This window comes from Actinomyces gaoshouyii, assembly GCF_002072175.1.
GTDB lineage: Bacteria > Actinomycetota > Actinomycetes > Actinomycetales > Actinomycetaceae > Actinomyces > Actinomyces gaoshouyii.
On record NZ_MVIV01000002.1, the window covers coordinates 172,025 to 228,623 of the forward strand.

Consider the following 56,599-nt stretch of genomic DNA (forward strand, 5'->3'; position numbering starts at 1 on the left):
TCGTGCCGGCGTCGACGAGCTCGGGCAGGGTGAAGGCACGGCGGCGCTTCGTGCGCAGGCAGATGAGGGTGCCGTCGGCGCTGAGCGGTGGGAGGACGGCGTTGAGACGGGTGCCATCGGACAGAGTGGCGTCGACGATCGGGGCGGCGTCGTCGAGTCGGCGCCCGGCCGAGGCGGCCATGCGCACCGCCAGTGCCCGGGCCTCGGGCTCGTCCAGGCGCGCCTGCGGGACGGGCTCGAGGCCGCTGCCGCGGTCGATCCAGGTCATCCCGCCGCCGACGAGCACGTCGGTGACGCCCTCCGCCTCGAGGAGGGGCGTGAGGGCCGCCCCGGCGCCATCGACGTCGGCGTGGACGAGACGGGTGAGGGAGGCGATGCCCGTGGCGCCGGTGGTGGAGCCGGCCCCCTCGCTGAGCGCCCGCCCGAGACCCGCGCCCCGGGCGAGGGCGCCGCGAATGCGGACGAGGTCCGGGGCGATGCCGTGATCGGGGAGCTGGGCGCCGCGCGGGGCGGGCTCCGGGCTCATGACCGTCCCTCCTCCGGCTCGGCCTCCCAGGGGGCTCGCGAGAGGACGGCATCGTCGCCCTCCAGGAGCTGGGCGGCGAGCGAGCGGATGGCTCGGCGCAGGGGGCCGCGGCTGCGGGCGGGGTCGTCGCCCCGGGCGATGCGGGAGGCGATCGAGTGATCCGACGGCGCCCGCCCGAGTACCTTCGCACCGGTGAGCCCGGTGATCTCCTCGGGGGAGAGGTCCTCCCCGATCCGGCGCAGGACCAGGCCGAGGCATCGCGGCCCCTCAGCGCGCTCCTGTCCCAGGATCTCCGCCGCCGGGCGGTCGCCATCCTCCCGGCCCTGCCTGCCCCTGCCCAGACGGGCGACGATGGACTCGGCGGCCTCGGCGGAGCGGACATCGCATCCCATGACGATGACGACCTCGGCCCCCGGCGGCGGCTCGGCGCCCCGGGGGAGGTCCACCAGGACGACGTCGTGGCAGGCCCCGACCGCCGCGAGCGCGGCGGCGACCTGCGGGGCGCTCACCGGGCCGCCGCGGGGGTCGCCGGTCAGGAAGCGGATCCCCGACCATCGCGGCAGGGCCTCGGCAAGGCGCTCGGGGTGGTAGGCGCTCTCCTGCTCGGGCAGGTCCCTCCAGCGCAGTCCGGGCCGGGCCCCCTCACCCATCATGAGGTCGATGCCGCCTGCGGGGTCGAGGTCGACGATGGCTACACCGCGCCCCGCCGCGGCCATGGCGCGGGCCAGGAGCAGCAGGATCGTCGTGGTCCCCAGCCCTCCCCTGGCCCCTGTCAGGGCGATGACGCGGGCGCGCCCCGGGTGGCCGGTCGCGATGATGAGGGAGGCGAGCGCCCCGGACTGCGGGGCGTCGAGCGCCTCGTGGAGCGTGGCGGCGGAGATGTCCGGGCGGAGCGACAGGCTCTCCGCCAGGGCGGGGAGGTCGTCGGGCACGAGGATGAGGGCGTGGGTGGCGCCTGTGCGACGGCGCAGGGTTCTCGCGCGCTGGACGAGGTCGGAGGCCGCTCGGGGCGCCTCGGGATACGAGCAGACCAGCGCCTGGGGCTCCAGGCCCGTGCAGGCCAGGACGATATCGGCGGCCCATCCGGGCAGGGGTTCCTCAGGGGCCCCGTCCTGGTGGCCGGGGCGGAGCAGAACGGCGACGACGACGTCATCGGCGAGGGCATCCCCCGCGGATTCACCCGGCGCCCCGGATCCCCACTGCTCGCGCTCCCCCGGAGGCCAGTCACCGGGATCCTCCTCGCGGGGCCGCCCGCTCTCAAGGCCTCCCGCCCCTGCGGCGCTGCGGGCGCCGAGGGCGGGCGCTTCCGGACGTCCGCGCAGCGCTGGGAGGCCTGGATGGGTGGAGCGGGGTGCGGCATGTCGCATGGTGGACTCCTTCGCGGACGGATCGGCGGGGCGCGGTACCGCTCCAGGGTTGCCCACCCGGGATCACCCGGGGTGATGGCCTCCACATGAGGAGCCGGAGGCGGCGCGTCCGAGCGCATGTGGTTCCCGGCCGCCGCGGCCCGGCGCGACCACGACCGGGCGCGGCGGGGCAGCGTCGGGCGCTTCGCCGTCGCCCGCTCACTCCGCCCGCCCCGCCTGGATCGCGCGGCACAGCTCGACGCCCTGGGTGATGCCCACGAGGATCGCCTCGGCCTGCCAGATCGTCCAGGCGATGACGCCCTCGGCGTCGCCTCGCGCATAGGCGGCCGCCGCGTCGCTGTAGGCCCCGGGGGCGCGGCGCGCGTAGGCGTCGGGGACGGCCACGCCCGTGGGCTCCAGTCCGTCGCGGGCGATGAGATGGCGCACGAGGAGGCGGCCGAGCGCCGCGTTAGCGGCCGTGAAGGGGCGCGCGGTGATCATCTCCCCATGGACGACGGCGGCGCGCACCAGCGCCGGGACACCGGGGGCGGCGATGATCGCCAGGAGCGCGTCGAGCCGCTCGGCCAGGGCCCGCCCCCGGGGGGCCGTGCCAGGCCCTCCCTCGCGCGGCACCGCCCCCAGTGCCACGGAGCCGACGGTCCCCCCGCTGCTCCGCGCGCCCGCGACGCCGTCGCCGCCCTTTGCCCCCTCGGTGCCGCCCCCGATGCCGCCCCCGCCCGGCGGGAGCGCGGTACGCGGCACGGCCACCTCGTCGAGCCCGATGGCCCCCGATGCCGCCAGGGGGCCCGCGAGATCGCGGTGCAGGCCGGCCAGGAGCGATCGTGGGGAGGGCTCGGCGGGCCGGGCCTGCCCGCGCAGGTCCGGCATGAATCCGGTCAATCGCACGCCCGCGCGCCAGATCCCGGCGACGGCGTCGAGCGAGGGGTCCCCACTCAGCGGCCGCTCCAGGCGGCCCGCAACCACATGCTCGCGCAGCGCGGACGCGCTCACCAGCGCCCCCTCGATCGCTCCCGAGGCGATGGCCCCCCGGATTACGGCCTCCGCCCGAGCCTCGCGCCAGCGCCGCCGCAGCGCCTCGTGCCAGCGCAGTTGCGCGCTGGCCTCGCGCACCGCCTCCTGTGCCTGGGAGACGCGAGCGTCCTGGGCGATGGCCGCCAGGGCGCTGACGAGAGCGCGATCGGCGCCTCCCGCCCCGGCACCGCTCACGCCGGCTCCTGGCGCGATTCGGGCGGGCGCGCCAGTGCCACCGGCGAGCCGCGCCCCACCGATCCCACCGGGAACCGCGGAGCCACCCGGGCGCCCACCCGAGGCGCCCGACGACCGACCGATACTCGCTCCCATGGTGATCACGGCGCCACTCTACGGGCCCGCTGGAACTACGCTGAGCACGTGACCTCCTCGGAATCCCTTCCCCAAGGCGCCCGTCCCAGCGCGGTGCCGCCACCAGGCAGTGGAACAGCCACTGGCGCTCCCCAGCCCAGTCCCGCCGGTGGCCCCGCACCGCGCGGGCGCCGCCACGACCACATCGCCGCAGCGGTACTGGGCGCCGCGGTGACGCCCCTCACCCTGACGTTGACCGGGCTCGCCGGCCAGGCCTCCTCGCAGGGCCACCTGCTCGTGGGGGCGGGGCTCCTCGTGGTGCTCGTCATCGCGAGCACGGTGGTGCAGGCGGCCTTCGGCCGGCGCTCCTCCCTGGGCGGTCTCATCGGCGGCCTCGTGGCGCTCGCCGCGCAAGCGGCGATCCTCGCCTCCAGCGAGTGCGCCGCCTCCGCGCCGCAGGCCTGGGCCCGCCAGCTCATCCCCACCGGCGCCGTGCTCATCCTGGCGGGCCTGCTCATCGGCGGTTCCCTCGGCCTGCGCCGGGCGCGTCGCGCCGGGCGCGCGTGGGCGCGCCTGTCCGCGCTCCTGGGGCGCTCCGACCAGGAGCAGGGCAGTACTCCAGCCGCCCCGCCGTCGCGCCGCAATGATCACCTCTTCTCCCTGGCGTGGGTGACCATCTGCTCGCTCATCTCGGTCGCCCTGGCGGACCGCGCCTACTCCGCGATCGTCGCCAGCGGAGACGCGCCCGTCTCCCCGTGGGCGCTGGCCGGAATCCTCCTCACCTCGATCGGAGCGGGCGCCGGCGTCACGCGCTCCTCCCTGGGCGCCAGGGTGGCGGGCCCGATCGTGTTCATCGGGGCGCTCCCGGCCTTCCTGTCCGCGTCAGCCTCAGACCGGAGCGCGATGGTGCCCCATCTGACAACCGACCCCACGGCCAGCGCCGTCCTCATGCTGGGCGCAGTCGTGAGCGCGATCGGCTGGGGGGCTCATGTGGCGCGCCGCCAGGGCATCACCGATGAGAAGGACTCCTGGGCCGATCAGCGCGCCGTCGCCCTGGAGACCTAGCCGGGCTCCGAGGAGGGGCTCACTCCCGCAAGCGCGCGAGGCACGGGCCACCGGCACGCCTCCCGGGCCCGGCGCCCGCCCGCCACTACGGTGGTCCCGAAGAAGGAGGCCCCGTGACCACCAATCGTCCTGACCAGCCCGATGAGCTCGGTAGCGCCAGCACTCCCGAGCAGGCCATCGAGTCCCTCGATTCGGCCGGCGAGCCCGTTCCTTCCCTGGAAGCGCCGGCGCCCATCGTCGGCGACGACGGCGAGAGCATCACCACTGGCAGCTCCGCCCTTCCCGACGGGCTGCCCGGATCGATCCCCCCGGGTACCGGCGTGGTCCTCGCCGCACGGCGCGGCCAGGAGGCGCGGGACGCCGAGGGGGCTTCTCGCGACGGGGGCATCCAGGACGATCGGGGTGACGGTGGGAGCGACGGCGGCGCCGAGCCGACCGCTGCCGTGGCCCCGCCGGACGAGCCCGTCATGACAGGGCCCGAGGCCACCGCCGTCGCGCAAACGGTCGCGGCCCCTCCTCCGCTTCCCGGCGCCCCCATCCGGCGCCGCAGCCGCCCCCGCGACCCGGATGAGGAACGTGAGTCGACGGCGGTGCGGCGCCGCTCGCTGTTCTCGCCGATGGTCCCCGTCGGGGACGCCGCGGAGGACGGCTCCCAGGCCCTGAACGACGGTGGGACCGCCACACCCTCCGATGATGCCGGGATCTCGGGCGCCGCCGTGAGCCCCACCAGCGCCGGCAGTGCGAGCAGCCCCTCCAGCACCACCAGTGCCACCAGTGCGCTCACCGGCGGCTCCGCACCCACACCCGGCGACGGCACCCCCTCCCTGCGCGTCGAGGCGGCCAGCGCCCCGGACGGGCCGGAGTCCTCCGGCCCGCACTGGACGAGCAAGTCCAGCTGGACGCCGGACCCCTCCTCTAGTCCCCTTCCCCCCGCGCCGCCGCTGCCCTCCTCGACGGTCGCGCCGGTGGCCTCGTCCGAGGAGGCCGCCCCGGAATGGTCCTCCGTCATCGCCCCGGGCGCGTCCGACGACGAGGCCGACAGCGCCTCCGCCTCGCCTGCCGCACCCCCCACCCGGCGCCGTCGTCGCGCGGAGGCCCGCAAGCCGGCTCCCGTCGATGAGGAGACCGGCGTCGACGACGACGTGCTGCTGGACGGCTCGACCGTCGTCGGCAAGCCCGCCTCTCGCTTCGGTGCGCACTGGGCGGGGCTCCTCATCGCCGTCGTCCTGCTGCCGCTGTCCTGGTTCTTCGGGCACACGGCGCGCCACTCCTTCGGGACCACCGCCGCCCGCAACCCCGAGGGCGCGATGAGCGTCAACGGGGTCATCGTCATCGCCCTGAGCGCCCTCTGCCTGGGCATCGGGCTGTGGATGGCGCGCCGCTCCTCCCTGGGCACGATCCTCATGGGCGCTCTCACGGCGCTGGCGGGCATTCCCGGCCTCATCTCCCCCGCCGCCACCCATCGGGTCCTCGAGCAGGCCCTCGGCGCGGCGGCCGACCGCACCTCCCTGGGCAAGGACCTCCTGGAGTTCCTGTGGCTCGACCTGTCCCGCGGCACCTTCCTCCTGGTCGGCATCGTGGTGCTCATGGTCGGGATCGTCTCCCACTCCGCGCGCCGTGCCGGGCGCCGTGAGCAGGAAGTCATCGACCGCGTGCGCAAGGTCTCATGACGGCGCCCGCGCCCGCCGCCATGGCGAGCGCCAGGGACGCCGCCCGCGATGCGACTCCGATCGTCGTCGGCTATGTGACGCTGGGATTGGCCGCGGGGATGCTGCTGGCGGCCCAGGGCCTGGCCTGGTGGTGGGCGCCGGTGTGGAGCGTCGTCATCTACTCGGGCACGATGCAGATGCTGCTCGTGCCGCTGGCCGGGGCGGGCGAGCCCCTGGGGGCGATCGCCGCCTCGACGCTGTTCGTCTCCGGGCGGCATGCCTTCTACGGGCTGGGCTTCCCCCTGGATCGCGTGCGGGGCCGGGCACTGGTGCGCCTGTACGCCGTCCACGCGATCACCGATGAGGTCTACGCACTGCTGTCCGCCAAGGACCGCCACGCGATGACGAGCCGGTACGTGCTCACCGTGGAGGTCATCAGCCACTCCGCCTGGGTCTCGGGCGCGACGGCGGGGGCGCTGGCCGGGCAATGGCTGGCGGACGCTTTCGGCGAGAGGATCAGCCTGCTGGGCTTCGTGCTCACCGCGCTGTTCGTCGTGCTCGCCATCGAGAACTGGCGCGCCCACCCCGATACCGCCGCCCTGTGCGTCGGGATCATGGCGGGGGCGGTGGGCCTGACCATGGGCGGTTCGGCGGCACTGCTGAGCGCACTGGGAGCACTGGCCCTCGGGCTCATCGGGTTGTACGCCGTGCGTCACCGTCGTGCGCTCGGCGCCGAGGGCGCCGGTGACCGGGGCCTCGGGCGCGTCGGCGCGGGCCGGGCCGGCCTGGAGGCGGCCGATCGGGACGCGGCGGACCCGGGTACGGCGGGCCCGGAAGGAGGCGAGTGATGCCGCTGTCGAATCCCGGGATCGCGTTCGCCGTCGTCGTGGTGGCCGTGATCACCCTGGCCTGCCGCCTCGCTCCCTTCGCGCTGCTGCGCGGGAGGCGCTCGCCACTGCTGGCCTTCCTCGCCGACGCCATGCCGCTGGGCGTCATGATCGTCCTGGCGGCCTACACGCTCGACGGCGTGAGCTTGGCCCCGGCGTCCTGGCTTCCCGCCGTCGCCGGCATCGCGGCGACGGCCGGGCTGCACCTGTGGCGCCGCTCGATCGGGCTGTCGCTCATCGGCGGAACGGCCGTGTACGTGGCGGCGAGCCTGGCCATGGCGTAGGGCCTCAGGCGGCCGGGGCGATCTCCGCCAGGAAGGGCAGGATCGCCTCGACGAGCTCGTCAGGGGCCTCCTCGGCCGGGAAGTGGCCGACGCCGCGCAGCACCGCTTTGCGCATGAGCCCCGAGACGTGGTGGGTGTCCCGGGCGTGGGCCTGGGCGGGTTGGACCGGGTCGCTCTCCCCCTGGATGGACAGCACGGGCACGGCGATCGGGGCGGCCAGGGCGCTCATCTCGGCGCGGTGCAGCCGACTGCGCTTGACGGTCTCGATGGGGCCGCGCGCGGCCCCGGGCCGGGCGAGCAGATCGGCGTAGTAGTCGCAGGAGGCCAGGACGCGGTCCACCCGGCCATGGCCGACCAAGGAGCGCAGGACCCGCTCCATGCCCCGGTGCGTCGTGAGGGTGCGCTCGGGCAGCGCGGGGATGCGCAGGGACAGGTGCTGCAGGGCGGTGCCGGAGAAGAAGGCCCGGCCGCGCAGGGAGCGCACCGCCACCGGGTGCGGCGCGGCGACGGGCACGATCCCGGCGACGAGGTCGGGGCGCATCCCGGCCATGACCCAGGCGACCTGCCCGCCCAGGCCGGCGCCGACGACGACGGCCCGCTCGTGGCCGAGGGCCGCGACGACGCGCACGGCGTCGTCGGCGAGGGTGTGCAGATCGTAGCCGGAGGGAGGGCGGTCCGAGCCTCCGAATCCGCGCAGGTCCAGGGCGGCGACGCGGTGCCCGGCCTCGGCGAGGCGCGGGATGACGTGGCGCCAGGCCCACCAGCACTCCGGGAAGGGGTGAAGGAGGAGGACGAGCGAGTCGGAGCCCTCCGGCCCGGCCAGAGCGGCGTGGAAGCGGGTCCCGCCGGCGGTGAGGTCGCGGTGGGCCCACGGACCGGGGCGAGTGATGGCGACTGGCATGCCCCCACTCTATCGGCGCCCCGCCACCCCTCCCATCGCCTCCCCCTATTTTCGACCGGTCTCGGCAATAGGTATGAGTGATGGAAGATCATGGAGCAGCGCGCCGCTACACCCCGACGCGGGGGCAGAGGGCCTCAGCCACCAGTGCGCAGTCCCCGCAGCGCGGCGAGCGGGCGCGGCACACGGCCCGGCCGTGCTCGATGAGCCGGTGGCAGCCATCGGTCCAGCGCTCCGGCTCCCACAGCGCCGCGATGTCGCGCTCGACCCGCAACGGGTCGGCCCACTCGGTCCACCCCAGGCGCCGCGCCAGCCGACCCACATGGGTGTCCACCGTAATCGCGGGGATGCCGAAGGCGTTGCCGAGCACCACGTGCGCGGTCTTGCGGCCCACCCCCGGCAACGAGGTGAGCGCCTTGCGATCAGGCGGGACGACGCCGTCGAAGCGCTCCATCAGCCCCTGCCCCAGGCCGATGAGCCGTGCTGCCCGGGTTCGCTGCATCCCCAGGGGGCGGATGATCTCCTCCAGCGCCTCCGGATCAGCGCCCGCCAGCGCGACGGCGTCGGGGAAGCGCGCGAAGAGCTCCGGGGTCACCGTATTGACCCGCGCATCCGTGGTCTGCGCCGACAGGACCGTGGCCACCAGCAGTTGATAGGGCCCATCATGGTCCAGCGCACAATGCGCGCCCGGGTAGAGCACCGCGAGCTCGTCATCAACGGCCCGAGCCCGCACCGCAAGCGATTCCCTCATCCATCCCTCCGCATCGAGCGCCATTGCATCGGTCGCCAACTGTTGCGAGACTACAACCCGCGACCGCGTGCCTCATATCACAAGGCATGGCAGGATAGGCGCCAGCGCTCGCCCAGTTGCCTCCGGGAGCCCCCGGCAGCGATTCGGACGCCGTTGCGAGCCCGAGTACCACCGCACCGATAGCACCGGAGGAGCTTCGTGGAAGACAGCATGATTTCCAGGATCCCACTTTTCGAGGGCATCAACCAGGAGGAGCAGGAGGAACTGCGGGCCATGATGGCGCAGACCACTCTGCGCCGCGGCGAGACCCTCTTCAACGAGGGCGACCCCGGTGACCGGCTCTACATCCTGCTCAGCGGGAAGATCAAGCTCGGCCACGCCTCAATGGACGGGCGCGAGAACCTCCTGGCCGTCCTCGGCCCCGGCGAAGTCGTCGGCGAGCTCACCCTGTTCGACCCGGGCCCTCGCTCCACCACGGCCACCGCCGTTGCCCCCACCGAGCTGCTGGCCCTGGAGCACAACCAGCTCATGAGCTTCATCGAGACCCACCCGGCCCTGGCCAAGGACATGCTGCGGGCGCTCGCCCAGCGCCTGCGCCGCACGAACGTCGCCCTGGCGGACCTCGTCTTCTCCGATGTGCCCGGGCGCGTGGCCAAGGCCCTCCTCGACCTCGCCGACCGCTTCGGCTCGGCCACCGACGACGGCGTGCACGTCCCGCACGACCTCACCCAGGAGGAGCTCGCCCAGTTGGTCGGCGCCTCCCGCGAGACCGTCAACAAGTCGTTGGCCGAGTTCGTCTCGCGCGGCTGGATCCGCCTGGAGGGCCGGGCCGTCACGCTGCTCGACGTCGACCGCCTGCGCCGCCGCGCCCGCTGAGGCCCCGCCGCGCCCACTCGTGCGGGCCCGCACATTCGCGCGCATCAACCACGACGAACGGCCGAGGGGCCGGCTCTCCACGAGTCGGCCCCTCGGCCGCGAATCCGTCCGGCGTCGGCGCGCCTGGTGGCTCGGGCGTCGCCCCCTCGACGCCCCCGGGCACCGAGGCGCCTCGTCGGTTCAGGCGCGGGGGCGCTTCATGTAGGCGACCAGGTTCTCCGAGCCGGTGGGGCCGGGGATGACCTGCACGAGCTCCCAGCCGTCAGCGCCCCACTGGTCGAGGATCGCCTTGGTGGCATGGGTGAGCAGGGGGACGGTGGCGTATTCCCAAGTAGTCATACCGCCAAGCCTACGAGCTGGCGAGACGGCCGGGAAGCGGCGGCCGACGGGGCACTCAGCGCACTCGCGCCAGGATCCTGGGGGCACGACGGGCGTGGATCTCAGCGACGAGCTCGTCGTCCTCCCGGCGCAGCCACTCGCCCCAGTCCTCGACCTCGGGGAAGCGCCGCAGCAGGGCGCGCCTCTCACGCTCGGTCAGACCGCCCCACACCCCGAAAGACGACTCGGAGTCGAGGGCCTCAGCCAGGCACTCCATCCTCACAGGGCAGGTGAAGCACAGGGTCCGCGCGTCACGCTGCTCCGCGCCCTTGCCGAAGAGCTGGTCAGGCTCCGCATCCGCGCAGGCCGCGCGCGCCGCCCAGGTCTGGTCGATCATCCTCATCCCATCTCCAGCGGTCAGGTCCAGCATCGTTGTCAGACCCGTCACATACCCCGACGGTAAGGCAGTCGAGCCCATTCCACCAAATCCTCTCCGACCCGCGCCGTCGTGCAAGCCCGGCTGGAAAACGGCCGATAGCCGCCTGGGTGCGACCTGGACAGGAGGCGCCGTCGCGGAGCCGGTCATCCAACACTCGGACAGGAGCCGGGGCGCCGGGTGCGACCCGTACCACCCACCCCTGCATCGAGTCCGCCGACCACGTAGTCTGGGGGCATGTCGAAGACCTCTGCGCGTACCCTCGACTCACAGCAGCTCCTGTCTGCGCTCCTCGCCTTCATCGTCATGTCCACCGTCGGCGGCCTGCTCGCCGCGGGCTTCGCCGTGCCCTTCGTGGGGGCGGCGAGCGTGATCTCGAAGGCGTCCCTGGAGTTCTTCGAGGACCTGCCCGATGACTTCAAGGTGCTCGAACCGAGCCAGGTCTCGGTCCTGCGCTCCTCCGACGGCACTGAGATCGCCCAGTTCTACGCCGAGAACAGGATCGTCGTGCCGCTGAGCGATATCAGCAAGAACGTGCAGAACGCCGTCATCGCCGTCGAGGACCAGCGCTTCTACCAGCACAAGGGCGTCGACCCCACCGGAATGCTGCGCGCGCTGGCCTCCAACGCGGCAGGCGCCGATCGCCAGGGCGCCTCCACCCTCACCCAGCAGTACGTGCGCAACGTCCTCGTGGAGGCCGGTATCCGCAGCGGCGATCCCACGAAGATCCGCGCGGCCACCGAGACGACGACGGCGCGCAAGCTCCGGGAGATCAAGTACGCCCTGACCCTGGAGAAAACCCTGCCCGACGCCAAGAACCAGATCCTGGAGGGGTACCTCAACATCGCCGCCTTCAGCCCCTCCACCTATGGGGTGGAGGCCAGCGCGCAGCACTACTTCAGTCATTCGGCCAAGGAGATGAGCATCCCCGAGGCGGCACTGCTGGCCGGCCTGACCAACGCGCCGGGCGCCTATGACCCGGTGACCTATCCCGATCTGGCCAAGGACCGCATGGACTGGGTCCTCCAGAAGATGCTGGAGAACGAGTTCATCGACCAGGCCCAGTACGACCAGGCAGTGGCGACCCAGATCAGCGACATCCTCCACGTCACCAACCAGGTCGGCGGATGCGCCTCGGCGGGGTCCGCGGCCTACTTCTGCGACTACGTCGTCGGCGAGATCCAGAACTCCGAGCTCTTCGGCAAGACGGCCACCGAGCGCAACCAGCTGCTGCTGCGCGGGGGCCTGCAGATCACCACCACCCTGGATATGAACAAGCAGAAGGCCGCGGACGACACGATCGCCAACTACGTCCCCGTCGGCGATCCCTCGAACGTCAAGGGAGCCATCGTCGCCGTCGAGCCCGGAACGGGCAAGATCCAGGCGATGGCCCAGAACACCACCTATGGGACGGACAGCAACGACTCCTCGGTCACCCAGATCTCCTTCTCCGCTGATTCCAAGCACGGCGGCATCGAGAACAACGGCTTCCAGCCGGGATCCTCGTTCAAGCCATTCGTACTCGCCCAGTGGTACCAGATGGGCCGATCCGGGTACGAGACGATGAACACCGATCCCACCACCTTCCCGGCCGGCAACTGGAACATCTCCTGCAGCGATGACTCCTACGTGGAGCAGTGGAAGGTCGGCAACGCCAACCCGGGCGAGGGGGGCTCGCACTCAGTGCTGCAGTCCACGGCCATGTCGATCAACGTCGCCTACGCCAAGATGATCCAGCAGATGGACATCTGCGCGGTGACGGACCTGGCCGCCAAGATGGGCGTGACCAAGGCCGATGGCAACCCGATCGACCCCCGGCCCTCGATCACTCTGGGCACCATGAACGTCCCCCCGCTCAACATGGCCAACGCCTACGCGACCTTCGCGGCGCATGGCGTCTACTGCAAGCCGATCGCCATCAACAAGGTGACGGACCACAGCGGAACCGAGATGGCCGTGCCGAGCGCGGACTGCTCGCAGGTGATGGACCAGACCGCTGCGGACAGGGTCGCCCTGACCCTCACGCATGTCCTCGGAGGCCAGGGAACCGCGAAGAACTACGCCCTGGCGGGGCGGCAGGCCGCGGGGAAGACGGGCACCACGGAGGAGATGGACAACGCCTGGTTCGTGGGCTTCACCCCGCAACTGTCCTCCGCCGTGTGGATGGGCCACTCCGAGGGCACCAAGGCGATGAATGGCCAGTACATCGGCGGGCGCTACTACGCCACCATGTACGGCTCGGACGCTCCCGCGCCCATGTGGAAGCAGTTCATGGACACCTCTCTGGCGGGGACGGGGGCGGAGCCCTTCACCCAGGTGAGCCTGGGCGCGGCTCAGCCCGCGCAGCCGTCGGGCGGCAACGCGAGGCGGGCGTCCGGCCAGGTCCCCGCCCTTCCGGGCGACGCCGGGGTCCAGGCGGGCGCGCAGGCGGCTCAGGCAGCGCCGGCGGACCAGTCCGGGGCAGTCGCGCAGGCTGACGCCGTGCTCCCGGCCGGGCAGGTCCCGGGCTCCGCGCCCACGGCGGCCGGCCGCCAGGAGTTCACGTCCAACCTGAGCTCCTCCGGCTCCGGGGGCGCCGCGGCGACCGGCCCGGCCGGCGGCAACGGCTGACCACTGGCGAGCACTCACGATCCTGGGGCCCTTCGACATGACGACTGCTATGACCGCGCTCCCGCGCACATCCTCCTCCCGCGCACGGCGCCTTGGCGCCGCCCGCGCTCTGGGTTCCCTCGCCGCTCTTGGCGCAGGCGTCCTGGGCTACGCGCTCCTCGAGGCGCGCCTGCCGGTGCTGCGGCGCTTCTCCGTGCCCGTCCTGGCCGACGGCGAGGAGCCGATCACGATCCTCCACCTGGCCGATCTGCACCTGACCGACAGCACGGAGACGCGCGTGGCCTGGGTGCGGGGCCTGGCCGCCGAGCACCCCGACGTCGTCATCTCTACGGGCGACCACCTGTCCTTCGCCTCGGGCCTGGAACCGCTCCAGCGGGCGCTGGAGCCCTTCGTGGGACTGCCGGGGGCCTTCGTCCTGGGGGACCACGACTACTACTCCTCCGTATTCAAACTGCCGACCCGCTACCTGCGCCGCGACCCGCGAACGGCGGACGCCGAGGACGCGCGCGAGCACCTCGTGGAGCTGCCCTGGCGGGAGGTCATCGAGCTGCAAGCCTCCGGCGGCTGGGCGGACCTGACGAACGCGCGGGGGACCCTCACGGTGCGCGGGCGGAGAGTGGACCTGGTCGGCGTCGATGATCCTCACGCCGAGCGGGACTCCTACCCCGTTCCGGACGACGGCTCCGACGGCGCGGCTTCAGCCGCCCTCCTCCCGCCGATCCTCGACCGCTCGGGGCGGGCGCTGCGCCTGGGGCTCGCTCACGCCCCCTACCAGCGAGTGCTGGACGCGATGGCGGGTGACGGCGTCGCCCTCGCCCTGGCGGGCCACACCCATGGCGGCCAGCTCTGCCTGCCCGGTTTCGGCGCGCTCGTGACGAACTGCGACCTGGATCGGCGGAGAGTCACGCAGCGCCTATCGCAGTGGCCGGGGCGCATCGGGGATCCGAGCGCAGCGAGGGACATGTACCTGCATATCAGCGCGGGGCTGGGCACGAGCCCCTACACGCCCGTGCGCGTGGCCTGCCGCCCGGAGGCGACGCTGCTCACCCTCGTCCCGGCGCGCTGAGGGCCGCACTGGGAGCTCGGCGGAGCTCGCCCAGCTCTAGGTGGAGCGCCTAGGAGCGCCAGCGGGCGAAGCCCCCCTCGGAGTTGATGACCTGACCGGTGATCCAGCGGGCGTCGTCGGCCAGCAGCCAGGTGATGAGTCGGGCGGCGTCGTCGGGCTCCCCGAATCGTCCGAAGGGGAGCATGCCGCGGAGGGAGTCGAGGGCCTCGGCGGTGAGGTACCCGGTGTCGATCGGGCCGGGGTTGACGGTGTTGACGCGGATACCGTGATCGGCGAGCTCGTCGGCGATGGTCAGCGTGATGCCGGCGATGGCGGCCTTGGCCGCGCCGTAGGCGATCTCGCCGGGCAAGGGCCCCTGCGCCTGGCCGGAGGTCAGGAAGACGATGGCGCGGGTCGGGTCGGAGGACGGGACGGCGGGTCCCTCATCCGCTTCCCCGGCCCGTTCCCCGACGACGGCGCTGGCGAAGGCCTGGGCGAGAAGGATCGAGGCGCGGGCGTCGACGGCCCAGTGCCGGTCGAGGACGTCCTCGGTGATGTCGAGCAGGAGGGCGTCGGGCTCGCTCATGGCCTGGTTGCACACGAGAGCGGTCAGCGGGTGGCCGGCATCGGCGGCGGCTTCGACCGCGGCGGCGACGACGCGGGCGGGCTGGCCGGAGGTTGCGAGGTCGGCGCCGATGGGGGTGAGGCGGGCGCCGTCGGTGAGATGGGAGGCGATGGAGGCCATGACGGCGTCGATGTCGTCAGCGCCCCAGGCCTGAGCGGCGTCATGGGGCGAGTAGTGGTGGGCGACGATGCTGGCCCCCTGGGCGGCGGCGCGGCATGCGATGGCGTGGCCGATGCCGGCGCGGCGGCTGACCCCGGTGACGAGGACCGTTCGGCCTGCGAGTGGCAGGGGATCAGGGGACAGGTCTGCGCTGGTCATGGGGGAAGTCAAGCGCGCCGCGCGGGCACGGGCAAGGGACGGGCGTCCCCGATGGCACCCTCCCCCGCAGGACTCCCAGTGATGGACGACACCTGACGGGCGACCGATGGTGATTTCCCTCGGCGCAGGCGGCCCAGCTATAGTTGCCGCTGCACACACACGGGGTGTGGCGCAGTTTGGTAGCGCGCTTCGTTCGGGACGAAGAGGTCGTGGGTTCAAATCCCGCCACCCCGACCAGCATGTGGCCACCATCACACAATGGTGGCCACTTTTCGTTGGAAACATACACGGGGCAGCGTCGACCAAGACTCCACACGAGATTGCGACTACCGGGCAACCACCTTTTCGTCGCGGTCGCCCGTTGCCTTGTTGGTGGTCGCCGGCGAAGGAGTGCCGACGGCTAGGCCAGCGGTGGTCGGCATGATGTCTCGCCCCTGTCTTTCCAATGATCGGCCTCGCGGATCCAGCGGAAGGGATTGTGGGCCGCAGGCCGAGCGGCACCGGGCCATCAGGCTCCTCAATTCGCGGGACACGGGCACCCCGGCACGGCCCCCGGACTCCACCGCCTGTCCCCGGAGCATCGCCCGGCGTCTCGGGGGCAGGGCCGGACGGCGCGCGCCGCCGGGCGAGAGCTAGCCTTGCCCTGGAAGGAGCCCGATGAGCACGACGAGCAGCACCCGCGCCGCGACACCGGAGGCCTCCCGGCCGGCCGATGCCCGCGCCCGCCGGGAGATCGCCGGGCGGGCGATGGAACGCGTGCTCGCCGTCGTGCTGATGCTCGCCTTCGCCATCTGGACCCTGCTGGTGGTCACGGGCCGCACGGCTCATCTCGACACGGCCTTCGCACGGACCTCCCCCCTTCTCCCCCGCTCGGCGGGAGCCCAGATCGCCGAGGCCTACGCTTTCCTCACCCATCCCGCCCTCATCACGGCGGCCATCGTCGGCCTCGCGATGTGGTCCTTCAAGGAGCGGATGCGGCGCCTCGCACTGGCCCTCCTCATGGCCGCGGCGGGGATGCCGGTCCACTGGCTCATCTCGAGCGCCTTGGACATCAGCCACCCGCATTCGCATCTGCTCGATTCTCTGTCCGTCGTGGGCGGCACGTACCCGAACGCCCAGATCTCGGCCGTCACCATCGTCTCCTCGATGCTGCTCGTGCTCACGCGCGCCCACCGGCGGCCCACCTCGGATATGGCAGCGTGGTGGCTGGCCGGCATCGCCGCGATCATCGCCGCCTGCTACAGCCAGTGGGCGATGGGCCTGGCGCACGCCTCCGACCAGATCGGCGCCATCCTGTGGGGCGCGGCCGTGACCAATGCGAGTCTCGCCCTGGGCGGCATCGACACGATCCTGTCCTCCTGGGCGCGCCTGGGCCTTCCCACGCGCAGCGTCGACAAGCGCGCTGCCGTCATCTACAACCCCGCGAAGTTCTTCGACCTATCCCTCCTGCGCCGCCGCATCGAGGCCGAGGTTCTGGCCGCGGGATGGCGTCCCACCCAGTGGCTGGAGACGACGCCGGAGGATCCCGGCCGCTCGATGGCCCGCCAGGCCCTCGCCGGCGGCGCCGACCTCGTCCTCGTCGCGGGAGGGGACGGAACCGTGCGGGCGGTGGCCGGCGAGCTCGCCGGGACCGGCCTGCCGATGGCGCTCATCCCATCGGGCACCGGCAACCTGCTCGCCCGCAACCTCTCCATCCCCCTGGACACCGACGCCGCCCTGCGCCTGGCCCTGTCCGGCGATCCCACCGCCATCGACCTGGTGCGCGCCGCATGGGACGACGGCGAGGAGACCTTCGCCGTCATGGCGGGCCTGGGCCTGGACGCCCAGATCATGGCGGACACGAAGGACGAGCTCAAGAGGGTCATCCGCGCCGGGGCCTACGCCGTCGCCGCCGTGCAGCACGCCAGCCCGCGCCCCTTCCGGGCCACCGTCGCCCTCGACGGCGCCGCCCCCGAGGAGCACGACATGGTCATGGCTCTGCTGGGCAACGTCGGCACGATCACCGGCGGCATGACGATCTTCCCACGCGCCACCCCCGCCGACGGCAGGGTGGACCTCCTGCTGGCCCGCCCGGACCGGGCCATCGACTGGGCGCGCATGGGCGCGATGATCCTCGCCGGCCGGGTCCCGTCCGGGCTCACACTCGCGCAGGCATCGCGCGTGTCCATCCGCACCGATGAGCCCGTGCCCATCGAGCTCGACGGCGATATCGCCGGCACCACCCGCACCCTCGACATCGAGGTCATTCCCGGGGCGCTCTCGGTCATCGCCCCGCCCCGCCCCTGAGCCGGAGGAGCGGTCGGGCACGGCCCTGGGCGCTGGATAGACTCGCGCCCATGACCTCCTCACCATCCCTGCGCTCCGGCCTCACGGTCGCCCTGGGCCGCGCGGCCCGCGTCGCCGCCCGCCTGCGCGGTGGCGGCAGCGGCGGAACGGCCTTCCCCGGGCTCGTCATGGAGAAAGCCGATCCCGGCTTCCTCGCCCGCGCGCTCGGCCAGCTGCCCATGGGCGTCGTCGTCGTGACCGGGACCAACGGCAAGACGACGACGACGAAGATGGTCGTCCAACTCCTCGCCGAGCAGGGGCTGAGGGTCGTCACCAACCGCACCGGCTCGAACTTCGTGCGCGGGGTGCTCGCCTCCCTCCTCCACGACGTTGACGCCGTCGGCCGCCTGCGCGCCGATGTGGCCGTGCTCGAGCTCGACGAGGCCCACGCCGTCCGCTTCGTCCAACTCGTCAAGCCGCGCGCCTGCCTGCTGCTCAATGTCATGCGCGACCAGCTCGACCGCTTCGGGGAGATCGACTACACCGCCTCCCTCCTGCGCAAGGTCGCCCTGGCGACCACGGGCGCCGTCGTCACCAACGCCGACGACCCGCGCCTGGGCGCGCCCGCTTTCACCGAGGGCCTGGCCGCCCCCGTGACCGCCTTCGGCGCCTCCCCCGAGCTGCGCTCCCTCTTCCTGTCCGACGATGAGCTGCGCACCGGCGCCGCTGACGCCACCGCCGCCCGCCATGTGAGCCCTCGCGTGGTCCTGGAGTCACTGAGCGGCCAGGACGCCACCGTCCGCGTGGACGGGGTCGCCCACGAGGTGCGCTTCGCGATCCCCGGCATCCACAACCAGCTCAACGCCTGCGCCGCCCTGGCCGTCGCCCTCGAGGCCCTGGGAGATCGCGCCGACACCGCCCTACCGGGCCTGCTGGGCACGCTCGGGCGGGTGCGGGCCGCTTTCGGCCGCGGCGAGGTCCTGCGCCTCGATGGCCGGGAGGTCCAGCTCTGCCTGGTGAAGAACCCGGCGGGCTTCCGCATGGGCCTGCTCACCGCCGCCACGGCGCCCGGCCCTGAGTCGATCATGGTGGCGATCAATGACGAGTACGCCGACGGCCGGGACATGTCCTGGCTGTGGGACGTGGACTTCTCCGGACTGCGGCAGACGGGCACAGCCGTGGTCACGGGCGTGCGCGCCTGGGACATGGCCCTGCGACTGCGCTACGACGAGGTGGATGCGGGGGCCGTGGAGCCAGACCTGGCCCGGGCCCTGGACGCCTTGCGCGAGGACTCGCGCCGCACGGGCCGGCCCATGCGCGTCTTCACCACCTACACGGCGATGCTCGCGCTGCGCGCCCGCCTGGGGGAGCTGACCGAGGTCGAGGAGGTCATGAGATGAGCGCCCAGTTCTACGAGCACTCCGGCGAGGCGGGCGGCGCGAGCGCCGGCGCCCTGCGCGTCTTGCAGCTCTACCCCCGGGACATGAACATCTACGGGGACTGGGGCAACACCCGCGTACTGGCCCGCAGGGCCCAGTGGCGCGGCTACGACGTCGAAGTCCTCTCCTACGACCCCGGCGACGAGCTGCCCGACGGCGTCCACCTCGTGGTGGGCGGCGGCGGCCAGGACTCCGGCCAGGAGCGCATCACCGCGGATCTCCAGGCGCGGGCCGCCGAGCTGCGCGCCTGGGCCGCCGATGGAGTGCCCATGCTCGTCATCTGCGGCCTCTACCAGCTCTTCGGCCACCGCTTCCTGACCGCTCGGGGAAGCGAGATCCCCGGCATCTCCGTATTCGACGCCGAGACCGTCGCCGGTGATGGGCGCCTGATCGGCAATATCACCACCACCAGTGAGGTCTTCGGCGGCATCGTCGGCTACGAGAACCACTCCGGGCTGACCACCCTGGCCCCCAACCAGGCGCCCTTCGGCCGAGTGCGCTCGGGCGATGGCAACAACGGCCAGGACGGCACTGAGGGGGCGCTGGCCCACCACGTCATCGGCACCTATCTGCACGGCTCGCTGCTGCCGAAGAATCCGGCCGTGGCCGATTGGCTCCTGGAGCGGGCCGCGAGGGCCGCCGGCCTGGAGTGGGTCGGCGACGCCGTGGCGCACCCCGGCCTCGACGGCACCTGGGCAGACAGGGCCCGTGCAGTGGCCATGTCCCGCCCGCGCTGAGCCCTCGGCCCGGCCCGCAGGCGGCGCGGGGAACCACAGGGATTCGCAGGGCAGGGCCGCCTTCCGAGTTGCTTGATCGCCAGGATAGGCTACCCTGATAACCTCTGATCATCGGCGGCCCGAGCGGGCCCCCCACGAGGACACCACCCAGAGATTCACTGTGAGCACTTCAGCCTTGACTCGCCGCGCCGCGGACGCCCGATCCGCCGAGACCGCCGATACTCCGCTCAGTGACCTGCTTCCCGGGGCACGAGCCATCATCACCGCCGTCGGCGCCGATGCCGCGTGCCTGGACCCCGGTGCGCCGCATGGCCGACTGGCCCGCCGCCTCCATGACCTCGGCCTCATCCCCGGCCGCGCCATCACCGCGCGCAGACGGGCGCCGCTGGGGGACCCGACTGTCTTCCAGGTGGCCGACTACGAGCTGTGCCTGCGCCGCCACGACGCCGCCCTCGTGACCGTCCGCGTCATCGACGATGCCCCGGACCCCGCCGCGCGGGCGGCAGGAGCGGCCTCGTGAGCGCCGACCACTGCGGGGACTCGGCCTCCTGCCACTGCGGGGGCTCGAGCACCGCCGTCGCCGTCGGGGATCGCCGGGTCGCGCTGGCCGGCGCACCCAACGCCGGCAAGACGAGCATCTACAACGCCCTGACCGGCCTGCGCGCCAAAACCGGCAACTACCCGGGCGTCACCGTCGCCCGCTCGCAGGGGCGCTGCGTCATCGATGGCACGGGCCTGACCATCGAGGACCTGCCCGGCGCCTACTCCCTGGAGCCCATCAGCCCCGATGAGCAGGTCGTGCGCGATGTCCTCACCGGTGGCCTCCGGGAGGTGAGCACCCCGGACGCGCTCGTCGTCGTCGTCGACGCTACGACGCTGCGTCGCGGCATGACCTTCGTGGCCGAGGCCCTCGCCCTGGGGCTGCCCACCTGCCTGGCCGTCACCATGACCGACGAGCTCGCGCGGCGCGAGGGCAGGCTCGACGTCGCCGCCCTCGGCGAGGCCCTGGGCATCCCGACCGTGCGCGTCCTCGGGCACCGCGGCATGGGCATCCCCGAGCTGCGCGAGCGGCTGGCCGAGGTCGCCACCTGGCCGCGCACGCCGATCACCCCTCCGAGCGATCCCGCCGAGCTCGCCTCCTGGACCGACTCGATCCTGGCCGCGGCCGACTACGCCTCCCCGGCCTCGGACCGCACGACCGCCGCGATCGACCGCGTCCTGCTGCACCCGGTGGCCGGGACCATCGTGTTCCTGTCGGTCATGTACTTCTTCTTCCAGTCGATCTTCACCTGGGCCGCGCCCTTCCAGGACGCGATCGAGAGCGGCATCGGCTCCCTGGGCGAGTTCGTGCACGGCCGACTGGACGAGTCCCACCCGCTCCTGGGCGGTCTTCTCGCCGACGGCCTCATCGGCGGCGTGGGGGCGGTTCTCGTCTTCCTGCCGCAGATCGTCATCATGTTCCTCATCATCGCGATCCTGGAGGGCGTGGGGTACATGTCCCGGGCCGCCTTCCTCATGGACCGGGTGATGGGCAAGGCCGGGCTGGAGGGGCGCGCCTTCGTGGCGCTGCTGTCCTCCTTCGCCTGCGCGATCCCCGGCATCATGGCCACGCGCACCCTGCCCAGCGCCAAGGACCGCCTGGCCACGATGCTCGCCGCGCCCCTCATGACCTGCTCGGCCCGCCTGCCCGTCTACGTCATCATGATCTCCCTGCTGGTGGACTCCGAGGCCCGCATCGGGCCCTTCGGCGCGCGCGGCACGATCATGTTCGGCCTGTACCTGCTGGGGGCCCTCTCAGCGATGGCGGTGGCCTGGGTGGCCAAACGCCTGACCGACCGCGACGGCATTCTCCTGCCCTTCTACATGGAGATGCCGCCCTACCGCCTGCCCCGACCGCGCACGGTGGTCCTCATGGTCTGGGACGCCTGCAAGGGCTTCCTCAAGAAGGCCGGCACGATCATCACTCTGACCACCGTGGTGCTATGGGCGCTGCTCAACGTGCCCATGCGCTCCGAGGCCGACTTCGAGGCGGCCTGCGCGCGCAGCGCCGAGTGCTCCGCCATCGCGGCTGCGCTCGACAACCCGGCCGCCTCCACCGTGCTGGGCGACGACGGCGAGCCCATCACCGACGCCGACGAGCTCGACGCGCTGCTGGAGGCGCAGAGGACCTCCCACACGATGAACAACTCCTGGGCCGCGAGCATCGGGAGGGCGGTGGAACCGGTCTTCGAGCCCCTGGGCTTCGACTGGCGCGTCAACGTGTCCGTCCTGTCCTCCTTGGCGGCGCGCGAGACCTTCGTAGCCACGCTCGGCCAGATCTCCGCCGCCGAGGACCCCGAGGCGCCCAGCGCCCACCTGGCCACGATGACCTACCAGGAGGACACCCTCACCAACAGGGCCGGCGATCCCCTCTTCAACCCCGCGACGCTGGCGGCGATCCTCGTGTTCTTCGTCTACGCCCTGCAGTGCATGGCGACGGCCGGCGCCATGCGCCGGGAGACGGGGACCTGGAAGTGGCCGCTTGTCGCCTACGGCTACATGTTCGCCACCGCCTGGGTGATGGCCGCCCTGGCGCGCACGATCGTCGCGACCCTCCTATGAGGCTCGCGCGGCGGGGGCGCGGGCCGGTGCCCACCCATCCGCTGGCCACGCCCGATCCGGCAACCCTGCGCTGGGTGATCCCCGATGGGCTGCTGCCCTTCGCCGGGCCCCTCGCCGCCGCCCCTGCCGCGCTGCAGGCCCTCCTGGACGACGGCACCCTGGCTGCCGTGCAGGTGGCGCCCGGGGCCGTGCTCACACTGCTGGCGGATGGCCGCGCCTGGGCGGATGAGGGAGCCCGGGTGCGCGCCGCGCTCGTCGAGGCGCTGGGCTCGCCGCAGGCCTGGCGGCCGGCGGAGCGGGCCAGGGCCGTCGGGCCGGATGAGGCCCTGAGGACCGCCGCCCAGGAGATCGCCGCAGGACGCGTGGGCGCCTTCGCCCGCAGCCATGGCGGGTCTCTCGAGGTGCGCGCGGTGCGCGACGGCGTCGTCGAGGTGGCGATGGAGGGGGCCTGCCATGACTGCGCGGCGGCGGCCATCACCATGCATGCGCGCTTCGAGCACCTACTGCGGGTGCGCTGCCCTTGGCTCGTGGAGGTGCGGGAGGCCTCCTGAGCGCCGACCGGCCGACGCGCCGCTGGGCGCGCCGGAGCGCTCGATCTTGCCTCGCCGGGCCCGCCTGGGCGCGCAGCGCCGTGGGCCGCCGTCCCAGATCACCGCCGGGGCCCACCGGGGCGAAGGGGCGGCCCACTCGTAGACTCGCCCCATGGCGACTCCGGAATTCATCCTGGCCCTGCGTGAGAGAATCGGCCACGATCAGTTGTGGCTGCCGGGGGTCAGCGTGGTCGTCGTCGCCGGGGATGGGCGACTGCTGCTCGGGCGGCGCGCCGACAACGGCCAGTGGGCGGTGGTCTCGGGGAGTCCCGAGCCGGGCGAGCAGCCGGGCGCGGCGGCGGTCCGCGAGTGCCTGGAGGAAACCGGGGTGGCGATCGAGCTGCTGGGCCTGACGCATGTGGGAGCGGGTGAGCCGAAGACCTTCCCCAACGGCGACCGCTGCGTCTTCATGGACATCGACTTCGTGGCGCGGCCCGCGGCCGGGGCGGGGCTCGCGAGGGTGGCCGATGACGAGTCGACGCAGGTCGGCTGGTTCGCGCCGGACGCGCTGCCCGAGCCCCTCATGGGCTCGGCGCTCCGCCGCATCCGCGCCGCCCAGGCCTGGTTGGCCAGTCCCACCGCCCCCACCGCCTTCGACTGACCCCTCCCCCCTATCAGCGAGACCGGTCGAAAATAGGATCGAGACCGGTCCGCCCCGGTGGCGATCACGACGGCGCGCCCCGCGACGGCCGAGCCCGCGCACCCGGCCTCACCGCGGAGGCTCGATCACCAGCGGCGCCTCACCGGGGGCGATCACGACGGCGCGCGGCGCGGGAACCAGATCGAGCTCGACGCGCAGGCGCTCCCCCTGCTCACCGACGGCGTCATAGCGCAGGTGCTCATCGGTCAGCCCCGCGATCTCCGTGCGGGCGCGCACGAGCCAGGGGTGACGGCGCCGCAGCCCGATGAGGTCCTGGTGCAGGCGGAGCATCGGCGCTCCCAATGGCGAGAGGCCCTCCGGGGCGGTGGGCAGCGGCGGGCGGATCTCGTCGTCGCCGCCGATCTCATCGCGCTTGACGCCGGTGAAGGCCTGCTCGTCCCCGTAGTAGATGGAGGGGACGCCGCCCACGGTCATGAGGATGACGACGGCGAGGGCCGCCTTGGACGGCCCCACGCGGCTGGCGATGCGGGTGACGTCGTGGTTGCCCACGAAGGTGGCGGGCAGGAAGGCGCCCATGAATTCGTTGTGGCGCTTGAGGCACCAGTCGAGCTCGAAGAAGTTGGCGTCGTTGAGCGAGCTCCAGACGGCCTTCCACAGCTCGTACTGGGTGAGGCTGTCCACACCGGAGGCCTCGACGATTCCCGCGTAGTCGCCGTGGATGACCTCGGCCATGAACCAGGCGCTGGGGTGGCGCTCGCGCACCGCGGGCAGGACGCGGGCCCAGAAGGCGGGCGGGACGGCGTAGGCGGCGTCCAGCCTCCAGGCGGTGGCGCCGCGGTCGAGCCAATGGTTCATGACGTCGCCCACGAGCCGGGCGGTCTCGGGGCTGTCGTGGTTGAGGATGGGCAGCGAGCCGTGCCCCTCGAAGACCGCATAGGAGTCGTCCGCCCCGGCTGACTCAGCGAAGCGGAAGAGCTCGCGCTCCGCGCCGCCGGCCAGCGCCGCCTGGAACAGGGGGTGGTCGTAGCCGACGTGGTTGAAGACACCGTCGAGCATGAGGGCCAGGCCCCTCCTCCGGCAGGCCTCGGCGAGGCGGTCGAAGGCGGCGGCGTCGCCCAGGCGCGGGTCGATGGCGAAGTGGTCGGTGGTGTCGTAGCCGTGGGTGGCCGAGCGGAAGATCGGCCCGAGGGACAGGCCGTTGACGCCGAGCTCGACGGCGTAGTCGAGCCAGGGCTCCAGGCGGTCGAGGCGGGCGGGGGCTTCGGGATCGGGCGCGGAGGGCGCCTCCCCCGGGGAGGCTCCCTCTCCTGCGGCGGGCCGTATCGGCGCCCCGGTGGCCCCCAGCGGGTAGATCTGCCACCAGATCGCGTGATCCACCCATGCGGGGCCTCGGCTCGATGGGCTCGTTCCAAGCTGATCGGGACTCATGCGGTGAGCGTACCCATCGATCGGGGCCGGGGATGAGGAACCGCGGAGCACCGCGAGCACGGTCCCGCCCGACGCCAGGGCGCCCCTGGACCGGTGCGCCCGAGGCCCGGCGGACCGCGCGGCCAGGGGCGGGAGCGGGGCCTTGAAGACCAAGGCGTGAGAACTGTCCCTGCTCGAGGGGGTGCGCCGAAGGATACGATCGGGCAACAATAGTGAGCATGCTCGCCACCGTTGCCCTGCCAGCCCTGCAGATCGTCCTGATCCTCGTCGTCGGATTCCTCGCGTGGCGCGCCGTCCAAGTGGCGGCCCAGGCACGATCGGAGGCTCAGGCAGCCAGGTCGGAGGCCTCCGCAGCCCGCGCAGCAGCGTCCGGCTCGGGTGGGGGCGTGCCGCCGGAGGCTCTGTCCCGGATCGAGGAGCAGTTGCGCCGATTGGGCGCCGCACGGGCAGCGGACGCAGGCGAGCAGCATCACGCGGCTCCCAGCGAGCGGCTGATGAGCGAGAAGGCGGACGCCTACCGCGGCTTCCTGCGGGAGATCGCCTCCGAGAACACGTATATCGGTACCGGCCTGCCCGTGCGGATCTCCGATGCCGCCGAGGAGGCGCTGAGCCGTCTGCGCTCGGTGACCGTGCTCATGGGCTCGGAGGAGATCCTGCGCTCGCTGCGGAACTTTTCGATCATCCGCGGCCAGCGGCCCCGCACGCGGTGGACTGAGCCGGCGATCATGGCCTACGCGCGCCTCCAGGTATGCCTCGTGCAGGCGATCCGCCGTGACCTGGACACCGCCAGCGAGCCCTTGAGCCCGGAGGAGACCTGGGCCTCGATGAGCGCGGGGACGGCCGATCCCGCCTTCCGCCTGGCCATGCTCACCCCGATCTCGGAGGTGCTGCACCATGCGGGTCAGGACCTGTCCCTCTACGATCTGCGCGAGGAGCCGACGGCGCACGCGTGGCGCTCGGCGGCCAGCGCGCGCTCGGCGGCCAGCGCGCGGTCGGCGGCCAGCGCCTCATCGGCGCAGCGGGCGCAGACCGGCCCGATCACCCCGATCGAGCAGCCCATCGCAGTCGAGCCCACCGCGCGGTCGGCCTCCGGGTCGGCGTCCGCTCCCGTGGCCGAGCGCGCCGCTGAGCCCATCGCCACCGCGCTCCAGGCCGAGCCCACCACCTACCAGCAGCGCATCAACCGGCCCGAGCCAACCGATTACGGGACGCACGGGCGCGCGTCAGCCGGCAGCGCCCCCTCCGCCGCGGCCCCAGAGGCGGCCGCCCCCGTCGCGGCGGACCCGGGTCCGGCCAGCGCCTCGTCGCGCAGCAGCACCACCCAGATCCCGCCCACCGAGGCGACGATTCCCGACACCGTGTCCTCGCCGACGGCACCGGGAGCCGCCTCGCGGCGCCCCGTCCACGCCCCGGGGCGCGCAACGCACAGGTCGGCGGCCTCCTCGCCCACGGTGAGGCTGTCAGCCTCCTCCCCCTCGTCCATGACCGTGTCGGTGTCCTCGGCCGCCTCGGCGGCCTCCTCGCCCACCGCCTCCGGCCCGGCGGCCGGAGCCGATGAGCCCTCCGCCCCGGCCAGGCGCGGCCCGAGCCGGCCCGGCGCCCGCGGGCAGGCCGCCGCGGGACGAGCGAGGGCGGCTGCGGGGGCCGGATCCGCCTCCTCCTGGTCCCAGGCCGACGGCGCCCGCCCCCAGTGGGGCCTGCGTCAGTTCGCGCAGGAGAGCCAGTCGGGCCGAGGCAGGTCCGGCTCTTCCGGCTCCCAGGACCGTTCGGGCCGCCCGCGGCCGGGGCGGGTCACCGCTCCCAGGAAGTAGGGCCCCGGCTCATCGCATCACGTCCCGGCGAACCGCGAGAGGCAGGCCGACGGCGCCCGCCGCCCCATCCACGGGGCGGCGGGCGCCGTCGTCGAGGTGCTCGCGGCCACCGCTCAGCCGGTGACGCCGCGCCATCAGTTACTGCGCCGGGCGCATCCAATCGGGGATGGTGCCGGGGTCCCGGGGGAAGTGGGAGAGCTCGTCAGCGCAATCCTTGGCGCTCACAGGCGGGTCGAGATCGGGCTTGCGGTCGTAGTCGACGTTGACGCTCAAACGGTAGCTCGGGGCGGTCATGGTCAAGTGCGCCCAGGTCCATGTTCCGCCGCGGGGGTGGGCCATGGCCACGCGCAGCTGCACGGCCTCGTGGACGATCTCGCCGGGGATGACATTGTCCTGCTGGGCCCCGTTGATGAGGGCGGTGGTCCGAGCGGACGCGCGCAGGCCGACAGCCTCGATCTCGATGCCGGCCTCGGTGGCGCCGACCTGCTCCATGAACGCGGCGAGGTTGCCCTGGAGGCCGCCGATCGCCTGCGACTGGGCCTCAAGGCCTCCGCCCATGGGCCCCATGCCGCCCATCATGTCCATGCCCATCTTCGGTCTCCATTCGTAGGTGTCATGAGTTCAAGTGCTGTGACTCGTCTACGGTATCCGCAATCGCACCATGGCACCATCAGTATCGGGAATCTGGCGCATGCATGGGCGGGGCAGAAGGCCAACATCGTCACGCCTCCGGCGAGAAGCAAGCGGCCTGCGCGATGCGCGGGCGCCTGCCGCGCTGGACCCAGCTCCCCCGACCGGGGGGCATGCGGGCCGGACGGGTTCCTCCCAGGAGGGCGCCCTCATGGCGGTCGCCATCCATGAGGAATCCGGTTCCGCCATTGTCTCGCAGCGCCAGGAGGACGGGATCGTACATGGCATGCGAGGCGCCGGCGGTGGGGCGGGCGAGGACGACGTTGAGTCGCAGGTCCCTGGCTGAGGGCAGGTGGGGGACGATGGGAGACAGGATGTTGGTCCCTCCGGAGGAGAGGATGTCGTAGTCATCGATGACGAGGACGATCCGCCGCGAGGAGAACGGCAGCGCCGTCATGCTCTTCGACGATGCCGACGCGCTCACACCGGCGCTCCACGTGCCACGCCCCTTCATCGTCTCCGACCCGCGCGAGGTCCTGAGGCTGCACGACGTCGACCTACCGCCGGAGTGGCGGCCGGTCATCCTCACCGTGTGCACAGTGGGCGCCGGCGAGCTCTTCGACCCGTACCTGGACATCGTCCAGGACGCCGCCATCATGAGCGGCGGGATCGTTTCCCTCAACGGTCGCCGCATGCCCCCGCCCGAGGACTGGCCGTGGCATCGCGGGGCCGATGGGCGCTGGGAGCCCGACCCGGGCCTGCCCGGGGCTAGGCGATAGGACGGTCGGTCAGCGCCAGGTAAAGGCCTACCGTCATGAGGCTGGCCACCGGCATGAGCAGGAGCGGGACGATGATCGTGACGCCGAGGATCCAGGTGAGGGCCCACAGGACGACGCAGAGGGCGGCCACGCCTCCCGCGTCCTGCATGGTGCGGAAGGAGATCCTCAGTGAGGACCGCACCCCGCCTCGCCCCTCCATGCACACCACGGGCGCCGCCTGGAAGAAGAACAGGGTGACGAACAGTGGTACGAGGCCGACGACGAAAGCGACAATGTACCCGGGAACGAGAAGGATCGTGAGCAGCGCGGTCCGCACGGGCTGAAGAGGAAGGAGCCTCCTCGCCCACCTCGGGTCCCCGGGGCGGGCGGCCCGCAGCGCCGCCCAATCGCACGCTGTGATCGTCAGGGCAATGATGACCAATGCGGAGATAACGCTGACGAAAGCGGCGGCGTCACCATCGAGGACAGCGTTGACGAGCCGCGGGGTGCCGACCACCACCACCCCGCCACTCAGTGGGATCGCCGCCATCAGCGGATGGCGCGCGAATGTCCTCCACGCCCAGCGCCAGAGCGCGCCGACCCGCGGCGGGCGGGGCCGAGCCGGGGCTACCATCGGCGCCCCTGGCACCGCCGCCATGCCGGGAGCACCGGACGTCTCCGCGATAACCATCCCGGGCCGCATCCACTCCGGTACCGCCGTCGCCTCACGGGGGAACCGCCGCAGTTCCTGAGCGACGTCGGCGGGGGTCATCGGCGGGGCGAGCACCGGGGCGCGGTTGTAGTCGACCTCCATGCTCAACCGGTCATCCGGGGTGGCGAGCTCCAACCGCGCGCAGGTCCACGCACCCCGCGAGGGATCAGCCATCGCGGTGCGCAGGCCGACCACTGCCTGGATGAGAGGGGGCGGAACCGCGTCGGCATGCCAGGCGCCATCGATGAGGACCGCGGAGTGGGCGCTGAACCGCAGCCCGACGGCCTCGACGTTGATGCCGAGCTGCGCCGCGCCGGTATCACGCAGGTAACCGGCGAGCAGGCTCTCGACGTCGCTGATCGCCTGGTTCCGCGCAGCGGCGCCGCCGGGGCTCGGATGGTCCATCATGCTCGCTCCGATGATGCCTTCTCCTCCGCAAGAGTCGTATCAAGGACGGGACAACGCTACCTGCCGCTCAGGACTCCGTGCCACCGAGAACCGGGGGCGCTCCTGCTGCGACCCGCCCCGCGAGGTCTCGACGGCGCGGATGGAGCGCCTGCCATTCCTGGTGAGACGGTTGGGGCCCTGGGCCGGGTGGTTCGGAGGTGATCAGGCGGCATGTGGAGCAGCGGCGGGTGGCTGGTGATGCTGATGGGTTCAATCGGGCTCATCGCCCGGAGTTGCCTGAGGGGGTTGAGCGTCGTCGGGTGGATGTTTCGGTTGGTGATGCGCTGATGCCTGGGGCTCGTACGCCGTTTGGTCGTGGTGTGGATTTGGAGCCCAATGCGGTCTACCATGTGGAAGGCAGGGGTGACTATTACACTGATGCGTCTGGGCAGATCAGGCATGCGGAGTTGTCGTCGGCTGTGGAGCGGTTCCATGTGTGGGGTGAGCGGGTCAATCCGATGAATAAGGACTTGAATGATCCGTTGCCGAATGTGACGTACACGGTGGATGGGACGTTCCATTACACGACTGATGGGGCGGGGCGCACGGTGCTGGTGGAGGCTGATGGGTTCGAGGTGGCGCAGTGGCGCAAGCGTTCGAAGAGCATGCAGGCCCAGATCGGCAAGCTCGGCGGGGACAGCGGGTATCAGGGCGGTCATCTGGCTGGTTCCCGGTTCGGGGGCGGCCCGGAGGAGATCAATGTGTGGCCGATGCGCGAGGGCATCAACGGCAACTACGTTAGTAGTTTCTACCGGTTGGAGGACTACTTCGCGAAGAACATCGGGAACATCGAGAAGATCGTGATCGACGTCAAGTACAACACGATACCCGATGTGGCGCCGGGCGGGTCACTGAACGACCTGGGCCCCAGCGACACTGGCACACCCAACCCCGACAGAACACCGGAGAGTTACCATGTCTCATGGGAAGAAAACGGGGTGGTACAGACTCCTCAACGCTTCACCAATTAACCAATAATTCTGCACTTGCACCCGACCGGAGGTGATTGATTGTGTCCAATATCGAAGAATCAATATCTGCGATGATATCAGCGTGGATGAAGGAAAATGCGTTCGATCGGATCGAACTCGAGACGAACTCTCTCGCGCTGATGAGTCAGGATGCAGCATGGTACTGGAGAGGTGACGAGGAGAGAGTATTCACGACTGTGCCCGCAGAGTTGGCGTTCTTGGTGGGTGACTTGCATAAGTTTCAGGTTCTGCCGGATCGGGGTGGTTGGACATGGGCGCGATTGCGGATGGATGCCTCGGAGTGGGTGCTGCACTCTGAGTTCGATTGGATGCGCGAACCTCATTTCGACCCGCCCTTCGAATACATCCCGGCGGATTGCGCAGCGGAGTTGGATCTGCGTCCTCGCTCGGCGGAATGGATCCCCGAATGGATGGCCGCCGGGATCGCCCGTCAGGAGAGGCATCAGGCCGCCCTGGCCCGGCGCCGCCAACGCGACCGCGCCCGCCGGGCCGCTAAGAGAGCCGAGAAAGAAGCCAAAGAGGCCCAGCAGGCCGAGGTAGCCGATCAGGAAGGGGACGGCTCGACACCGACGCGGTGAGCCCTGTGGAGCATGGTGCTCCGGGAATGCGTGATTGGTGGGGCCGGTGTCATTCGAGCGGAGGGTCCGCGATGATCCTGGGAACTACAGGGACATACGCATCGCAGTCAAGTACGCCGACCCTGGTATCACCTCGCCCACCGGGCCCCTCAAAGGCCTCGACCCCACAGCCCGCATACCGGAGAAGTTCGATGTCTCCTGGATTAATTCTAAAGGCTTTCCCGATAGGAGTATTTTTCCGAATGAGGCTATTTCTGAGGGTGGTGTGCGTTAATGGTTAACGGGTTCGATGGTGTGCCGGGAAGGAAGTATGAGGATTTTGAGAGTCTTGAGGCCGCGATCCGTGAGTGGGTCCAGCAGGTGCCGGGATTCGAGCGCTTCGACTCCGAAATGCTCGGGACCGGACGTTTTATAAGCTGCAAAGACTGGCTCACGGTCGACGGAGAAAAAACGTGTCAGGCTTCCGCTCGGTATCGGGCCCGGGCTTGGGGGTCTTCGTGATTGGCAGGCGTTGCCTGGTCGTGGGGCGTGGACGTGCGCTCATTTCTGGATGGTGGCCGGCCAGTGGGTGCTGCGCAGTGAGCTGGATTGGATGAGGGAACCGGTCTTCGATCATGGCCATGGTCCCGAGCGCCCGAAGCCGCATTCGTGTTATGTGGAGTTGGAGCGTCATCCGCGTGATCCGGAGTTCATCCCGGACTGGATGGCCGCCGGGGCGGCCCAGTGGGAGAAGCGCCAGGCCGCCCTGGCCCGGCGCCGAGAGCGCGACCGCGCCCGCCGAGCCGCCAAGAGGGCCGAGAAAGCAGCCAAGCAGACCGAGCAGACAGGGGACACGACCACCGGGCAAGCGCCATCGGCACCCATGGCTCCGGCATGAGCCCCACGGCCGTGACACGGGGGCGATGCAGGGCCCGAGCACACGGCCCCCCGCACCGCCCGCTGGGCGGCGAGCGGGATGATCGCCAAGGCACCAGGCCGAGCAGCGGCCCCACCGGGAGCCCGATTTGCGCCCTCACCCCGGCGTTACCGTCTCGGCCCGGCCTTGCGCCCTCGAACTGCGAGAATGAGGTCGCAAGGCCGGGCCGAGGCCGTTCCTGCGGGGCCAGACGGTATCTGCGGGGCCAGCGAGGCCAGGCGGCTCCCAGGTCAGCCGGTATCTGCGGGGCCAGATCCCTCCCGCCCCGCCTCGGCCACGAGCGCGCTCTCATAGGCGACTCGATCCGTCGCGGAGAAGGCGCAGATGACGATCCGCAGATCCGACTCCGGGCGCGCCGCGAGCCAGGCCCCGATCGTCTCGAGGACGAGTGGGGCCGCCTCCTCCTTGGGGTAGCCGAAGGCGCCCGTGGACACCGAGCACAGGCCCACCGAGTCCAGCCCCGCCCCCTGGGCGGTATCGAGGATCGCCCGGTAGCAGCTCGCAAGGCGGGTTCGATGGCGCTGTTCCACCACCCCGCCCTCGACGACGGGCCCCACCGTGTGGATGACGTGCTCGGCGGGCAGGTGGTAGCCGCCAGTGAGAACCGCGCGCCCCACGGGCTCAGCCCCCTCCCCCCGCTCAGCGCGCCCCGCCATGTACTCGGCGCACTCGGCGCGCAGCCCGGGACCGGCGACGGCGTGGATGACGTTGTCGATGCAGGCGTGGCCGGGCGCGCGGCAGCCGAGCATCCGCTCGTTGGCGGCATTGACGATGGCGCCCGCGCGCAGAGTGGTGAGATCCCCCTCCCACAGCGCCACGCGCTCGCCCAGGGCGCCGGGCACGCCGTGGGTGGCGGCCAGGACGGACAGCGCGAGGGCGTCGGGGTCGCCGGCCGCGGCAGCGCGCTCACGGGATTCGGCGGCGAGCATGTCATCGAGCTCGTCGCGCATGTCCTCATCGTCGATGGGGCGGGGCGGGCGGATGGTGAGCAATCCGTCGAGCAGGCGCCGGCGCTCGGCGAAGGGGAGCTCGTCGAGGGCGGCCGGCGGCGGGAAGGAGGCGACGTCACCGTGGTTGACGGCGTCGGTGGCGAAGTACCGGGTGAGGATCGCGATGCGCCCCTCGGCGGCGGTGCGCGGCCGGATCGGGCTGGGACCGGGCGCTGCGGACGGCTTCATCATGGCCACAGGGTACGGCGCGGGGCCGGACGGGTCGGTCCCCATCCGGCCCCGCGGCCGCACACGGGCAGGATCAGGCGGTGTAGTTCTGGGCGGAGAGGAACCAGCCCTGCTGCTCGAGCTGCTGGGTGTAGTCCTCCAGGATGCCGCTGGAGATCGGGTCCTCGGCATCGACCTCGGCGTGGACAGCGCGCAGGGTCTTCACGACGGCGTCAATGGCCGAGACGATGTAGTCCACGGCCTCGTTGGTGATCACCTGGGAGACGGGGGCCTCGGGGACCGTCGTCTTGGCGGCGATCACCCCGGGGCGGCCGTCGGGAACAACATTGATAGCGCGCATGCGCTCGGCCAGCGCGTCCGACCCGGAGCGAGCAATGTCGACCACCTCGTCGAGGTTGAGGTGGAGGTCGCGGAAGTTGGGGCCGACGACGTTCCAGTGGATCTGCTTGGCCACCAGGCTGAGGGCGGTGACGTCCACCAGAGAGGCCTGGAGGTGATCACTCAGGGTCTCGGAGGCGGTGAAGGACATGCGGACGGGGGCGGAGGTGACGGTCTTAGTGCTCATGGGCTCTACCTTACTCTCGATCGGATCCAAAAAGTAATTCGTATGAGACTGGGCTCAGGCCCGCTCGCTGCCGGCGGCGTCCTGCCCGGCCCGCCCCTCCGTCCGCTCCTTGGCGATCTCGGCCTTGAGGGCATCCATGTCGAGATCGCGGACCTGCGCGATGAGCGCCTCGAGCGCCTTGGCAGGCAGAGCGCCGGCCTCGCGGTAGACGAGGACGTCGTCGCGGAAGGCCATGAGGGTCGGGATGGAGGAGATGCCCAGGGCGCCGGCGAGCTCGGGCTCCTCCTCGGTGTTGACCTTGACGAAGGCGATGTCCGGGTTCGCCTCGGCGGCCTTCTCGAAGACCGGGGCGAAGCGCATGCAGGGACCGCACCAGGAGGCCCAGAAGTCGACGAGGGTGATGCCCTCGCCCCGCACGGTCGAGTTGAACTCCTTGCCGGTGATAGTGGTCAGAGCCATGGGTTTGCCTTTCAGATCGACGACAGCCGATCAGGACAACAGATACCCCCAGCGTATATTCCGGGGGATCGTGCTCAGCCCCGGGGCTGGAGGTCGGCCCAGGCCTGGGGGTCGAGGCGCCGACCGGTGTAGAAGGGGGTGTCGACGCGCACGTGAAGGCGGGCCTCCGTGTAGCGCTGGTGGTGGATGACCCCCTCGAGACGGTCGAGGGTATCGGCCTCGAAGCTGAGGATCCACTCGTAGTCGCTCATGCCGAAGGCGGCGAGCGTCGAGCCCTTGACGTCGGGGTACTTGGAGAAGCCGTTGCGACCATGGGCCGCCATGATGCGGCTGCGCTCCTCGTCGGGAAGGAGGTACCAGTCGTAGGAGCGCACGAAGGGGTAGACCATGCACCAGTCGCGCGGGGCCGTGCCCGCGAAGCAGGCGGGGACGTGGCGGCGGTTGAACTCGGCGGGGGTGTGCAGGCCCATGCAGGACCAGACCGGTTCCAGGTGGCGGCCGAGAGCCGAGGCGCGCAGCCGGTGATAGGCGTCCTGGAGCCTGACGGGGTCGTCGTCGAGCCACCAGATGAGCAGGTCGGCGTCGGAGCGGAATCCGGCGACGTCGTACCAGCCCCGGGTGGTCACGCCCGCGGCCTCGATGAATCCCGCCGACTCGGCCACGATGCGGGCGCGCTCGGCGTCGTCGGCGGGCAGGGGCGAGGCGAGGCGCAGGACGGCCCACAGGGCATAGTGGTTACGGTCGTTGATGGCGTCGAAGTCCACGTCGACGGCGTCGCGCGGATCGCGGTGGGGGCGGCGCTCCTCATCCTCGAAGCGGTGGATGCCGGGGGCGGCATTGTCGGGCGCGGTGGTCATGAGTCCTCCTCGGAGTGGCGGGTGATGCGATGGTCGCGGGCGTGATCGCCGCCGCTGGGGCGGCAGCAGGAGTCGGGGCAGACGGTGTGGAAGGGGCCGGCGCCCGTCGTGCTGGTCGGGACGACGCTCTCGCCCCGGGCGACGGCGGCCCTCTCGGCCAGCAGGTCGGCCAGCGAGGTGACCAGGGCCGGGTGCGTGCCCGCGGTGGCGGCCCGCGCGTAGGGCATGGCCAGCGCCTCGGCGGTCTCGCGGGCCTCGATGTCCAGGTCGAAGACGACCTCCATGTGGTCGGCGATGAAGCCGATGGGCGCGACGACGATGCCACCGGGGGGCTCGGGCGCCGCGGCCAGGGCCGCGATGCGATCGTTGATGTCGGGCTCGAGCCAGCGGGCCTGCGGCGGGCCGGAGCGCGAGCAGTACGCCAGGTCGAGATCGGGCGGCGAGTCCAGGCCCAGGCGCTGGGCGAGGACCGGCAGCAGGACGCGCGCCAGCCCCAGGTGCTGCTCGACGTAGCTGATCTCCGTGGACAGGTCCGCCGCGACGCCCGGCTCGCGGACGGGAGGCGAGCCGGGTACTGAAGGCGGGCACCGGGGATCGAATGCTCCACTCTCAGCGCCGAGGCCGCCCCCTGGCGCGGAGCCGCGCTCCATGGGGACCGGGATCGAGTGGGTGACGAGGATGAGGTGGACGGCCTCAGCGGGGACCCCTTGGGCTGCGAGCTCGTCATAGGCGGCGACGATGGCATCGGCGCTGGCCCGGAGCATGCCAGGGGTGTTGTAGAAGGGCCGGGTCTTATCGACCACCATCTCGACCGGCCCGCCCCCGGCGCCCCCCACGCGCGCGGCGGCGTCGGCCTCGGGGCCCCGGCCCGTCGCCCCGTCGGAGCCGACGGCGAGGAGGTCGAGCGCGCCGGCCAGGTCCTCGCGGTACTGGCGGCACCCGGAGTAGGAGCCGTAGGCGGCGGTGGTCATGGCGAGGACGCGGCGCGCCCCGGCGTCAGCGAGCCCGCGCAGGGCCTCGGAGACGAACGGGTGCCAGTTGCGGTTGCCGATGGCCACTGGCAGGCGCGAGCCGCGCGCGGCGAGCTCGGCGCGCAGGGCCCCCAGGAGCTCGGCGTTGCGGGCGTTGATCGGAGAGACGCCCCCGAAGCGCCGGTAGTGGACCGAGACCTCCGCAAGGCGCGAATCGGGCACGCCCCGGCCGGCGGTGGCGTTGCGCATGAAGGGCAGGACGTCGTCGGGTCCCTGGGGGCCGCCGTAGGACAGCAGGAGGACGGCATCGTAGGGGGCGAGGGGATCACTCATCGCGCCTCCTGAGCGGGGGTCGGCGCGGGCGCGTCGGGGCCGCCGATGGCCCCCAGGACCATGGGGAGGGCGGCGAGGTAGTCCTCGGCGAGACCGGCCTCCCCCGCAGTGCGGGCGGCCTGGCTGGGAGCATGCATGAGGGCGGCGGCCAAGCGCTCGAGGGCGCGCACGGCGTCGTCGAGGCCCACCCGCCCGTCGTCGGGGCGCAGGCGGGCCGCCTCGCGCACCACCATCTGCTCGGCGCGCCCTCGCAGCGCTCGGATGACGGGATCCATGCGGCGCCCGCCCATGAGCCGGTCGAGGGCGGCCGCCTCCTCGGCGACGATCGCCTCAGCGGCCTCCACCTGGGCGGTCTGGGCGGCGGGCACGGCCTGACGGATGCGGGGCAGGTCGATGAGGAGCGCACCGGGGGCGTCGGCGACGCCGGGGTCGACGTCGCGGCTGAGCGCGAGGTCGAGGATGACGAGGGGTCGGCGGGAGGCGCGCGGGTCCTGCGGGTCTGGCTCTCGCGAGGCACGGCGGGCCAGGGCGTCGTCGATGAGCCCGCGGGTGATGACGGGGCCGCCCAGGCCGCGGCAGGTGATGACGAGGTCGGCGCTCGCGAGGCGGTCGGGGAGCTCGTGGGGGCCGACGACGGCCAGGCCCCGCTTGCGGGCGAAGGCGGTGGCGCGGTCGGGCCCGGCGGCGCTGACCGGCTGCGGCTCCCGGGCGCGCCGGGCCGCTTGATCCGGCGGGGCGGCCCGGCGGGAGGAGTGGGAGTGGACGGCGATGTCGCGCACGCCCCTGTCGCGCAGCGCGGCAACGGTGGCGCCCGCGTAAGCTCCGGTCCCGACGACGACGACGCGCGCCCCCTCCAGGACCGGCATGTGCTGGGCCGCCAGGCCGAGGCCGACGGCGACGAGGCTGCGGCCCGCCCCGGCCAGGGCCGTCTCCCGGGCAACGCGGCGGGAAGCCGCCGAGGCCCGCTCGACGAGTCGGCACAGATCGGCCGAGATGGTGCCCTCCTCCGTGGCCCGGACGAGGGATCGGCGCAACTGCCCGGCGATCTCGCGCTCGCCGATGATCATCGAGCGCAGGCCCGCCGCCGTGGCGATGAGCTCGCGGTAGGCGTCGACGCCGCGGACGGCGCTGAGCCCGGCGGAGCCCCCGGGCATGCCCGCGCGGCGCTCCAGCAGGGCGCTCGTCTCACGCACGGCGAGCGAGGACTCCCCCGGTCCGTCGGGAGGGGGGACGGCGCCGTCCGGCTCATCGAGAAGGACCGCGAGACGGTTGCAGGTGGCCAGAACGAGCACGCCCCGCAGGCCCGGGACGGCGGCGAGGATATCGGGGCCGAGGCGCCGAGAGTTGCCCCCCAGACGGGCGACGACGTCGAGGCCCTGGGAGAGGTGGTCGGCTGAGAGGAGATGGATCGTCACAGTGCTTGAATTGAAGCACCGGTCCCGCACGCGCCCATAACGAATCCGGATGATCGGCTCAATAGCGAGCGGAAATCGTCATGTCGGCACGTCAGGAACCAGTGATGACATCGCGTCATCTCTCATTTCCCGCAATATAACGCCAGCAACCCGCCCTTCCCGGAAGGAGGCGCGACCAACGTCATGGACCATGGCGAGGCGGCCCCCAGCCGGGCGATCCACCATCAGCGCACCGCATCGCATCCCATGGGAGGCCCTCATTTCCACAACATTCGCTTGTTTTAATTCAACTGTCCGCGATGACGCCGACACCCTCCCCCCGCTCCTCGCGGCACTGGGCGGCACGCGCCCCAGCCGTCCTCCCGTGTGGTTCATGCGCCAGGCCGGCCGTTCCCTGCCCGAGTACCGGACGCTGCGCGAGCACGGTGCACGGGGCGCGGGCATGACGGGGATGCTGGGGGCCTGCCTCGACCCCGCCACCGCGGCCGAGGCGACCCTCCAGCCCGTGCGGCGTCACGGCGTCGACGCCGCAATCCTCTTCTCCGACATCATGGTCCCCCTCGCCCTGGCGGGGGTCGCGGTGCGGATCGAGCCCGAGGTGGGCCCCGTCGTCGACCACCCGATCCGCACGCCCGCCGACGTCGCCGAGCTCACCGCCCGCGCCCTGGGAGAGACTCCCACCGGCCCCAGCGGGCTGGCGGCGATCGAGGAGACCGTGCGCGCCGTCGTCGCCGAGCTCGGGGCCCCGGGAAGGCCGGGCGTCACGGGCGGAATGCCGGAGCGGGCACTGGCGGGCCTCGCCCACTCGCGCGGCACCTGGGGATGGACACCGCTCATCGGCTTCGGCGGAGCGCCCTTCACCCTGGCCGCCTACCTCGTGGAGGGGCGACCGAGCCGCGACCACCTGGCCGCGCGCACACTCATGCGCTCCGACCCCGCATCCTGGGACGCGCTGCTGGACTGGTGCGCGCAGATCACGGGCGAGTTCATCGCCCTGCAGATCCGTGCCGGGGCCAGCGCCGCCCAACTCTTCGACTCCTGGGCCGGGGCCCTCAGCCCGGAGGACTACCGCGAGCGCGTCGCCCCCCACTCGGCGCGCGCGCTGGAGATCGCGGGTCGGGCCATTTCCCCCACCGCGGGCGGGCGCGTGCCGCTCATCCACTTCGGCACGGGCACCGCCCGCATCCTGGCGGACATGCGCGCCGCAGGGGCCGACGCCGTGGGCGTGGACGACCGCACGGATCTGGCCTGGGCGATCAGTGAGCTCGGAGGCGAGGGGGCGTGCCCGGTGCAGGGCAACCTCGACCCGGCGCTGCTCGCCGCGCCCTGGACGGCGCTCGGCCCCGCGGTCGACGCCTGCCTGGAGGCGGGGCGCGCCGCGCCGGGACATGTGCTCAACCTCGGTCACGGCGTCCCCCCGGCCACCGACCCGGACGCGCTCACCCGTATCGTGGCGCGGGCGCACGGCGACGAGGAATGGGAGGGCACTGCCCTCGCGGGCTGGAACGGCTGGGTCGGCGCGCCCGGGGCCCCGGTGCCCGGCACCGGGAGTGATCGCGCGTGAGCGCGGCAGGGGCGGGCGGAGCGCACCCATCTCCGCCCTCACCGCCGCCGGAGGCGGACGCGCTCGTCGTCGGCGGGGGCGTCGCGGGGCTGACCGCGGCCTGGGAGCTCGCCCGCGCGGGGCTGCGCCCACTACTCGTGGAGGCCCGCGGGTACACCGGCGGTCTCATCGCGGGCGGTGAGATCGGCGGAGTGCCGATGGACCTGGGCGCCGAGAGCGTCGTCCTGCGGGGCGGGGCCGTGACCACCATGCTCGACGCCCTCGGCCTGGAGACCACCGCCCATCGCGGGCGCCCGAGTCTCTTCCTGCCGCCCATGGCAGGGGCGGGCCCGGCGGTCACCGGCGCCGGGGTGCCCTCCTCGGGCGGCTGGGCCCTCCATCCCTTCCCGCGCGAGGCGATCCTCGGCATCCCCGCCGACCCGCTGTCCGACGACGCCGTCGCGCTCCTCGGCGAGGCGGGGGCCCGCCGCGCCGCCCGCGACGGCGAGCTCGCCGCCGGCATCGGCACCTCCCCCAGCGACCCGCGCGACCTCGCCTCACTCGTGCGCGCCCGCATGGGCGAGGCCGTCCTCGATCGGCTGGTGCGCCCCATCGTCGCCGGCATCCACGCGAACGATCCCGCCGTGCTCGACGCCGACGTCGTCGTGCCGGGCCTGCGCGCCGATGTCATCCGCCTCGGCTCGCTCCAGGCGGCGATCCGCGCGCGGCTGGAGAAGCGGCGCTCCCGCCCGGCGGGACAGCGCGGCGAGGTCTGCGTCGTCGGCGGGATGCACCGGTTCACCGCCGCCCTGCGCGCGGCGATCGAGTTCGCGGGCGGGACGGTGCTCACCCGCTGGGGCGCACGGGGGATGCGCCCGGAGGACGGCCCCGGCGGGCATGGCCCTTGGCGCGTGGCGCTGACCCCGACGGGGCGGGGGGCGACACCGTCGGACGAACCCATCGCCGTGGGAGCGCCCCGCGAGGTCCGGGCGCGCCGCGTCGTCCTGGCCTGCTCGGCGCACGCCGCACTGCGGCTCCTCACCGGGGCCCCGGGGCTCGCCCCGGACACCCTCGACATCGCCATCCCCTCCGGCGCGCCGATCGCGCGATTGACGATCGTCGCCCGCGCGCCGGGACTCGCCGAGGCACCGGTGGGCTCGGGCCTGCTCGTCGCGCCGGCGCCCCCATCCTCAGCCCCCTGCCCCGTGGCGGCGAAGGCCCTGTCCCACCTGGACGCGAAATGGCCGTGGATCGCCGAGGGTCTGCGCGATCAGCACGGCGAGGGCACGGCCGCGCTACGGCTGTCCTACGGGCGGCCGGGCGGGCCGCGGCCCGAGCCCGCGCTGGCCGACGCTCTCGACGACATCGCGGCCCTGACCGGCGTACGAATCGATCTCGATGACGTGTTGGACCACCGCCTCGTCCGATGGGATGGGACACTTCCACCTGCGATGCCCGACTACCGGCAGCGCACCGCGCGCCTGGAGGAGGCCGTCGCGAGCCTCCCGTGCCTGAGCGTCACGGGAGCCTGGGTGGCGGGCACGGGGATCGCGGCCGTCGTCGCCCATGCCCGCGAGCGCGCGGCGGAGATGGTCGGGCCGCCCGGCGCTCGGAACGCTGAGCCCGGAGGAACAGAGGAGGATTGATGACATCCGCTATGCCCTCATCGAGAACGATCCGCTTGGGCACTCGCACATCAGCCCTGGCCACAGCCCAGTCAGGGACGATCGCCCGCGCTCTGGAAAGGGCCGCGGCAGCCGCCGGGGAGCGGGTGAGGGTCGAACTCGTGCCAGTGCGCACCCAGGGCGATGTCGATCCCTCATCCCTGGCGAGCCTGGGCGGGACGGGGGCCTTCGCCGCCGCGCTGCGCATGGCGGTGCTCGATGGCCGGTGCGACCTGGCCGTCCACTCCTTCAAAGACCTGCCGACAGCGCCCGTGGACGGATTGCGCATCTGGGCGGTGCCCCAGAGGGACGACCCGTTCGACGCCCTGTGCGCCCGCAACGGCTGGGACCTCGACGACCTGCCGCGCGGGGCGCGGGTGGGGACGGGCTCCCCGCGCCGGGCGGCCCAGCTCCTCCTGCGCCGCCCGGATCTCCGGATCGTCGATATCCGGGGGAATGTGCCGACGCGCCTGTCACGGGTCCTCGGGGCCGGGGTGTGGCCCGATGGGCCGCTCGGGGTGCGCCGGCCGGACCTGGACGGCGTGGTCCTGGCGATGGCGGGACTGATACGGCTGGGCCTGACGGCTCACGTCACCGAGGCCTTCGACGAGGACGTCATGCTGCCCGCGGCCGCCCAGGGCGCCCTCGCCGTGGAGGCGCGCATCGACGCCGACCCACTCCTCACGTCCTTGCTGGCCACTCTCGATCATGCTGTGACGCGGGCCGAGGTGGTCGCCGAGCGGGCCGTCATGGAGGGCCTGGAGGCGGGCTGCGCGGCACCGGTGGGCGTGCTCGCCCAGGTGGACGAGAGGGGCCTGCTCCTCGACGCCGCGGTCATCTCGGTCAAGGGAACGGAGGCGGTGCGTTCGCGCCTGCGGATCACCGACCTGGATGGCGCCGAGGCCCTGGGCCATCGCATCGCCTCCGACCTGCTGGGATACGGTGCGGGGGATGTCGCCGATCTTCGCGCGACGAAACCGCACCGGCCTGAGGCGGGGCAGTGAGGCACGCCCTGCGCGCTGCCGGGCAGGCCGGCCCGCTGGCCGGGGCGCGGGTGCTCCTGACCCGGCGGGCGGCGGGCGACCGCATCGCGACAGCGCTGGAGGAGGCGGGGGCGGAGGTCGTCGCGGTGGCGCTGACCGAGACCGTCCCGGGGGACTGCGAGGCGATGGCGCGGGCGCAGGAGCGTCTGGCCTCCGGCGCCTACGCCTGGGTGGTGGTCACGAGCGCGCGGGCGCCGGCGGCGATGAGCCTGGCGGGCGCTCCCGCCTCGACGCGCTTCGCCGCGGTCGGCCCGGGCACGGCCAGGGCATTGGAGGAATCGATCGGCCGGCGGGCGGATATCGTCGCCGACGGCGGCGCGGCGGGCCTCCTGCGAGAACCCCTCCTGGCCGGAGGGCCGGAGAGCTCCGGCGCACACGGGGAGAGCACGCAGGACGCGAGCAGCGCGGAGCGCCCGGAGGGGCGCGGGCGCCTGCTGCTCCCGGCCTCGGCGATCGCCGACCCCGCGCTGGCCGACGGCCTTGGAGAGGCGGGATGGCTGGTGGAGGCCGTACCCGCCTACTCGACGCGGACGGCCCCGGCCGACTCCCTGCCGCCCGGTCTCACCCGGGCCTGGGGCTCCCCCGCGGACCCGGCATCGGGCGGCTTCGACGTCGTCGTCCTGCTCGCGGGCTCGGGCGCCCGGGCACTGCACGAGCTCCTGGGCCCACCACCCGCGCGGCCCGCGAGCATGGGGCGCCGCACCGCCGTTGTCGCCCTCGGGCCCTCGACAGCGGCCGAGGCGGCCCGGCTCGGGCTCGGGCCGGACGCCGTCGCCGACTCCCCCACGCCGCACGGCGTCCTGAGTGCCGTCAGCGCCGCCGTCTCAAACATCACGGGCCCGCGCTCCACCCGCCCGCACCACGCACCGACTCCGGAGGAGCCCTCATGACCCAGCCAGTCCTGCCGAACCCGCTCGATCCCGCGACCTCACCGGCCGCCAGCGTCCTGACCAGCAGGGCAGTGCCCGCGCCGGAGCGGCCCATCATCCGGCCCAGGCGGCTGCGCGCAACGGCGGCGATGCGCGCGCTCGTGGCGCAGACGCGCATCGACCCGGCCCGCCTCATCCAACCGCTGTTCGTGCGCGAGGGCATTGATGAGCCGCGCCCCATCGAGGCGATGCCCGGCCTTGTCCAGCACACGCTCGACTCGCTGCGGCGCGAGGCGGCGGCCTGCGCGGCCGCGGGTATCGGGGCGATCGACCTGTTCGGAGTGCCCGAGCGCCGCGATGAGACCGGGTCCGGCGCCTGGGCGGCCGAGGGCATCCTCAACCGGGGCGTGGCGGCGGTGCGCGAGGAGGTGGGCGACGCGCTCGTCGTGTGCGCGGACACCTGCCTCGACGAGTTCACGAGCCACGGGCACTGCGGCCTGCTGCGCCCCGAGGGCGATCCGCGCGCCGGCGAGGTGGACAACGACTCCACGTTGGCCTGCTACCAGGCGATGGCCGTGGCGCAGGCGGAGGCCGGGGCGCATATGGTCTCCCCGTCGGGGATGATGGACGGGCAGGTCGCGGCGATCCGGGCGGCCCTGGACGCCACCGGGCACGACGACGTCGCGATCCTCGCCTACTCGGCGAAGTACGCCTCGGCGTACTTCGGGCCGTTCCGGGAGGCGGTGGGCTCCACGCTGACGGGTGACCGGCGCACCTACCAGCAGGACCCGGCCAACCGCCGTGAGGGCCTGCGCGAGGCGATGCTCGACATCGCCGAGGGGGCGGACATCGTCATGGTCAAGCCCGCGGGCCCCTACCTCGATGTGCTGGCCGACGTGGCGGCGGCGAGCCCGGTGCCGGTGGCGGCCTACCAGGTCAGCGGCGAGTTCGCGATGGTGGAGGCGGCGGCGCAGCACGGCTGGATCGACCGCGAGCGCGTCATCGCCGAGTCGGTGCTGGGGATCATGCGGGCCGGCGCGGACACGGTGCTGACCTACTGGGCCCGCGAGATCGCCGAGGGACTGTGAGGCCAGGACCCGGCGGGCCCACGGGTTGAGCACCGTTGACCCCGGCCCAGTTGCTCTCCGCGCCCCGTGCTCTCCCCCGCTCCCAAGCGCGGGGCCGAGCGATTAGGCTCATCCCCGGAACCCGCACGCCAGGAGGCCCGCATGCCCGATACCACGGCCAACAGCACCAGCACCGCAGCCGGCCCGACGAGCACGGCCCTGTTCGAGGCCGCCCGCGCCATCATCCCAGGCGGCGTGGACTCCCCCGTGCGCGCCTTCGGCTCCGTGGGGGGCGCGCCGCGCTTCATCGCCTCGGCCGGCGGGGCCCGCGTGCGCGACGCCGAGGGCCGCGACCTCGTGGATCTCGTGGGCTCCTGGGGGCCGGCGCTCCTGGGCCACGCGCACCCGGAGGTGGTGGCCGCCGTACAGGAGGCCGCCGCGCGCGGGCTGTCCTTCGGCGCGCCCACCGAGTCCGAGACCATCCTGGCCGAGCTCGTGCGGGACCGCGTCCCGGCGGCCGAGCGCATGCGCTTCGTGTCCACCGGCACCGAGGCGACGATGACGGCGATCCGCCTGGCGCGCGGCGCCACGGGCCGAGACGTCGTCGTCAAGTTCGCAGGCTGCTACCACGGGCACAGCGACGGCCTCCTGGCGGCAGCGGGCTCGGGCGTGGCCACGGGCGGGCTGCCGGGCAGCGCGGGCGTGCCGGCGGGCATCACGGCGCTGACGATCGTCCTGCCGTACAACGACATCACCGCCCTCCAGGAGTGCTTCGCCGAGCGCGGGAGCGAGATCGCCGCGGTCATCGTGGAGCCGGCCCCGGCGAATATGGGGATCGTCCCGCCCGAACCCGGGTTCAACGAAGAGATCCGCCGCCTGACCGCCGCCAATGGCGCGCTCATGATCGCCGATGAGGTCCTCACCGGCTTCCGGGTGGGGCCCGCCGGCTTCTGGGGCCTGGAGGCCATCGACGGCTGGTCCACCGATCTCCCGGATGGCGGCGCGGGGGTGGCCCCGTCGTGGCCCGGGGCCGACTGGCGCGAGCGGGCCGCCTGGGTGCCGGACCTGCTGACCTTCGGGAAGGTGATCGGCGGGGGGATGCCGCTGGCCGCCGTCGGCGGGCGCGCGGATGTCATGGACCTGCTGGCCCCGATCGGGCCCGTCTACCAGGCCGGAACCCTCTCGGGGAACCCGCTGGCGACGGCGGCCGGGATCGCGACCCTGCGGCTGGCCGACGACGCCGTCTACGCCTCCGTGGCCTCCGCCTCCGCGCGGATCCAGGCGGTGGTCTCCGAGGCACTGACCGCTGAGGGCGTGGCGCACCGGGTCCAGCGCTCCGGCTCGCTGTTCTCGATCATGCTGGGCGCGGATGCCGCCGAGCGCGGAGTGCGGGACTTCGGACAGGCGCAGGCCCAGGAGACGCACTGGTTCCCACCGTTCTTCCACACCTTCCTCAACGCCGGAGTGGCGCTGCCGCCGAGCGTCTTCGAGGCCTGGTTCGTCTCTGCGGCGCACGGCGCGCCGGAGATCGAGGCCATTGCGGCCGCCGCCCCCACGGCGGCGCGGGCAGCGGCGATGGCCGGCGCGGGCGCTCGCCTTGACCGCGGTCGATGAGAATGGCGGGGTTTGAGGATTGCTTTTTCCGACGCAGCCACTAGGCCATCTGTTATCGCAGGTCAGAAGTTTATTGCGACCCGAGCGTCGAGAGCGCGGACCCTCAGGGGCCCGAGCAATCCTCAAACCCCGCCACTTCCGCGGGTGATTCAGGCTCGCAGCTCCGCAGCGACCAGCTCAGCGAGCTCGACGGCGTTGAGGGCGGCGCCCTTGCGCAGGTTGTCCCCCACGACGAAGAACTGGAGGCCATGGCCGGGCTCGAAGGCCTGGTCGGCGCGCAGGCGGCCGACGAAAGTCCCATCACGACCCGCTCCCTTGAGAGGGCTGGGGACGTCCTCGTAAGTAACACCGGACGCGGCCTCGAGCAGCTCACGGGCCCTCTCCACGCTGATCTCCCGCTCGAACTCCGCGTTGACGCTCAACCCGTGCCCTGAGAACACGGGGACGCGCACGCAGGTACCCGAGACCAGCAGGTCCGGGATCTCCAGGATCTTGCGGGACTCGTTGCGCAGCTTCTGCTCCTCGTCGGTCTCGCCGGAGCCGTCGCCCGCGTCGCCACCGGCCCATGCCACGGCGTTGAAGGCGATGGTGTCCACGTACACGCCCGGCTCGGGGAAGTCCACGGCCCGCCCGTCAAGGGCCAGGCCCTCCAGGTCCTGGTCGGCGACGGCGCGCACCTGGCCCGCCAGCTCGGCGACGCCCGCGCGCCCGGAACCGGAGACGGCCTGGTAGGTGGACACGATGAGCCGCTTGAGCCCGGCCTCCTCGTGAAGCGCCTTGAGGGCCGGCATGGCGGCCATGGTGGTGCAGTTGGGGTTGGCGATGATGCCCTTGGGCCGGGTTGCCAGCGCGCGCGGGTTGACCTCGGAGACCACGAGCGGCACTTCGGGGTCCTTCCTCCAGGCGGAGGAGTTGTCGACGACGACGGCGCCCGCCGCGGCGAAGCGGGGGGCGTGCTCGCGGCTGGCGGCCCCGCCGGCGGAGAAGATGGCGACGTCGATCCCCGCCAGATCCGCGGTGGCGACGTCCTCGACCTCGACCCCCTTGCCGTGGAACTCCACGATGGTCCCCGCGCTGCGGGCCGAGGAGAAGAAGCGGACGGCGCGGGCCGGGAAGTCGCGCTCCTCCAGCATGGCGCACATGACGCGTCCCACCTGGCCGGTGGCCCCCACGACGGCGACGACGACCCCGTCACCTGATCCGATGTACTCGTTGACTGGGGCGCTCATCGGCCGGTCCCTCCGTAGACGACTGCCTCCGCGGCATCGGCGTCGAGGCCGAAGGCGGTGTGAACTGCTCGGACGGCGTCGTCCAGGACGGCGTCATCCACCACCACGGAGATACGGATCTCGGAGGTGGAGATCATGTGGATGTTGACCCCCGTCTCGGCCAGGGCGTTGAACAGGCGGGCGGAGACGCCGGAGTTGGATCGCATGCCGGCGCCGACCAGTGAGAGCTTGCCGATATCCGGGTTGAAGTGCAGGGACCGGAAGCCGAGCTCATCCTTGGCGGTCTCCAGGGCCTCACGGGCCGCGGCGGAGTCGCCGTCGGGGCAGGTGAAGGAGATGTTCGTCAGGCCCGTGCCCTCGGCGGAGACGTCCTGGACGATCATGTCGATATTGGCGTCGGTTCCGGCCACGATCGCGAAGATTCGCGCGGCGGCGCCGGGGACGTCGGGCACGCCGACCAGGGTGATCTTGTCCTGGCTGCGGTCGTGCGCGATCCCTGAGATGACGGGGGCTTCCACGTGGTCCTCCTTGGCGGACGGGCGGGGCCGGGCCGCGGCCCGGGTGGTGATGGCGTGGCGGTGGGCGGCATCGACGCTGGCCGATGAGGGAGCCCCGGCGCCCTCGGGGGCGACGACGCGGCCGGACAGGCCGTCGAGGACCGGGGCCTCGGCCGCGCTGAACGCGGGGCGGGGCTGACGCTCTGCGGCACCGGCCGGGCGATCGGTGCCGGCCGCATCGGCGGACTCAGTATCTGCGGCGACGACCTCGTTGAGGCGCTCGGCGGCGGCGGGCGGCACGAAGGCGCCGGGGCGGGTGCCGTCGTAGATCCAGGTGCCGGTCCTGTCCGAGAAGGAGGAGCGCACGTGGAGGGGCACCCCGAAGCGGCGGGCGTACTCGACGGCGCGCAGGTGGAGGATCTTGGCGCCGTGGGCGGCGAGCTCGAGAGTCTCCTCGCTGGAGAGCGACCCGACGCGCCGGGCTGTGGGGACGATCCGGGGGTCGGCGGTGAACAGGCCGTCGACATCGGTGTAGATCTCGCAGACGTCGGCGTTGAGGGCGGCGGCCAGCGCGACGGCGGTGGTGTCCGAGCCGCCGCGGCCCAGCGTGGTGACGTCCTCGACCTCGTTGATGCCCTGGAAACCGGCCACGATGGCGATAGCGCCGGCCTGGATGGCGCGAGCGACGCGCTCGGGGAGGACTCCGACGATGGATGCCCGCCCGTACTTGGAGTCGGTGAGCACGCCGGCCTGGGCGCCGGTGTAGGCGCGCGCGGGCACGCCGAGCTCGTCGATGGCCATGGCCAGCAGCGCCATGGAGATGCGCTCGCCGGCGGACAGCAGGATGTCCATCTCGCGCGCCGGGGGCGTGGCGGTCAGGGCCGCGGCCTGGTCGAGGAGCTCATCAGTGGTGTCGCCCATGGCGGAGACGACGACCACCACCGTGTTGCCGGCCTCGCGGGTGGCGACGACGCGCTTGGCGACACGTCGAATCGCCTCGATGTCGGCGACGGATGATCCGCCGTACTTCTGGACGACCAGGGCCATCGGATTCTCCTCACCTCGGGGCTGCGCCGCTGGGGCTGGGGCGCGGCCAGGGCCCGCGGGGCCCTTCGGCTCGGCCCACGACGACGCAGCGTGAGCCCAGCATACGGCCAGGCCGATGACCGGCCGGTTACGTCCCCATGGTGGAACCCGCGCGAGAGGCGAGCAGGAGCGCCCTGCGCTCGGGCCCTCCACGGCGCACCGGCACTCCCCCGCCTCCGCTCCCGCCCGCTCGGGGGACGCGGGAGCGGATGGCAGTGGCAGACGGAGTCACTCGACGCGGCGGCGGCCCTCGAAGGCGCGGCCGAGCGTGACCTCGTCGGCGTACTCCAGGTCGGATCCCACCGGCAGGCCCGAGGCGAGTCGGGAGACGGGCACGGACATGGTGCGCAGCATCCGGGTCAGGTAGGCGGCGGTGGCCTCCCCGACGACGTCGGGATCCGTGGCCAGGATGACCTCCTCGACCTCCCCGGAGCCCAGGCGGGCGAAGAGCTCGCGCACGCGCAGGTCATCCGGGCCCACCCCGCTGATGGGGTCGATGGCGCCGCCGAGCACGTGGTAGAGGCCCCGGTACTCTCGGGTGCGCTCGATGGCGACGACGTCCTTGGGCTCCTCGACGACGCAGATGACGCGGCCGTCGCGGCGAGGGTCACGGCAGATCGCGCACTGCTCGGATTCGGCGATGTTGCCGCAGGTGGCGCAGAAGCGCACGCGCGCCTTGACGGCTCGCAGGGCGTCGATGAGCCGCTCGACCGAGGCCGAGTCGGCGGCCAGGATGTGGAAGGCCATGCGCTGGGCGGATTTGGGGCCGATGCCGGGCAGATCGCCGAACTCGTCGATGAGATCCTGGACGGCGCCTTCATAGACAGCGGGCACGCCTCAGCGTCCTTCCTGAGTGACAGTGACCTCTTCCAGGACGGTGGCGCCCAGAAGCCGCTTGACGACCTCGAGGCCGACGACGCCGGACTCCTCGGCGTCCTCATCATCCTCACTGGGGGTGTCGTCCTCCGGGGACACGGCCGGCGAACCGGCGCCCCCGGCGGCGCCCGGCGTGCCGGTGCCCGCCTGTCCGGACCGGTTCCGGCCGGGCGGGGCCTGGCCGCGGGCGGCGGCGCGCGCGGCGGCAACAGCAGCGGAGACGCCGGGGGCGGGCGTCCAGGTGTCCGTGTCCTCGGGGGCAATGCCTTCGCCGTCGTCCGCGGGCTCATCGGGGATGGGCGCGCCGTCGGAGAAGGAGGAGGGGCCGTCCCAGCTGACCGCCGGGTGCGGGGCGGGAGCGGCCGGGGCCGAGGCAGATGCGACGCTCGGCGACGGCGCGGCGGCCGACGGGGAGGAAGCGGTGGGGTGCGGGATCTCGGGCAGGGCGTGGAGGCGGTGGACGGTGGCCAGCGGGGCATCCTCCTCGGGCGAGGGGGTGTCCCAGGCGCGGCCCGCGGGGGCGGCCGAGGGCCGCGGAGTGGAGGCGGCAGAGGACGATTCCGCCTGCGGCACGGCGGCCGGGGACTCCGGCTCGGCCTTGGCGGCCGCGAGCGCGCCACCGGGGATGGCGACCTCGCCCCACCCGTCGTCACCGACGGCGCGGGCGGTCGGAGGCGACGGCGGGACGGGCGCGGACGGCGCCGCGGGGGCGCTGGGCTCCCCCGATGACGGCGCGCGGTCGCTCGGGATGCTCGGCGCTCCGCCCCAGACGGGAGCGCCGGATTCGGGGTTGGGGCCCTGCGGGGGCTCGGGGGCCTCGTCCATCGGGGGCTCCGGCCCGAAGGGGGCGGGCTCGTCCCAGGCGGTGGGGGTGGTCTGGTGGCTGGGGCGCCCAGCCGGGGCGGCGGGGGCGCTCTGGGCGCCGCGCGGACTCCGCGGCGTCGGGGCCGGCTGGCGCGGCGGGCCACCGGGACCTCGACCGGACCCACCGCCCTGCCCGGCCGGGTCTCCCGGGCCCGCCCCGTCACCGCCGGTGACGACGGCGCTCACCTGGAGCTCGAGGCCGAGGGCCTGGTGGATGGCAGCGGCGAGGATGGGGCCGTGCCCACCGTTGTCGAAGGCACCGACGAGACCGGGCGCGGTGAACAGGAGAGTGAGAGTGCCGCCGCTGATGGGCCCTGGCTGGGCGTTGGGGCCGACGAGCGCCCACGTGGCGCGGCGCGAGCGCTTCGCTGCGTCGAGCACCTCCTCCCAGCGCGCGCGCAGCATCTCGGCATCGGCGGCGCCGGCTGGCGCGGCGGGCCGGGATGGGGCGGAGGGCGCCGACGGCGCTCCGGGCCGGGCCGCCTCGCCCCAGCCATCGATGGGGCTCGATGACTCCGCCGGGGCGGAGGGCGTGCCCGGCGCCTCGGGGGTGGAGGGCGCCATGGGCGCGCTCGCTGCCATAGGGGCGGCAGAAGCCGCGGAGGCGGGTGCGGCTGGCGCTCCCGCACCCATGCCGGGCGAGGCCGGGGCGTCCCAGTCAACGGCGACCGACCGGGCGGGCGCCGGCTCATGGGGGGCAGCGGGCCGTGCGACGCTCTGGGCAGGCGCGACCGGGGCAGCCGGTGCACTCGGCGCGGCAGGTGCGGAGGGCGCCGATGGCCCTTGGACCCCTGAGGCCGCGCGCTGTGCGATCTGGGCGGCCATCTCCCGGCCGGAGCCGGCCTGGGGGGCCTGCGCAGCCCCACCGGATGCGCGGCCCGACTGGCCCGCGCCACCCATCTGCCCTTGCTGCCCAGGCGTTCCAGCCCTGCCCGTCTGCGGCGTCGGGCTCCCTGCCGTCCCAGCACGCTGGGAGGGGACGAGGAGGCGCGCCATGAGGAGCTCGAGCTGAAGCCTCGGGGAGGTGGCCCCGACCATCTGGCCGAGGGCCTGGGCGGTGAGGTCGGCCGCGCGGGAGAGCCCGGCGGCGCCGACGGTGCGGGCCTGAACCTCCATGCGCGCCAGCTGGTCCGCGGGCAGGGAGCCCAGCGCAGGCCCTGCCTCGGAGCCTGCCAGGGCGATGACGAGTAGGTCGCGCAGCCGCTGGAGGAGGTCCTCGACGAATCGGCGGGGGTCGTGCCCGGAGGCGACCACCCGGTCCACGACGCGGAAGACTCCTGCGCCGTCGGCACCGGCGATGGCGTCCACGCAGCTGTCCAGGAGGGTGACGTCCGTGTACCCCAGGAGGGCGACGGCGCGCTCGTAGTCGACGGCGCCGCCGATGGCGCCGCCGATGAGCTGGTCCATGACGGACAGGGTGTCGCGCACGGAGCCGCCTCCGGCGCGCACGACGAGCGGGTAGACGCCCGGGCCGACGCGCACGCCCTCGGCGTCGCACAGGTGCGCGAGGTAGACCTCCAGGATGTCCGGGGGGACGAGCCGGAAGGGGTAGTGGTGGGTGCGCGAGCGGATGGTGCCGATGACCTTCTCCGGCTCGGTGGTGGCGAAGATGAACTTCACGTGCGCCGGGGGCTCCTCGACGAGCTTGAGCAGGGCGTTGAAGCCCTGGGGGGTGACCATGTGGGCCTCGTCGAGGATGAAGATCTTGTAGCGGTCCCGGGCGGGGGCGAAGGCAGCGCGCTCGCGCAGATCGCGGGCGTCGTCGACGCCGTTGTGGGACGCGGCGTCGATCTCGACGACGTCGAGGCTGCCGGGGCCGCCGGTGGCCAGGTCGCGGCAGGAGGAGCAGGCCCCGCAGGGGGTGTCGGTGGGGGCCTGCTCGCAGTTGAGGCAGCGGGCGAGGATTCGGGCGGATGTGGTCTTGCCGCAACCGCGCGGGCCGGAGAAGAGGTAGGCATGGGTCACGCGGTCGCCGCGCAGGGCCGCCATAAGGGGGGCGGTCACGTGGTCCTGCCCGATGACGTCCTGGAAGGCATCCGGGCGGTAGCGGCGGTAGAGCGCGGTGGTCACCCTCCGACTCTAAACGGGAGGGATGACGCCGCGCGAGGCGAATGGGGCGAGCGGGGGCAGCGCCATCCGCACCGACCGGTGCCGTCTGCACCCATAGGTGCCATCCGCGCCCACAGGCGCGGGCAGGACGCACCATGTCGGCGCGCACGTCACCACTCAGCGCGCAGTGCCGGCCATCGCGCCTTCGCCCGGCACGTGAGGACCCCCCGTGCACCCGCCAGAGCCCGCTTACCCTTGCTACCTTCCGGTCCTGGGGGATTCACTGGATGACGCCGCACGAGGGGCCGGGCAACACCATACCCGACGTCGCCCCGCCCCGTCGCCCTCGGCGCCCCGGCCGCCCTCTCAGAGCGTCGCGTCGGATTGCCGCGGCGGGACGAAGGCGGGCTCGACCGCGGGCCGCCTCCCCGGCGCTCACAGGGCCGGCGCCCTCAGGTGCTCGCCAGACCCGCTGCCGGCGGAGTCCGCCTCCGAGCCCTCACCGATGCGCGTGACCGATCCCACCGGCGCCGGGACCAGGTCGAGTGGCGCCGATCCGGAGGGGTCGGTATATTCGCTCTCCGTTGCACGTGGCCGCTGGCCGCGTGGAGCGCCTGGAGGATTCGCCTAGTGGCCTATGGCGCACGCTTGGAAAGCGTGTTGGGTGCAAGCCCTCGGGGGTTCGAATCCCCCATCCTCCGCCAAAGGACCGGCGCCGCGACGAGTCGACGGCCCCGTCGCGGAGGGGTTTGTCGATTCTGCTGCCGTGCTCAGGGGCCGGCCGATCGACACCGACGACGATTGCTGGAATCACACGGATCGCATGAGCCTCCTCCGCGAGGTCGAGCCCGCACGGCAGCAGAATTGACACCTCGATCCCGTCGATTCGTGCAATGCCGCCGCTCCTCCTCATCCCTGGGTCGATGGTCGACTTGGCTGTTGACAGCCCCTATCTACCCTGCTCCTTGTCGAGGAGGCGGAGCATGTACTCGGCCACGCTGCATGCCTCGCGCACAACCAGCCAGGTGAGTTCCTTCGAGACTCCGGTCGGAAGCGTCCTCCCATGCCCCGTTCCCTGAAGATTCCGGAGCGCGCTCACATTCCGAGCGATATCCCACGACGACTGATGGATCTGACGTATCTCCTTGTAACCTGCGAGGTCCGTATCGACGTTTTTCGAAAGAACACCTAGACACTCTTGCACAACATGCCACAGTTGATTGAACGGCGCGCCTTTTTGCACACCCATACCCAGCTCTTCAAGAACGAACTTCGCCACCGACTCGAGAAGATCCTTCGCCGTCCCGATCGCGAGCGCTGGGTCATCAGAACTTCTGCGCAGGCGTTCAAGGGCCTCATCGAGAGCTTCCCTTCCCCCGGTATCGAGATCGATATCACCCACGACCCTCAACTCGCCCTGAGGGCTCAGAGTCCAGCCATCGCGATTGAGGGCGTCGCGCAGTCGAGCAGCACCCTGAGTCAGTTCACCGTCAGGTGACACGATTAAAGCACGATGGCGGAGAAGCGACAGGATTTTCTCCAGGAGGTCACGCGAGGCGCCTCGACGAGCGGCCGCCTGAAATCCTTCAGGAAGGAGTCGACGTCATCCTTCGTCACCCTGTGCTTGGGGTCGTAGAACTTGCACTGCACCGCACACATGCCGCTGCCATCCCGGCGCCGGGCCACGAGGTCGATCCCACGGTCCGGGCGCCCGCGCCGCCCGCGCGCGCTCCAGGTCAGAGAGGGCCCATGATCGATTCTTGGCCACGGCGGGGCACATCACCTGGTACCGAGGGGCTTCCTCCCGCCGGGCTCCCCTCACCTGAGGGTCGCGCGACACCCCCTTCTGTCCTCCGCCAGTGGGGACGGCACGCCCGGGACTGCACCCGCACCGACCCCTCGTTGCGAACGCGTTGAAGCCCATCATCGGCGCCGTCTCGAATGCGTAGCGTATAGGGGCCCGTGAGTGCGCGTTCGAAGCCCGGCACCCACGCCCCCCGGCAGGCCATCCCCATGATCCGCCCTTCCCGCCCCCGCATGAGCGTGCCGAATCGGCCCGGACGCTCTCACAGGGACTGCACAACGCCGACCAATGGGGGCCTTACGCTCGCCGGTCAGGCTTCCTGCCATGACCAGCACGCATAGCACCGCCATCACGCCCGGCTCCGAGGACGCCGCTGGCGCCACCGTCCCGGGGACCGCCGCCCACGCAAGCCCCTCCTCCGCCTCCAAGCGCCGCCACAGCCGCCGCCGCTTCCTGCTCGGCGGCGCCGCCGTCCTCGGCGTCAGCGCCGCCGGGGGCTCGGCCTGGGCGCTGGATCGCTTCATCATCGACCACGTCGAGGTCACGGACGCCTCCGCCTATGAGGCCGCGAACTCCATCGTCACCGATGCGGCCCAGGCCACCGCGAGCGCGGAGCAGATCACCCTGACCGACACCTCCTACACCTCCCCCACCACCTCGATCCAGATCGGTACCACGGCCACTGGATCCGGCTCGGACACGCTCACCTACTACACGGCGGACATCACCGTCTCAGACGCCACCGCCGTTCGCAGCGCCTTCGCCTCCAACCGGTTCGGCCTCAACATCACCGCCAAGCCCAGCGATATCGCCTCGGCCAACAACGCCATCTTCGCCATCAACGGCGACTACTACGGCTTCCGCGAGACCGGCATTCTCATCCGAAACGGCACGGTCTACCGCGACTCCCCCGCCCGCGAGGGCATCGCCTTCTACACCGACGGCCACGTGGAGATCTACGACGAGACCGCCACCAACGCCCAGGCCCTCGCCTCCGCCGGGGTCTGGAACACCCTGTCCTTCGGACCGGCGCTCGTGCGCGATGGCCGGGTCGTCTCCGGCATCGAGTCCGTTGAGGTGGACACGAATGTCGGCAACCACTCCATCCAGGGGTTGCAGCCCCGCACCGCACTGGGATGCATCGACACGAACCACTACATGCTCGTCGTCATCGATGGCCGCTCGAAGGGCCACTCGCGCGGCGCCACCATGACCGAGCTCGCGCGGATCATGGCTGATCTGGGCTGCCAGTCGGCCTACAACCTCGACGGCGGCGGCTCATCCGCCATGTACTTCAACGGCTCGATCATCAACCGACCCTCCAACGGCGGCGAGCGGGCCACGTCCGACATCCTCTACATCGCGCAGGGGGCCTGAGATGAGCAGCACGCGAACCCTCACCGCGCCGGGGCCGATCACGGGCGCCGCGAGCGCCGCCACCGATAAGTGGGCAATGCCGCCGACGCCTGGTCGGCGCTCGCCCCGGGCGGATTCCCAGGAGCCGGTCGGGGAGGCGACGACGGTGCTCCTGGCCGTGCTCATCCCCGCCTACCGCCCCGATGCGCGCCTGGCCGAGCTCACCGCGGACCTGCGCCGGGAGCTGCCGGGATGCACCGTGCTCGTCGTCGATGACGGCTCGGGACCCGAGTACTCGCCCGTCTTCGAGGCCGCCCGCCACCAGGGCGCCATCGTCATCGGCTACGAGGGCAACCGGGGCAAGGGGCACGCGCTGCGCACCGGACTGGCCCATGCCGCGCGGCTGCGGCCCGGGGCCGACGTGGTCTGCGCCGACGCCGATGGGCAGCACAGGCCCGCCGATATCGCTGCCGTTGCGACCCGGGTGCGCCGGACGCGGCGCATGGCGCTCGGCGTGCGCCGTTTCACCGGCTCGGTACCGCTGCGCAGCCGGATCGGAAACACGGCGACCGCCCTGCTGTTCCGGGGCGCTACCGGCTGGGCGCTCGGCGACACCCAGACCGGGCTGCGCGGCTACCCCGCCGGGGCGTTCAACTGGCTGCAGTCGGTGCCCGGGGACCGCTACGAGTACGAGCTCAGCGCCCTGCTGCGCGCCCGGGAGCTCGGGATGACCGTGGAGGAGGTGGAGATCACCACCGTCTACGAGCCCGGCAATCCGTCCAGCCACTTCCGGCCCATCGCCGACTCGGCCCGCATCTACACCCCGCTGCTGCGGTTCATCGCCGCCTCCATGAGCTGCTTCGCCATCGACTGGGCAGCCGTCATGGCGCTCTTCGCGATGACTGGGAACCTGCTGGTGGCGACCGTTGGGGCGCGCCTGGTGTCCGGGAGCGCGAACTTCTTCATGAACCGGCGGGTCTTCCGGGCGGCGCCGGGCACTGTGCACCGCACGGCCGCCCGCTACTTCCTGCTCGCGGTGACGCTGCTGGTCGGCAGCTACTTGGCGCTGCGGATCCTCACGGGGTTCGGGATCCCACTGGGCGTCGCCAAGATCCTGGGCGACGGCGCCGTGTACGTCGCCTCCTACCTCGCCCAGCGCAGGCTCGTCTTCCGCGACTCCGCGTGAGGATCCGGCCGGCGTCGGGAGGGGATCGGTGTCCGGGGCGCGCAGAGCGGGGCGGGGCGCACGGGTGCCAGGGGAATGCCGGGCGGGAAGCACCGAGCCCCGGTCCGGCCGTTCAGGGCGGCAGGACCGGGGCTCGGCCCGCACCGATGACCAATCAGAGATCGTCAGGGTCGGCCATCGGGTCGGTGCGCGCCTTCAGGGGGCGCGGCTCATGTCACGGCGCGCGTGCCGTTGATTCCTACAGGGACCAGGACCCAGGGAGATCAGGGCTCAGGGATCAGGGACGAGATCCTGGGATAGGAATCGGGCTGCGCGGGTACTCGAGGAACGAGCGGAGGTGTGCGATTGACTCGGCGGATCCCCCATGTGATCCAACTCGCCATCACCTTCCTGTGTACACCATCCTTTCGCTTCTCTGTGCTCGTGACATCGTGCGGGGTTCGGGGTGCCCCGCGACGACTCAAAGACTATGCGGCGCTCCGCGGCTCTGCAAGTTCCCTACCAATCGTTACATCCTGAGAAGAAGGTCCTCAGAGTTTAGGCCTCCGACCTGGGGATTCACCCTCCTGCACGGTCGCTTCCACGTCGCAACGA

At 72.5% G+C, this 56,599-nt stretch carries 51 protein-coding genes, 2 tRNA genes and 1 other RNA gene (1 of these 54 only partly in view); 29 read left to right on the forward strand and 25 right to left on the reverse strand.

Annotated features, from left to right (window positions below; genetic code table 11):
- From B1H50_RS02505 to B1H50_RS02515, 3 genes are all read right to left on the reverse strand, one after another.
- Window positions 1-526, reverse strand: the beginning of a protein-coding gene (locus tag B1H50_RS02505; RefSeq protein WP_080462210.1) for a TadA family conjugal transfer-associated ATPase. It extends 704 nt beyond the left edge of the window; 526 of the gene's 1,230 nt are visible here — the first part of the coding sequence; it begins with the start codon at window positions 524-526; its stop codon lies beyond the left edge, outside the window.
- Window positions 523-1,893 carry a nucleotide-binding protein gene (locus tag B1H50_RS02510; RefSeq protein WP_080462211.1) on the reverse strand — a complete coding sequence of 457 codons (1,371 nt, stop codon included), beginning with the start codon at window positions 1,891-1,893 and terminating at the stop codon, window positions 523-525. Before B1H50_RS02510 ends, B1H50_RS02505 begins: the two co-directional genes overlap by 4 nt.
- A gap of 198 nt (window positions 1,894-2,091) precedes the next feature.
- Window positions 2,092-3,243, reverse strand: coding sequence for a Fic family protein (locus B1H50_RS02515; RefSeq protein ID WP_080462212.1), 1,152 nt, complete (start codon window positions 3,241-3,243; stop codon window positions 2,092-2,094).
- A gap of 39 nt (window positions 3,244-3,282) precedes the next feature.
- Here B1H50_RS02515 and B1H50_RS02520 point away from each other — a divergent pair, with 39 nt between their 5' ends.
- From B1H50_RS02520 to B1H50_RS02535, 4 genes are all read left to right on the forward strand, one after another.
- Complete coding sequence (locus B1H50_RS02520; RefSeq protein WP_143231749.1) at window positions 3,283-4,278, forward strand: hypothetical protein; 996 nt, start codon at window positions 3,283-3,285, stop codon at window positions 4,276-4,278.
- 113 nt (window positions 4,279-4,391) lie between these two features.
- Complete coding sequence (locus B1H50_RS02525) at window positions 4,392-5,948, forward strand: US12 family protein (protein ID WP_080462214.1); 1,557 nt, start codon at window positions 4,392-4,394, stop codon at window positions 5,946-5,948.
- The gene (locus B1H50_RS02530) at window positions 5,945-6,775 is read left to right on the forward strand and encodes an AzlC family ABC transporter permease (RefSeq protein WP_229657834.1); all 831 of its coding nucleotides are present in this window, start codon (window positions 5,945-5,947) and stop codon (window positions 6,773-6,775) included. The genes B1H50_RS02525 and B1H50_RS02530 overlap by 4 nt, the downstream gene beginning before the upstream one ends.
- Complete coding sequence (locus tag B1H50_RS02535; protein ID WP_164505214.1) at window positions 6,775-7,098, forward strand: branched-chain amino acid transporter permease; 324 nt, start codon at window positions 6,775-6,777, stop codon at window positions 7,096-7,098. Before B1H50_RS02530 ends, B1H50_RS02535 begins: the two co-directional genes overlap by 1 nt.
- A gap of 4 nt (window positions 7,099-7,102) precedes the next feature.
- On the opposite strand, the gene B1H50_RS02540 is transcribed toward B1H50_RS02535, so the two are convergent.
- Both B1H50_RS02540 and nth read right to left on the reverse strand, forming a co-directional pair.
- Window positions 7,103-7,999, reverse strand: coding sequence for an alpha/beta fold hydrolase (locus tag B1H50_RS02540; RefSeq protein ID WP_080462216.1), 897 nt, complete (start codon window positions 7,997-7,999; stop codon window positions 7,103-7,105).
- 106 nt (window positions 8,000-8,105) lie between these two features.
- Window positions 8,106-8,747: an endonuclease III gene (gene nth / locus B1H50_RS02545; protein ID WP_229657833.1), complete on the reverse strand. Its 642-nt coding sequence runs from the start codon at window positions 8,745-8,747 to the stop codon at window positions 8,106-8,108.
- Between the two features lie 198 nt (window positions 8,748-8,945).
- Between nth and B1H50_RS02550 the strand changes: the two genes are divergently transcribed.
- Window positions 8,946-9,623: a Crp/Fnr family transcriptional regulator gene (locus tag B1H50_RS02550; protein WP_080462217.1), complete on the forward strand. Its 678-nt coding sequence runs from the start codon at window positions 8,946-8,948 to the stop codon at window positions 9,621-9,623.
- A 180-nt stretch (window positions 9,624-9,803) separates the two neighbouring features.
- On the opposite strand, the gene B1H50_RS09500 is transcribed toward B1H50_RS02550, so the two are convergent.
- Both B1H50_RS09500 and B1H50_RS02555 read right to left on the reverse strand, forming a co-directional pair.
- Entirely contained in the window at window positions 9,804-9,962 is a 159-nt protein-coding gene (locus tag B1H50_RS09500; protein WP_095532457.1) for a DUF4177 domain-containing protein, read from the reverse strand.
- Window positions 9,963-10,017: 55 nt separating this feature from the next.
- Entirely contained in the window at window positions 10,018-10,344 is a 327-nt protein-coding gene (locus B1H50_RS02555) for a WhiB family transcriptional regulator (protein ID WP_080462379.1), read from the reverse strand.
- A gap of 270 nt (window positions 10,345-10,614) precedes the next feature.
- Between B1H50_RS02555 and B1H50_RS02560 the strand changes: the two genes are divergently transcribed.
- Together B1H50_RS02560 and B1H50_RS02565 are read left to right on the forward strand one after the other, a co-directional pair.
- On the forward strand, window positions 10,615-12,987 hold the full coding sequence (locus B1H50_RS02560; protein ID WP_080462218.1) for a transglycosylase domain-containing protein: 2,373 nt from the start codon (window positions 10,615-10,617) through the stop codon (window positions 12,985-12,987).
- 49 nt (window positions 12,988-13,036) lie between these two features.
- Window positions 13,037-14,053 carry a metallophosphoesterase gene (locus B1H50_RS02565; RefSeq protein ID WP_080462219.1) on the forward strand — a complete coding sequence of 339 codons (1,017 nt, stop codon included), beginning with the start codon at window positions 13,037-13,039 and terminating at the stop codon, window positions 14,051-14,053.
- Between the two features lie 49 nt (window positions 14,054-14,102).
- On the opposite strand, the gene B1H50_RS02570 is transcribed toward B1H50_RS02565, so the two are convergent.
- Window positions 14,103-14,975, reverse strand: a complete 873-nt coding sequence (locus B1H50_RS02570) for an SDR family oxidoreductase (protein WP_080462220.1) — start codon at window positions 14,973-14,975, stop codon at window positions 14,103-14,105.
- 160 nt (window positions 14,976-15,135) lie between these two features.
- Here B1H50_RS02570 and B1H50_RS02575 point away from each other — a divergent pair.
- From B1H50_RS02575 to B1H50_RS02610, 8 genes are all read left to right on the forward strand, one after another.
- Window positions 15,136-15,212 (forward strand) — tRNA-Pro (locus B1H50_RS02575).
- A 420-nt stretch (window positions 15,213-15,632) separates the two neighbouring features.
- Window positions 15,633-17,261 (forward strand): diacylglycerol/lipid kinase family protein, encoded by a 1,629-nt coding sequence (locus tag B1H50_RS02580; protein WP_080462221.1) that lies wholly within the window; start codon window positions 15,633-15,635, stop codon window positions 17,259-17,261.
- A 50-nt stretch (window positions 17,262-17,311) separates the two neighbouring features.
- Window positions 17,312-18,640, forward strand: coding sequence for a Mur ligase family protein (locus tag B1H50_RS02585; RefSeq protein ID WP_080462222.1), 1,329 nt, complete (start codon window positions 17,312-17,314; stop codon window positions 18,638-18,640).
- Complete coding sequence (locus tag B1H50_RS02590; protein WP_080462223.1) at window positions 18,637-19,416, forward strand: type 1 glutamine amidotransferase; 780 nt, start codon at window positions 18,637-18,639, stop codon at window positions 19,414-19,416. Before B1H50_RS02585 ends, B1H50_RS02590 begins: the two co-directional genes overlap by 4 nt.
- Before the next feature lie 160 nt (window positions 19,417-19,576).
- Window positions 19,577-19,936 (forward strand): FeoA family protein, encoded by a 360-nt coding sequence (locus tag B1H50_RS02595; protein ID WP_229657832.1) that lies wholly within the window; start codon window positions 19,577-19,579, stop codon window positions 19,934-19,936.
- Complete coding sequence (gene feoB, locus B1H50_RS02600; protein WP_080462225.1) at window positions 19,933-22,017, forward strand: ferrous iron transporter B; 2,085 nt, start codon at window positions 19,933-19,935, stop codon at window positions 22,015-22,017. The genes B1H50_RS02595 and feoB overlap by 4 nt, the downstream gene beginning before the upstream one ends.
- Window positions 22,018-22,043: 26 nt before the next feature.
- The gene (locus tag B1H50_RS02605) at window positions 22,044-22,568 is read left to right on the forward strand and encodes a NifU family protein (RefSeq protein ID WP_229657831.1); all 525 of its coding nucleotides are present in this window, start codon (window positions 22,044-22,046) and stop codon (window positions 22,566-22,568) included.
- A 151-nt stretch (window positions 22,569-22,719) separates the two neighbouring features.
- On the forward strand, window positions 22,720-23,208 hold the full coding sequence (locus B1H50_RS02610) for an NUDIX hydrolase (protein WP_080462227.1): 489 nt from the start codon (window positions 22,720-22,722) through the stop codon (window positions 23,206-23,208).
- A 108-nt stretch (window positions 23,209-23,316) separates the two neighbouring features.
- Here the strand turns inward: B1H50_RS02610 and B1H50_RS02615 are convergent, their stop codons facing one another.
- Window positions 23,317-24,636 carry an alpha-amylase family protein gene (locus tag B1H50_RS02615; RefSeq protein ID WP_080462380.1) on the reverse strand — a complete coding sequence of 440 codons (1,320 nt, stop codon included), beginning with the start codon at window positions 24,634-24,636 and terminating at the stop codon, window positions 23,317-23,319.
- A gap of 218 nt (window positions 24,637-24,854) precedes the next feature.
- Here B1H50_RS02615 and B1H50_RS02620 point away from each other — a divergent pair, with 218 nt between their 5' ends.
- Entirely contained in the window at window positions 24,855-26,447 is a 1,593-nt protein-coding gene (locus tag B1H50_RS02620) for a hypothetical protein (RefSeq protein ID WP_080462228.1), read from the forward strand.
- A 138-nt stretch (window positions 26,448-26,585) separates the two neighbouring features.
- On the opposite strand, the gene B1H50_RS02625 is transcribed toward B1H50_RS02620, so the two are convergent.
- A complete protein-coding gene (locus B1H50_RS02625; RefSeq protein ID WP_229657830.1) occupies window positions 26,586-27,038 on the reverse strand; it encodes a hypothetical protein in 453 nt (150 codons plus the stop codon).
- 130 nt (window positions 27,039-27,168) lie between these two features.
- Entirely contained in the window at window positions 27,169-27,534 is a 366-nt protein-coding gene (locus B1H50_RS02630) for a hypothetical protein (RefSeq protein WP_080462229.1), read from the reverse strand.
- On the opposite strand from B1H50_RS02630, the gene B1H50_RS02635 reads away from it, so the two are divergent.
- On the forward strand, window positions 27,491-27,856 hold the full coding sequence (locus B1H50_RS02635; RefSeq protein ID WP_080462230.1) for a hypothetical protein: 366 nt from the start codon (window positions 27,491-27,493) through the stop codon (window positions 27,854-27,856). The genes B1H50_RS02630 and B1H50_RS02635 overlap by 44 nt on opposite strands.
- Here B1H50_RS02635 and B1H50_RS02640 read toward each other — a convergent pair.
- Window positions 27,846-28,955, reverse strand: a complete 1,110-nt coding sequence (locus tag B1H50_RS02640; protein WP_080462231.1) for a hypothetical protein — start codon at window positions 28,953-28,955, stop codon at window positions 27,846-27,848. The genes B1H50_RS02635 and B1H50_RS02640 overlap by 11 nt on opposite strands.
- Window positions 28,956-29,167: 212 nt before the next feature.
- On the opposite strand from B1H50_RS02640, the gene B1H50_RS02645 reads away from it, so the two are divergent.
- The 3 genes from B1H50_RS02645 (at window position 29,168) to B1H50_RS09785 (ending at window position 31,441) form a co-directional block, all read left to right on the forward strand.
- Window positions 29,168-29,965 (forward strand): DNA/RNA non-specific endonuclease, encoded by a 798-nt coding sequence (locus B1H50_RS02645; RefSeq protein ID WP_143231750.1) that lies wholly within the window; start codon window positions 29,168-29,170, stop codon window positions 29,963-29,965.
- Between the two features lie 86 nt (window positions 29,966-30,051).
- Entirely contained in the window at window positions 30,052-30,564 is a 513-nt protein-coding gene (locus B1H50_RS09780) for a hypothetical protein (protein WP_198939967.1), read from the forward strand.
- A gap of 550 nt (window positions 30,565-31,114) precedes the next feature.
- Entirely contained in the window at window positions 31,115-31,441 is a 327-nt protein-coding gene (locus tag B1H50_RS09785; RefSeq protein ID WP_233129472.1) for a hypothetical protein, read from the forward strand.
- Between the two features lie 269 nt (window positions 31,442-31,710).
- Here B1H50_RS09785 and B1H50_RS02660 read toward each other — a convergent pair whose 3' ends face one another.
- The 6 genes from B1H50_RS02660 to B1H50_RS10055 all read right to left on the reverse strand — a co-directional run bounded on the left by B1H50_RS02660 (window position 31,711) and on the right by B1H50_RS10055 (window position 37,258).
- Window positions 31,711-32,658 carry a macro domain-containing protein gene (locus B1H50_RS02660; protein WP_080462383.1) on the reverse strand — a complete coding sequence of 316 codons (948 nt, stop codon included), beginning with the start codon at window positions 32,656-32,658 and terminating at the stop codon, window positions 31,711-31,713.
- A gap of 73 nt (window positions 32,659-32,731) precedes the next feature.
- Window positions 32,732-33,223 carry a Dps family protein gene (locus B1H50_RS02665; RefSeq protein ID WP_080462233.1) on the reverse strand — a complete coding sequence of 164 codons (492 nt, stop codon included), beginning with the start codon at window positions 33,221-33,223 and terminating at the stop codon, window positions 32,732-32,734.
- Window positions 33,224-33,277: 54 nt separating this feature from the next.
- Window positions 33,278-33,682, reverse strand: a complete 405-nt coding sequence (gene trxA / locus B1H50_RS02670) for a thioredoxin (protein ID WP_080462234.1) — start codon at window positions 33,680-33,682, stop codon at window positions 33,278-33,280.
- A gap of 74 nt (window positions 33,683-33,756) precedes the next feature.
- Window positions 33,757-34,539, reverse strand: coding sequence for a hydrogen peroxide-dependent heme synthase (gene hemQ / locus B1H50_RS02675; RefSeq protein ID WP_080462235.1), 783 nt, complete (start codon window positions 34,537-34,539; stop codon window positions 33,757-33,759).
- The gene (locus B1H50_RS02680) at window positions 34,536-35,843 is read right to left on the reverse strand and encodes a ferrochelatase (protein WP_080462236.1); all 1,308 of its coding nucleotides are present in this window, start codon (window positions 35,841-35,843) and stop codon (window positions 34,536-34,538) included. The genes hemQ and B1H50_RS02680 overlap by 4 nt, the downstream gene beginning before the upstream one ends.
- Window positions 35,840-37,258: a glutamyl-tRNA reductase gene (locus B1H50_RS10055; protein WP_080462237.1), complete on the reverse strand. Its 1,419-nt coding sequence runs from the start codon at window positions 37,256-37,258 to the stop codon at window positions 35,840-35,842. Before B1H50_RS10055 ends, B1H50_RS02680 begins: the two co-directional genes overlap by 4 nt.
- Before the next feature lie 259 nt (window positions 37,259-37,517).
- On the opposite strand from B1H50_RS10055, the gene B1H50_RS02690 reads away from it, so the two are divergent.
- The 6 genes from B1H50_RS02690 (at window position 37,518) to hemL (ending at window position 45,058) form a co-directional block, all read left to right on the forward strand.
- Window positions 37,518-38,822, forward strand: a complete 1,305-nt coding sequence (locus B1H50_RS02690; protein WP_373284808.1) for a uroporphyrinogen decarboxylase — start codon at window positions 37,518-37,520, stop codon at window positions 38,820-38,822.
- Window positions 38,819-40,447 carry a protoporphyrinogen/coproporphyrinogen oxidase gene (locus B1H50_RS02695; protein WP_080462239.1) on the forward strand — a complete coding sequence of 543 codons (1,629 nt, stop codon included), beginning with the start codon at window positions 38,819-38,821 and terminating at the stop codon, window positions 40,445-40,447. Before B1H50_RS02690 ends, B1H50_RS02695 begins: the two co-directional genes overlap by 4 nt.
- Window positions 40,447-41,469 carry a hydroxymethylbilane synthase gene (hemC, locus tag B1H50_RS02700; protein ID WP_080462240.1) on the forward strand — a complete coding sequence of 341 codons (1,023 nt, stop codon included), beginning with the start codon at window positions 40,447-40,449 and terminating at the stop codon, window positions 41,467-41,469. The genes B1H50_RS02695 and hemC overlap by 1 nt, the downstream gene beginning before the upstream one ends.
- Entirely contained in the window at window positions 41,466-42,398 is a 933-nt protein-coding gene (locus tag B1H50_RS02705) for a uroporphyrinogen-III synthase (protein WP_080462241.1), read from the forward strand. Before hemC ends, B1H50_RS02705 begins: the two co-directional genes overlap by 4 nt.
- A complete protein-coding gene (hemB, locus tag B1H50_RS02710) occupies window positions 42,395-43,465 on the forward strand; it encodes a porphobilinogen synthase (protein ID WP_080462242.1) in 1,071 nt (356 codons plus the stop codon). The genes B1H50_RS02705 and hemB overlap by 4 nt, the downstream gene beginning before the upstream one ends.
- Window positions 43,466-43,606: 141 nt before the next feature.
- On the forward strand, window positions 43,607-45,058 hold the full coding sequence (gene hemL, locus B1H50_RS02715) for a glutamate-1-semialdehyde 2,1-aminomutase (protein ID WP_080462243.1): 1,452 nt from the start codon (window positions 43,607-43,609) through the stop codon (window positions 45,056-45,058).
- 149 nt (window positions 45,059-45,207) lie between these two features.
- On the opposite strand, the gene B1H50_RS02720 is transcribed toward hemL, so the two are convergent.
- The 5 genes from B1H50_RS02720 to ffs all read right to left on the reverse strand — a co-directional run bounded on the left by B1H50_RS02720 (window position 45,208) and on the right by ffs (window position 51,969).
- Window positions 45,208-46,287, reverse strand: a complete 1,080-nt coding sequence (locus B1H50_RS02720) for an aspartate-semialdehyde dehydrogenase (protein WP_080462244.1) — start codon at window positions 46,285-46,287, stop codon at window positions 45,208-45,210.
- Window positions 46,284-47,831, reverse strand: a complete 1,548-nt coding sequence (locus B1H50_RS02725; RefSeq protein WP_080462245.1) for an aspartate kinase — start codon at window positions 47,829-47,831, stop codon at window positions 46,284-46,286. Before B1H50_RS02725 ends, B1H50_RS02720 begins: the two co-directional genes overlap by 4 nt.
- A gap of 267 nt (window positions 47,832-48,098) precedes the next feature.
- Complete coding sequence (gene recR, locus B1H50_RS02730; RefSeq protein WP_080462246.1) at window positions 48,099-48,704, reverse strand: recombination mediator RecR; 606 nt, start codon at window positions 48,702-48,704, stop codon at window positions 48,099-48,101.
- Window positions 48,705-48,707: 3 nt separating this feature from the next.
- A complete protein-coding gene (locus tag B1H50_RS02735; protein WP_080462247.1) occupies window positions 48,708-51,680 on the reverse strand; it encodes a DNA polymerase III subunit gamma and tau in 2,973 nt (990 codons plus the stop codon).
- A 194-nt stretch (window positions 51,681-51,874) separates the two neighbouring features.
- Window positions 51,875-51,969, reverse strand: an RNA gene (ffs, locus tag B1H50_RS02740) — signal recognition particle sRNA small type.
- Between the two features lie 306 nt (window positions 51,970-52,275).
- Here ffs and B1H50_RS02745 point away from each other — a divergent pair.
- Window positions 52,276-52,363 (forward strand) — tRNA-Ser (locus B1H50_RS02745).
- Window positions 52,364-52,608: 245 nt separating this feature from the next.
- Here B1H50_RS02745 and B1H50_RS02750 read toward each other — a convergent pair.
- Together B1H50_RS02750 and B1H50_RS10125 are read right to left on the reverse strand one after the other, a co-directional pair.
- Window positions 52,609-53,061 carry an abortive infection family protein gene (locus tag B1H50_RS02750; RefSeq protein WP_143231751.1) on the reverse strand — a complete coding sequence of 151 codons (453 nt, stop codon included), beginning with the start codon at window positions 53,059-53,061 and terminating at the stop codon, window positions 52,609-52,611.
- Between the two features lie 101 nt (window positions 53,062-53,162).
- Entirely contained in the window at window positions 53,163-53,417 is a 255-nt protein-coding gene (locus B1H50_RS10125; RefSeq protein WP_080462249.1) for a restriction endonuclease, read from the reverse strand.
- A 370-nt stretch (window positions 53,418-53,787) separates the two neighbouring features.
- Here B1H50_RS10125 and B1H50_RS02760 point away from each other — a divergent pair, with 370 nt between their 5' ends.
- Complete coding sequence (locus B1H50_RS02760; protein WP_080462250.1) at window positions 53,788-54,840, forward strand: phosphodiester glycosidase family protein; 1,053 nt, start codon at window positions 53,788-53,790, stop codon at window positions 54,838-54,840.
- Window position 54,841: 1 nt separating this feature from the next.
- A complete protein-coding gene (locus B1H50_RS02765; protein ID WP_080462251.1) occupies window positions 54,842-56,005 on the forward strand; it encodes a bifunctional glycosyltransferase family 2/GtrA family protein in 1,164 nt (387 codons plus the stop codon).
- The last annotated feature ends 594 nt before the right edge of the window (window positions 56,006-56,599 follow it).

Bases quoted from the DNA above. Each gene is read 5' to 3' on its own strand.
- B1H50_RS02565 (WP_080462219.1), top strand. From the start codon at position 13,037: ATGACCGCGCTCCCGCGCACATCCTCCTCCCGCGCACGGCGCCTTGGC.
- B1H50_RS02640 (WP_080462231.1), bottom strand. From the start codon at position 28,955: ATGATGGACCATCCGAGCCCCGGCGGCGCCGCTGCGCGGAACCAGGCG.
- B1H50_RS02610 (WP_080462227.1), top strand. From the start codon at position 22,720: ATGGCGACTCCGGAATTCATCCTGGCCCTGCGTGAGAGAATCGGCCAC.
- B1H50_RS02630 (WP_080462229.1), bottom strand. From the start codon at position 27,534: ATGACGGCGCTGCCGTTCTCCTCGCGGCGGATCGTCCTCGTCATCGAT.
- nth (WP_229657833.1), bottom strand. From the start codon at position 8,747: ATGAGGGAATCGCTTGCGGTGCGGGCTCGGGCCGTTGATGACGAGCTC.
- B1H50_RS02510 (WP_080462211.1), bottom strand. From the start codon at position 1,893: ATGCGACATGCCGCACCCCGCTCCACCCATCCAGGCCTCCCAGCGCTG.
- B1H50_RS09500 (WP_095532457.1), bottom strand. From the start codon at position 9,962: ATGACTACTTGGGAATACGCCACCGTCCCCCTGCTCACCCATGCCACC.
- B1H50_RS02585 (WP_080462222.1), top strand. From the start codon at position 17,312: ATGACCTCCTCACCATCCCTGCGCTCCGGCCTCACGGTCGCCCTGGGC.
- B1H50_RS02560 (WP_080462218.1), top strand. From the start codon at position 10,615: ATGTCGAAGACCTCTGCGCGTACCCTCGACTCACAGCAGCTCCTGTCT.
- B1H50_RS02725 (WP_080462245.1), bottom strand. From the start codon at position 47,831: ATGGCCCTGGTCGTCCAGAAGTACGGCGGATCATCCGTCGCCGACATC.
- B1H50_RS02580 (WP_080462221.1), top strand. From the start codon at position 15,633: ATGAGCACGACGAGCAGCACCCGCGCCGCGACACCGGAGGCCTCCCGG.
- B1H50_RS02535 (WP_164505214.1), top strand. From the start codon at position 6,775: ATGCCGCTGTCGAATCCCGGGATCGCGTTCGCCGTCGTCGTGGTGGCC.
- trxA (WP_080462234.1), bottom strand. From the start codon at position 33,682: ATGGCTCTGACCACTATCACCGGCAAGGAGTTCAACTCGACCGTGCGG.
- B1H50_RS02765 (WP_080462251.1), top strand. From the start codon at position 54,842: ATGAGCAGCACGCGAACCCTCACCGCGCCGGGGCCGATCACGGGCGCC.
- B1H50_RS02620 (WP_080462228.1), top strand. From the start codon at position 24,855: ATGCTCGCCACCGTTGCCCTGCCAGCCCTGCAGATCGTCCTGATCCTC.
- B1H50_RS02615 (WP_080462380.1), bottom strand. From the start codon at position 24,636: ATGAGTCCCGATCAGCTTGGAACGAGCCCATCGAGCCGAGGCCCCGCA.
- B1H50_RS02635 (WP_080462230.1), top strand. From the start codon at position 27,491: ATGACGAGGACGATCCGCCGCGAGGAGAACGGCAGCGCCGTCATGCTC.
- B1H50_RS09785 (WP_233129472.1), top strand. From the start codon at position 31,115: ATGGTGGCCGGCCAGTGGGTGCTGCGCAGTGAGCTGGATTGGATGAGG.
- B1H50_RS02625 (WP_229657830.1), bottom strand. From the start codon at position 27,038: ATGGGCATGGACATGATGGGCGGCATGGGGCCCATGGGCGGAGGCCTT.
- B1H50_RS09780 (WP_198939967.1), top strand. From the start codon at position 30,052: ATGAAGGAAAATGCGTTCGATCGGATCGAACTCGAGACGAACTCTCTC.
- B1H50_RS02760 (WP_080462250.1), top strand. From the start codon at position 53,788: ATGACCAGCACGCATAGCACCGCCATCACGCCCGGCTCCGAGGACGCC.
- B1H50_RS02555 (WP_080462379.1), bottom strand. From the start codon at position 10,344: ATGAGGATGATCGACCAGACCTGGGCGGCGCGCGCGGCCTGCGCGGAT.
- hemB (WP_080462242.1), top strand. From the start codon at position 42,395: ATGACCCAGCCAGTCCTGCCGAACCCGCTCGATCCCGCGACCTCACCG.
- B1H50_RS02660 (WP_080462383.1), bottom strand. From the start codon at position 32,658: ATGAAGCCGTCCGCAGCGCCCGGTCCCAGCCCGATCCGGCCGCGCACC.
- B1H50_RS02530 (WP_229657834.1), top strand. From the start codon at position 5,945: ATGACGGCGCCCGCGCCCGCCGCCATGGCGAGCGCCAGGGACGCCGCC.
- B1H50_RS02720 (WP_080462244.1), bottom strand. From the start codon at position 46,287: ATGAGCGCCCCAGTCAACGAGTACATCGGATCAGGTGACGGGGTCGTC.
- B1H50_RS02665 (WP_080462233.1), bottom strand. From the start codon at position 33,223: ATGAGCACTAAGACCGTCACCTCCGCCCCCGTCCGCATGTCCTTCACC.
- B1H50_RS02570 (WP_080462220.1), bottom strand. From the start codon at position 14,975: ATGACCAGCGCAGACCTGTCCCCTGATCCCCTGCCACTCGCAGGCCGA.
- hemL (WP_080462243.1), top strand. From the start codon at position 43,607: ATGCCCGATACCACGGCCAACAGCACCAGCACCGCAGCCGGCCCGACG.
- hemC (WP_080462240.1), top strand. From the start codon at position 40,447: ATGACATCCGCTATGCCCTCATCGAGAACGATCCGCTTGGGCACTCGC.
- B1H50_RS02680 (WP_080462236.1), bottom strand. From the start codon at position 35,843: ATGAGTGATCCCCTCGCCCCCTACGATGCCGTCCTCCTGCTGTCCTAC.
- hemQ (WP_080462235.1), bottom strand. From the start codon at position 34,539: ATGACCACCGCGCCCGACAATGCCGCCCCCGGCATCCACCGCTTCGAG.
- B1H50_RS02540 (WP_080462216.1), bottom strand. From the start codon at position 7,999: ATGCCAGTCGCCATCACTCGCCCCGGTCCGTGGGCCCACCGCGACCTC.
- B1H50_RS02590 (WP_080462223.1), top strand. From the start codon at position 18,637: ATGAGCGCCCAGTTCTACGAGCACTCCGGCGAGGCGGGCGGCGCGAGC.